Raw genomic sequence first — 57,671 nt, 5'->3', positions numbered from 1 at the left:
ATTTAGGCTAACCTGTGCAGGTGAATTAATGGTCGAGAAACGATCGATAAAAATAGAGGCATCTTTGCTAAACGCAGCGCTGTGGTATGCGCCTAGTTCAGAGATACGCGAAATCTCGCCGCCCTCTAAAGGCACGCTGTAAACATGACTTTCAAGTGGCGTGTCTTTGCGGCCAGAGAAGTACAAACGGTTGTTTGCGGTATCAACGGCTTCAACACTGTCTACAACCCAGTCACCTTTGGTTAATTGCTTAACCAGTTTGCCAGTGTTGTCGAATAGATAAAGGTGTTTAAAACCATCGCGCTCAGACGCCCAGATAAACTGGCCTTTTTCTTTCAAGAAATAAAGATCGTCGTGCAGATTTACCCACGTAGTGCTTTTTTCCGTAAGCAGTACGTTTTCTTTTTTGTTATTAAGATCGAAGGCGCGAAGTTCTAATGTTTGCTGATCCCGTGTTTGCCACTGATAGGTAAATGTGGTGCTGTTTGGCATCCACTTGCCTCGCGCAAAATAAATGTCTTTATCTTCACCTAAATCAACCCATGTACGGTCACCTGAGTCGATGTCTTGAATAGCAAGTTCCACCAACACGTTCGGCGTGCCTGCCTTAGGATATTTTTGTTCGATAAGTTTGATATCGTCAGCATAAATTTCAGAGCGGGTGATCACGTCTACCGGGCTTTCATCCACCTTGGTAAATGCAATTTTTGTTTCATCAGGCGACCACCAATATCCAGTCATGCGGCCCATTTCTTCTTGCGCCACAAACTCCGCCATACCAAACTTGATGTTGCCGCCACCTTCTTTGGTAATGGCGGTTTCTTTACCTGATTCAATGTGTTTCACATAAAGGTTCTGGTCGCGAATAAACGAGATGTAGTTACCTTTTGGTGATAATTTAATGTCAGTTTCAAAAGCGTCAGTATCAAGTAACTGTTTTGCGCCCTTTTCACCGAGTTTGTGATAAAACACGTCGCCGCCTAGCGGGAACAACAGCGCTTTGCCATCGTCAGACCACTGGTAGCTAACAATACCGCTGCCTGATAAGCGCATACGTTCCCGTCGCGCTTTTTCTTCATCAGAAAGCACTTCTTCGCCGCTTTGAAGGTCGTTTGAATCGAACAACATGCGAGTTTGACCGCTTTCAATATGGTATTCCCATAAATCTAGGCGTTCGTAGTCAGTTTGCTTACCTTTTAAGAAGGTGACACGTTGACCGTCGGGGGATACTTTCAATGAACGTGGCGCATTGCCATCAAGTGAAGGAGAAGAGAAAATGCGCTCAATAGTGAGCGTTTCAGCGTTTAAAGCAGTAGAGAGCATAGCGGCTCCAATTAAAAGGGCTTTTTTCATTTTTATCTGCATATTTGACTGTCGAAGGTTTGATTGTAGTTATATCAATTTATGATACAAGGTGCGACGTATGAAATCCGCAATGGTGCTAGGAGCGACAGGTTTAGTAGGACGAACGCTTGTAAATATGCTGTTACAGGACAGGCGTTACAGTGAAGTCACTTGTTTAGTTAGAAAGCCTCTTTCTTCGAGTATGTTTAGAGATCCTCATAATAAATTAAAACCTGTTGTTATCGACTTTGACTACTTTCAAGATTACCAAGGTTATTTCAGCGTAAACCATGTTTATTGTTGTTTAGGTACAACGCTTAAAAAGGCAGGCTCTAAACAGGCATTTCGCCGCGTAGATTTTGAATACGTCCATGTTGCAGCCCAGCTTACCCGTGCTCAACGCGCAGACAGCTTTGTCTGGATTTCTTCGGTAGGTGCCGATGCGAAAAGCAGTAACTTCTATTTGAAGGTAAAAGGTGAGTTAGAAAATGCGATTATGCGTATGCCGCAACTGCCAAATGCCGCGGCGGTAAGGCCATCTTTGTTGCTTGGTGACAGAGAAGAGTCGCGCACTTTAGAAGATTTAGCACAAAAAACCGCACCTATTTGGCAAAGTTTAATGAAGGGCCCACTAAAAAAATACCGGCCAGTGCACGCTATTGATGTAGCAAGAAACATGATGTCGCTGCAGCGCTGGTAGTGAACTATCATAACCTTAACGTGAAGCGTTTTAGAACTTGGTATAGAATGCGCGGCTTTTAAACGTCTCGGTAACTTAACCCTCTATGTTTCGCTGCAAACAATTTACGGTGACTCAAGACCGCTGTGCGATGAAGGTGAATACAGATAGCCTGATTTTAGGGAGTTGGGTGAATGTCGGTGCTGCCGCGCATATTCTAGATGTTGGGACCGGCAGCGGCATACTGGCGCTAATGATGGCGCAAAAAGCCTTATCTTCATCGAAGATCGACGCTATAGAGATAGACGATAACGCTGCAGCGCAAGCGGCTTTTAACTTTGATAATGCTAAATGGTCTCGCCAGTTGTCTGTTTATCATTGTGATATCTGTAAATTTGAGCCTCCTTGCCTTTATGATTTAGTCGTATCAAATCCCCCATACTTTGATGAAGCACTTAAAATTACAAACGCCTATAAAGCCCAAAGTAAAGCTCGACATGTGGCAAGGCAAACATCAGTCCTGCGCCCTGATACACTTTTCAGCGTAAGTAATGCGGTCTTAAATGAGGGAGGTAGCATGTATTGTTTATACCCTTCAACTTTAGACGCCGACATAGTGCAGGTGGCAGAAACTTACGGTCTCCAGTTGCAGAGAATTCTTTACATAAAACATTCAAAAACCAAGTCGCCTTATCTTTGCGCCTTTCATTTTATTAAATCTTGTCTAGCGTCCTCATTGCATGGCTGTAAGAACACGCAGGAACAAAACACTATGGTTAGTGAAAATATACTGACGATAAGGAATGAAAAGGGGGATTACACGGATGAATATAAAGCGCTTTGTGAGCCTTTCTATTTGAGATTTTAATGAGCATTAGCACAGGAATATAGACTCAATGAATATTGTCGCGGAAGCTTTTGGTGCGATTGCTGTAGTTCTGAACTTCATAGGCTATCGTCAAACAAATGTGGACAAATACTTACTTATCTCGGCCTTTGCATTAGCGGCGTTGAGTGCACATTTTTTTATGCTCGACGCAATGGCTGCAGGGGTTGGTACTCTCCTCGCGAGCGTGCGTAACTTTATTGCGATTAAGCATAGAAGTAACGTTATCCTGTTTTTATTTATCGCAATAAATATGGGGTTCTTGGCCTATGAATGGTTCGTGCTCAACCACAACTGGATAATATTTGTTGCTTATACGTCATCGCTTATTTTCACCGTTGGCTCTCTTGTCATTAGAAATACCCACACCATAAGAAAAGTATTCCTTGTTGCCGAAACCCTAGGGCTAATTTATGCCATTTCCGTTGGCAGTATTTTCGGTACAGTGTTTAACGTGAGTAATTTAATAAGCATAGTTAGCAAGTTACGAAAGCCTTAAATATTGAGCGCGAAAATGGCGTTCCCCCTGCCTTTTTAGGCATATACCAAAGTACCGTATACCAAAGTGCAATGGGCTAAAGTTCAATTTAAAATTAGGTATATAAGCGTATCATTATTAATCAGTGAGTATAGTTTCAGTAATTTTTCCTTGAGATGAGCGGAAGTAGACTCTGTATGTAGTAGTGAAGAGAGTATACGCGATGAACTCAATTGATAATTCTAAAAAAGTTGAACGCTCTGATTTGCTTGAACAATCATTTCAAAGCGCCATTAACAATGGTGCGGCGGTCAATGTATATGAGCAAGCCCAATTTTTCCGAAACGCCGCCCCGGCAAATGACAAACCACGTCTAGTTGAAGCTCGAACCAGCCTAGAGACAGAGACGCTATGGAAAAAGCGACTCTTTATGCTGTTGGAGGCTGAAAACAAATTGTTAAAAGTTATACGCTTACGTAAAATTACTGGTATATTTACCGCATTGAGTGTGGCTGTTTTTATATTTTCCCTGTTTGTAGCCCCTTCGATGTCTCCTATAGCATTTTACAGCTTGGTCGCTGTGGCAGCATTTGGTATAGCCACCTACCCAGCATGGTTTTTACTTTCGAAAAGCAATAGGAAGCGAAGAGACCAAATCTCTAGTTTGTTTTACAAAAGCAATCATGAAGTAGAGATGGCAGATGGCAAAATGACGTTAATAAACAGGGCGAACTATGCAAGTGTAACGCAAATACACATACTGGATCGCAAACTTGGATTATTCCCAAACACATAGGCATCATTATACTTCCAAGCTAATTGTAGTACTTTTAGTAGCGTCCTTTATTCTTGGGGCGTTACTGTTAGCGCCCATGGATGCACTCGGGCAACTTCTCTCTTCAATAGTCATTCTTATTTTTATATCGCTTTGCAGTAAAGAAGCGAGGCATGCTCAAAAATATCAGCACTTATTTCGCGTAGTCGCACTGGTGTTAGCAATAGCCCTCAGTGTTAGATACTTATTATGGCGAGGTATTTACACGCTGACTTACTCTGACTTTCTTTCAATGATAGCCGTCTTGTTGCTGTTTGGCGCTGAAATATACGCTGGCGTCACATCTGTACTGGGGGCTATCGTTAATGCGTTTCCACTCAGTCGACCTTTACTATCTCTAGAAGGTGTAGATAGATCCTCACTGCCTAGTGTAGATGTCATGATCCCAAGCTACAACGAAGATGATGATATATTAGAAGTAACCATTCGAGCCGCGAAAATGCTAGATTATCCAAAGGATAAACTTCATATTCACCTGCTTGATGATGGCGGAACAGACCAAAAAATTAATGCTGAAAACCCAGCTTCAGCAGCGTCGGCAAAACAACGAAGAGAGAGACTTCAGGGCCTTTGCAAACGTTTAGACATCACCTACCACACGCGGGCAAAAAATGAGTTCGCTAAAGCAGGTAATGTTAATAGTGCAATTCAAAATACCACTGGTGATTTAATAGTTATCTTAGACGCAGACCATGTGCCTACCGCTGACTTTTTAGATAGAACCGTACCTTGGATGCTCAAAAACGAGAAAGTATTTCTTGTTCAAACCCCTCATTTTATGGCGAACCCTGATCCCGTTGAACGTAACTACTTCTCGGCATTCACTCGCATGCCGTCAGAAAACGACATGTTTTATGGAACCATACAAAAGGGGTTAGATTACTGGGGAAGCTCATTTTTTTGTGGTTCTGCTGCGCTAATGCGTCGGGAACATCTAGATTTAGTTGGCGGCATTTCTGGCGACTCCATTACCGAAGATGCAGAAACTGCCCTAGATTTGCACAAAATGGGGTACGAGTCTGTGTATGTTGATAGGCCCATGGTAAGTGGTTTAGCACCGGAAACTTTCGATGCATTTATTCAACAGCGTATGCGCTGGGCGCAGGGAATGACTCAGATTCTACTGCTTAAAAAACCTTTTAAAGCCGAAGGTTTAAAATGGTATCAGCGAGTTGGCTACATGAGTTCAATCATGTTTTGGCTATTTCCTTTTGCTCGGATTATTTTTCTATTAATGCCGCTAGCGTATCTTGTGTTTGGCCTTCAGGTGTATCACGCTTCTATACTGGAGATTTTTGCGTTCACACTGCCTCACGTTATAGCCACTTATATGATTTCCACGATGCTGTTTGGGCGAACCCGATGGCCTCTGGTTTCCGAGCTTTATGAGATACTCCAATGTGCGTTTACACTAAACGCGCTGATCAAAGTTTTTTTAAAGCCAAGGGCTCCTTCATTTGTGGTTACGCCTAAGGGTGAAAGCCTAGAAAAAACCTTCATATCACCGTTATCCAACACCTTCTATTGGTTGATATTAATCATAACTTTTGCGCTGGGCAGTGGGGTTTATAAATTTATTACAGAACCGCTTACGCGAGAGTTAACGGTAGTGGTAATGCTATGGAATATTTTCAACTTAATTTTATTATTATCGGTTCTTAGTGTTTTACTTGAGCGAAAACAAGTAAGAAGCCAAGCGCGACTGCCAGCAACAAATAGCGTTGTGATTAAAACGAGTACCGACGAAGCCTGGGTGGGAGATCTGGTCGATCTTTCATTAGGAGGTGCGCGATTAAGACTAAAAGGGGCAGGGGCGCTTGTACCTGAAAGCGCTACTTTTACCTCGTGGAGTCACGCACTAAGTAAGAATGTGCATATACCCATCAAGGTACTGCACTACGACAGTTCGTCGAAAATATTGAGGGTGCGTTTTGCCCCTCAAACCGACGAGCAAGAAAACGAAGTTGTCGCTTATTCACTTTGTGATAGTTTGCGTTGGATGTCATTTCAACGAAGAAGAACAAGAGCTATTTCATACTGGTTTGGCGCAAAACACGTGCTAAAAGTCGGGCTAAAGCCGGCTTTATTGCACATGCTTGTACTAATGGGGAAATTCGCCGGTAAATTAGGATTACTTGCTAAGCCGGCAAAGGAAAATCAATGATAAAAAAATACCTTATTCCACTATGGCTTTTGTGCATGCCATTTGCCCTTGCAGCACAAACAAACTCGTACCGACTAACCGATTTTTACGGTGGTGAGGGAACGGTTCGACTTCAAGGTAAATCCGCGTCGGTAGACATTCCCATTCCTCTGAGTTCAGTCGCAGAGGTGGATAGTGCCTTGTTAACACTTGAAGTGGTGAGTTCACAAGCCTTAATTAGAAAACGTTCCCAGCTGTATGTCAGATTCAACAATGCAACCATCGGTCAGATTGCTTTTGACCCTGACAGACCTTCCCTTGTATCTGAGGTTACTATTCCCAACGCTCTCTGGCGTGCAGGATTTAACTCTCTTACTCTTGCGGTGAGTCAGCACTACGCAGAGCAATGTGTAGACGGCAACGCGCCGGAATTGTGGAGTGAAATCAATGTGTATAATTCTACATTAAAGATAGCCACCTCAATCAATGAGAAGCGTTTCACATTAGATGCATTAAGCGGGTTCTTTAACCCTGGAATTGGCGGTCAGCGTAATGTTCACCTCTATACTGCACGGGAAGTAAACCCATTATTAAAGCAAAAAACACTGCCCATTGTTGCGCAGGCATTGGCCCTTCGAAATCAGTACCAGCCACTTATTATCCAGCATGAGAGTTTTGATGATGGCTACGTGCTTCCGCAAACCGAAGATGATTTTTGGAATGAGCAAAACATAGCACAATACGAGCGCACCGCGTGGTACCTCGAGCCGGAGCAAGAGCAACCTGTTCACGTGCTAGTGGGTACTGTTGAAGCTTTATCGCCAGTGTTATCTGATGAAGTGATCAACGATATCGACGGCGCATTTTTAAAAGCGCAGCGCACCCCAGCCTTTGTGAAAGGCAAAAAGATTATTGTGCCAGCTAGCTACAGGCTGATTGTAAGTGGAACGACACAAAATGAAGTGCTAGAAGCGGCCAAGGCCTTGGCGGTTATGGATGATGCAATCAACCCCATTTCGCAGGTAAAGGTGCTTTCTCAGTCTCAAATGCAGCCAGATGCTCTGCAGCGTAACCGCATCTTAAACCCTGATAACCACTATGCGTTTGAAGATTTTGGCGTACCGACAACGCAATTTAGGGATGAGGGCGACTTTAACAAGCGCGTCTCTTTCAGGCTACCCGCTGATTTTTATGTTCCTGAAAACGCATCAGTCAGTTTGCTTTTAGATTTCGGTTACGGTGCAGGATTTGGACCTGGCTCAGTAATGAACGTGAAAGTAAATGATGAGTTGGTCCACGGCTTGGCACTTAACAACATTAACGGTCAATCGTACAGAGATTACCAGTTACGCATTCCTGCTCGATTCTTCAAAGGCGGCGTTAATAATCTAGATTTTGCAGTTACTTTAAGACCTCCGCTTGCCGGCGTGGCATGTGACGACGTGCCGGGTTCACATCTCGTTTTTCAGCTAGATAACTCTTCGGTTATTGAGCTTCCAAGTGCGGGACATGTCGCAGTGCAGCCCAATTTAGCCATGCTTTCTGAAACGGCTTATCCATTTGCGCGCTTCAAATCTGCGCCTGTTTCGAGTATTGCAATACCGTCAGATGACTACTTGAACACAGCGTTAACGTTGTCTGCTAAGTTTGCGCAAGCAGCTCAAGCTCCGTTACTAAACGTTGAAATCGTATCGGGGAGTGATATTTCTGCCGAAGGCTCGGTCCTTGTGCTTGGAACGCCAGATACCCTTTCAAGCATTGAGCAGGAAGAATTTAGTACAGCAATAAAAGCGACTAAGCGCTGGTCTTACAGACTTCAAAATAATCTGTACAACCAAATAAGAAATATGACGGATGACAAGTCGTTCAAGGAAATGCGAATTGATGGAAACACTGTACAGGAGAGTGATTTGGGGGAGCAAGCGATACTCACAGCCCAGGCACATCCCGTTTCATCAGACACGGATACACTTTTCATCATGGCTGCGCAAACGCCAGAGTTACTTCAAGCGAGAGTAGAAGATTTGGTTAGCTTGTCGTTGTGGGGGCAAATGGCAGGGGATTTCTTTGCTTGGAAAGATGCGTTATCGCCATCGCTTATCATGCAAGTAAGTGAAAAATATGAAGTGGGTGAAGCTGACGATAACTGGCTGCACTTAAGACTTTGGCTTTCCAACAATCCTTGGTATTGGCTGATTGGCTTTATCATTTTGGTCTTTATCGTAAGCATGGTGATTTACCTACTGCTTAAACGCAGAAATGAACAAGTACAAGACTCATGGTAGCGCTAAGAAAAACAACAAGGGCGCTGTCTTTTATTGGCTTTTTGTGTGTTCTGGTGTCTTGTACTACAAAAGACGATAGCGAGTTCAAAGCTCAGTTCATGGCTTACAAAGCGCTATTTATTGATGGCGGTCGCGTCATTGATACGGGAAACGGTGACGTTTCCCATAGCGAGGGGCAGGGCTACGGTATGCTTTTCGCTATTGCCGCCGATGATAAAGCGACCTTTGATGCACTATGGCAATGGACTAAAAGTACGCTTATGCGTAAAGATGGGCTTTTTAGTTGGCGATATCGACCGTGTACCGGCAGCCCGTCTTCTTGTATTGATGATCCTAACAATGCCTCTGATGGAGATTTATTGATAGCGTGGGCGCTTTTAAGAGCAAGTGAAAAGTGGGGTGTAAACGAGCTTAAAGAGGATGCGCGAAACATCGTCGGAGCGATTGAAAGCACCCTGTTGGTTGAGTATGACACGGCCGTTTTACTTTTGCCGGGTGAGCACGGATTCAGTGTGAAATCAGATGAAACCACCAGCGTGCAGCTCAATATGTCCTACTGGATTTTTCCGGCACTTTCTGAGCTATCGTCCCTTTCATCAACGCCATCAAAATGGGACAACCTCTTTGAAACAGGCTTGTCTCTGCTTTCGAATATGCAGTTTTCATCTTACCGTTTACCAAGCGACTGGGTTCGCTTTGAACCCAAAAGAGGGGACATCGATAACGATAAGTTTAAAAGCAAGTTAACGCTAGAAAATGTCATATCGGCAGAGTTTGGTTTCAACGCCGTGCGGATCCCGCTCCAATTAGTTTGGTCTGAAAGCGTTCGAGACGATAACGAGTTAGCAGAGCAATTGCTTGAGCCCTATTATAAGTGGTGGGCGCTTGAACCAACCCCTGCGACAATAAACCTGCTTACCGAGCAAACCGCTGAGTACGAAATGACAGACGGCATGCGTTCGGTGAAACTTGCAGTAGATGAAATTATGAATTCGAAAGCCGCAAAATGGCCCACAGTTAATCGAAAAATGGATTACTATTCAGCCAGTTTAACTTTGCTTTCTATGCTAGCGGTAGCGGATAACGCCTCGTGAAAGATATATTTAAACGTACTGCTCTTGTACTTGCTTTGGGTGCTATAACGGCTTCACTTGTGCCAACCCACGCTATTGGGCAAACAAAAACAACCTATAAAGAGAAAGACTTAGGCCTTCTACCAGCACAGCAGGTGCAGCCTGACTTAACCGGTCTTTGGTATCATATCAACGAACGGCAGGTGAAGCAGGCCAATGACGAATTCGGACGTTTAAAGGCGCTTTACCCTGGGTGGCAAGTACCAAATGAAGTTGAAACTGAACTAAACAGGCTAAATGGTAGATTAAAAGGTACGTTAAAGCCTGCTCCTGCAAAGCCTCCAGAGTCAGACGAGCCAAAACGAGCCGAGCCAAAGGCTCCCAAAGAATCATCGACGATTTTGGCGCTAGAGGAATTTGCTCAGCTTACGCCAAAAGCCCGCGCCAATGTCTCAGAGCAACAAGTCAGACGGTTAGTTGAACTTAGTAACCAATTAAAGCGAACAGACTTTTATCTATTGATGGGATGGACCGCCATAGATAAAGGTATGCTCAACATAGCGACGCAGCAGTTCTCTTTGGCATTAGAAACGGCTGTACGTGACATAGATAAGCAGTCGGCGCAGCAAGGACTTGATAGCGTAACGGGTATCAGGTTACAGCAAACGCTAGCGTTACGAGACTTTGAAGCGCTTGAAACCTTCCTTGAGCTAGATAATAGCAACTATGTCAAAGATGTACTCATAGGAGAGGCGTGGCAGCAATATGATGCTAAAAACTACACATTTTCTGAAGCGCTCTTTCATTTAGTAGATGATGATGAAGGTAAATATTTAGCGCTGATTGCGCAGGAAACAGAATCCGCTAAACAAGACGCTTTCGCTTTAGCGTGCAGTATTAATACCGACGTTTTTATTCGTCGCTGCGCTGATGCGCTAGCAACGCGACAAGCGCAGTTTTATGACTCAATGCGTTACAAACAAAGTATTGAGGCGGGTGAGGCACTTTCTCAGTTAAGGCGACTGAGTCTTGATGAGCAAGCCCTGATTGGTTGGGCGGCGAAAGAAATACAAGATACTACAACCGCCACTGCAGCGTTTGAGCGTGTGTTATCGAAAACGCCAAATAATAGCGTTATTGCTAATGAACTGGTTTCACTCAATCAAAGTGACGATACCACATTGAATAGGTTGGCACTCAAATACAGTGAAGTGAAACGTATTTTGCAAGAGCGCACTAGTCGCAATGCTTGGCCAAGAAAACAGTTTTGGCTCGCCTATCAAAACGACGATCCACGAGAGGTTTTATCACAAACTAAAGATGGTCTAAGTGCTGTCTATGGAATGAATACTCGTAATCGAAGCGGCGGTGAAGGGCTTGGCAACTTCGACGTTCTGTCGCAATACGTCGGCATTGGCAGCGCATATTACAACTGGCTGTGGCAAGTATCACTCGACTACAAGCAGTTCTACAGTGGTCGCCCTCAAGTTGGCGACTGGTTTGGTAGCGACCAATTGAGTGGAGAGTTTTCGGGAATAAGCGGTTTTGAAGATACAGCCCTTCGCGCTGAAGCGTTTTATCAGGCACCAGACTTTAATTTTTACGCTAACCTTGAATATGCCATGTTCGATCAACCCGTTGGCACTAAAGTAACGGGGCAAATATCTGCAACCAAATTTCTTACCAGTACAACAGTTGCTGCAACCTTATTTAGAAAGGCAAAAGAAGACAGCTTATTAAGCCAAACCGGAACCTTTAATGCTAATCACGCGAAACCTTGGGGCTACGTGATAGAAAGTGGCGTAAGAGGATTAATAGCGCATGCAGTGGCCGATAAGTGGTCTGTTGCAGGTACTGCTCAGGTGAGTCGCTTAGAAGGCGAGCAGGTTGCCGATAATAGCGCGTTCTCTCTACGAGGTGATGTCAGTTATGATATTGCCACCATGATATCTCCAAAGCTTGATTATTGGCGTGTTGGGCCATTCTTGAGCTATACAAGCTACGATAAAAATTTAAGCGGCTTTACGGTCGGCAATGGTGGTTACTTTAGCCCAAGCCAGTTTATCAGTATTGGCGGCTATTCAGAGCTATTGACGCTTGAAGCACTTAACTGGCAAATTAAGCTACGAAGCTCACTTGCGCTTTCTCGCGTTGAACAAGACGATGATCTGCGCTTTCCGATTGGAGGCGCATTTCCAACGGCAGACGGAAACGTGACCCTTGGTGAAAGCTCAGATACGGGCTTAAGCGGCAACTTTATGGCTGAGGGCCAATATCGTTTCAACGACAACTGGATTGCGGCAGGTTATATTGGAAAAGCGTTCGCTGTTGAGTATCAGGCGTTTGAAGCGGGGATTCAAATTAGATGGAGAGCAGGTAAAGGTAATGGCGTCACCAGCGATGAGTTGTTGCTATCATCCCCAAGAATAAGCGGCTTTGCATTGTAAAGCCGCTTTCAACTGTATTTTTTTGCTGTCTTTTCTTAAGATTTAAAAATTTTTTAGACGCTAGCTAGTCTTTCTACGCCTAGTTAGCATAAGACATCCCGCGCCAAACAAAATAGCGATTGAAGCCGGTTCACTGACGTTAATAGCGCCAAACCGATAGTTATTCACTTGGCCTGTAGGCGCGTTGTAGGTGTCGCCTTGATCGTTGATTAATTCCACTAGCGGCGTGACCAAGCTATTAGCAATCACGTTGCCATCAACATGACCATTGTAAAAACTTAGCTCTGCGTATGGCGCTAATACACTACCTTTTACGCCCACGCTGTGTAACGTAAGGAAGTCAGCATCGACAAAATTAAATAAAATATTGTTAGTATAACGACCATCGTGACGTTGGCCGACATTGTTATCGTTGTCTCTATACTGACCATTTTCTCTGAAATATTCATTTTCCTGTGTAAACGCGGTATTAAAGAAACCAGTATTAAATAACTCAACGGATTCACCATAAACATTGATAATGTTGTAGCTGGTGGTAGAAAAGTCGTAAACGATGCTTTTATTGTCAGCGCTAAACCAGTCAGAGGTAATAGAGTAAATATTTACATCATCGTTGCCTGAAAATACGATGGTGTCGAGAGTATTTATATTACTGTCATTACAACTGACTCTCGCATTTGGATCTGAAGCGTCGGTACAGGAAAGCGTTGTTGTCCCATTGACGTCCATCGAAGCAAACTCTTGAGATTGTTTCGTTACTTCAGCAGCGATCGAGTTAAAATCAAGGTTGTCGACGTTAACTGTGTTACTAGGAGACTGTACAGCGCTTCCAGTATAGCCAGCGTTATCCACGGTGAGCGTTGTACCGTAAGTTATGGAGCCATTTACGCCCGCTTCACGGATGGTAACGCTTTGCTCAGATTGGATGTCACCGTTATTAATGCCTGCTTTTTCTAAAGTTACGTCACCTTCACTGAATATACCGCCGTTTTCTATACTGCCGTAGGTTACTGTGGTAGTGTCGCCACTGTTTAGTGCACCATCGAACATTACGTTATTAGCAGTAACCATACCTGAAACGGTAGTCTGTCCTGCGTGAACATGGCCTCGGGTGTAACTAAGATCGCCACCTACATAAAGTGCGCTAGAGGAAAGATCCGTAGGGAGTAAAAGACCTACATCGAAGTCTTCAACCGTTAGGTTTCCACCTACGGCTAACGTGCCTTCAACGTCAGATCGCTCACCTTCATAACTATTAAAGATAAACGCGTTGTAATTAAATGCTTCGCTTAATTCAATTTTGGCTGCCGACACCTGAGGTGCTGACGCAATTGCCGCAACCACGGCAGTGTAGAGTATTGTTTTGTGCATATTGGCTCCAGTGACATCCGAGTCTGGAACCGAGTTTCAACATGGATTTTCCAGACACACCGAATGGTACGATCTGAACAAAATTCATGCGATAGCGCAAGAGATACTTTGGTATAAGGTCTTATACGAAAAAAGCCACCCGAAGGTGGCTTTCATATATTTCATAAGTTAATAAGAGCTTGTTAGCTACTCTTCTTAACCAAAACAGATACTTTATCGATACCCGCAATTTTAACTTGGTTCATTACTTCTACCACAGTCCCGTGCTCACTGTCTTCGTGTGCCTGGATTGCTGCTGTATCTGTATTGTTTTCCGCTAAGTATGTCTGCGCGTTAGCTACAACACGACGAATATCAACCTCACGACCACCCATCATGATTGTGCCATCAGCATCAATACGGATAGAAAGCGCTTTTGAAGGCTTATCGTTTTTAGCTTGATTATCTTCAGGACGGTTTACGTCTAAACCTTTCTCTTTCACGAACGAGGTCGTTACGATGAAGAAAATCAACATGATGAACACGATGTCCAACATGGGGGTCATATCAATCTGAGCCTCGTCTTCAGCCGAGGTATGCTTCTTTCTTTTCATCTCGTCTTCTTTCTTCTGTTACGTTCGAGCCATTTAGTATACTGCTTGTTACAAAAATATACAGACTTTTGTATAAAAACAGTGTGCTCATTAACACTTGTTGTTGAAAAAATACTCAGTTTCACGGTAATAAAACAACAAACTATGTTTGTTTTCGTGAAATAGCGACACCTAATTGGTAAAAATACAACATCAATGCCTGATTGAGTGATGTACGCAAGTTACCATGAGGATAAATGCCAAGTCTAGCTTCCGTTGATTTTTTTGTCCCTTGCACCAAGAACGCATTTTTGATCTCGTGATCTTGGATGCAGGCTTCAAATGCCCGGGCAGCCATCTCCTGAGGCATAGCATAATAATACATTTTTAGCGCGCGATCAGCTTCTACGGATCGCACAAAGTACTCATTTGGCCTTTTTTGATCATTTAAGAAGAGCTGTGAGAAACAATCGCTCAATTTTTGATTCAATGGGTGAGGGTTCATAGGTGCATTATCCAGCCATGCCTGCGTTGCAAAGCTACCTGCAGCAATGCCGTCGAACATGCGTGGTGCTATGTAGTGATCGAACGCGTGAAACCATTCGTGTGCTAACGCACCTGCGCCCGCGTTTTTAGCCAGTGCAAGCTGTCGCTTTGCGCTATTGTAATGAGCACTACTGTGTTTTTGTCCTCCGCTACCAAAAGCAAGCGATAGGGAACCGTTCAGCGACAAAACCTGCTCGTTAATGTTTAGGATCGTAACCAGATCATAAAGCGCATCAAAAAATAAATTGGCTGCGATCTGCTGTTCTTCAGCCGTTACCCATCGACCCACAGTGATCGTAGCGAAATTGAACAGCTTGCGAATATCTTGAAATGAGACGTCAGCGCCGTCTCTGTGGCTTGGACCATTGCGATAAAACTGCTGATGAATACGGCCTTTATTTTCCAACGCTGATATCCAAATATGATGGGGCTTAGGCCATTGAAACCAGCAACTGCTCACACCATGCTTCGATGCGTGCGTCTGTTTTGTCGTATTGGTTTTCATCGTCAAGAGACAGGCCAACAAACTGAGCCTTGTCTTCGGTTAAGGCTTTTGATGCAGTAAACTCGTAGCCTTCATTTGGCCAGTAACCGACTATTTTGCAGCCTGAGGGCAAAATTGCATCGTGGAGCATACCTAACGCATCTTGGAACCATTCTCCATAACCGAGCTGATCGCCAAGGCCAAACAGGGCAATAGTTTTTCCAGATAAATCTAAGCCGTGAACCTCTTCCCAGTGAGACTCCCAATCCTCTTGGAGCTCGCCAAAATCCCAGGTTGAAATGCCGAATATAATAATGTCGTAGTCGGCCGTGCGCGTTAAATTCACGTCCTTGATGTTATGAAGGTCAACAATGTCTTCGTCAAAGAGGCTATTGAGCTGCGCCTGGATTTTTTCCGCCGCCATTTCGGTATAGCAGGTTGTGGAGCCGTAAAATAATCCGATGGACAGTGCGCTATCACTCATTAGATACCTCTTTTGAACTAATCGTCTTTGGAAGTTGGGAATTCTACCTCTTTACCGTTGCTCAACAAAGCTTTGCACTGAACATCAGTGTTTTTCTGTGAAATTTTTAATACACCAATGGCGCAGCCGTTGAATAATCCACCATACCCCATGCTTGGTTCCCTTGCTTTTACAGACATATTTCTACGTCGGGTAAATACGTTGAGAGGGGACTTCGAGCGGTAAAGCACGCGGTTCAATCTATCTAACCATTTTATCAACCCATCGGGAAAAGCGTTTTTTAAACCGCTACACGTAAACTGAGTAATGTGAGGGCTATTGCGTCTAAAGCGCAGACGCACATCGTACACAAAAGAGTAGTGCACATCGCCAGAGAGAATAATGAACTCAGGCGGCGTTTTGTAATGCCTGAAAATATTTAGAATTACGTTAGCCGTACCTTTGTGGGCCATCCAGTTCTCAGCATCAACGGTGAGGGCTTTACCGAAAAAGGTAAACACTTTTTGAATAGCCTCAATGACTTTTACGCCATATATAGGTGCGGCCGAAACCACAATGACAGACTCTTTACCGATAATGGAATGCTGGAAATCACACAGAGCTTCCCAGTCCATCAGCCCTGACGGCTTGTTCATATTAGATTCTGAACGCCAGCGCTGTGTGCGTGTGTCTAACACTTCAATGGGAGGGGTTGTATCTATACGGTAATGCCACTGATCAAAGTCCAGCAACTCGTCAACAATCCCATTATGGGCGGCTAACCCTTGCTTATCCAACGATGCCTTTACCTTTTGAATTAGTGAAGTTACTTTTTCTGGCGCATTACCCCAGCCCTGACATAGCAAATAGCCGATAAGGGCGTTGCCAATCATACGTTTCGATAGGGGGTTACCATAGACCTCTTGTTCCCAACCTCGGGTTAAGTTCCAGTCGTCGGTCACGTCATGATCGTCAAAAATCATGTAGGTTGGAACGTGTGCTAACGCTCTACGCACTTGTAAAAGAGGTTTCACAAAGCCGGTAAGCGCTTCATTTTCTTTATCGAATATAGCGTTATACTTTTCTGGGATCCCATCTTTATCAATGACGATATCCGGCCATAGTGTGTCGGACCATACCAGTAAATACATAGCGATAATTTCAGCACTGCCTATTAAATGATTTTGGGCATTAACTGAAGTAAACACCGGCTTTTTCTTAGCTCCAAAGAAAATTGAAGATAGGACCGTATTGGTCGCAATTTGTGGCAGGAGCTGCTCTCGTTCATAAAAGCCGTGTTCGTGGGTTGCAAGATCACTGGTGTTGTTTACGACCGCTCCCTCAAGTGCTTCGTGATAAAGGCCTAAACGCGCAATTACACAATGTATGGCTTTAAGCATCGGTCCTGCAACGTCGTCAGCGTAGATCTGATCGCCTGTCATCAACAGTAAGTCAGGGAAACTTGCTTTTTCCTCAAACGCGATTTTGTGAAGATTATCTACCTGAACAAGTGCATCATCGCCATGAAAATGGGGCTTTCGACATGAGCCGTGCAAAATTGTTTCTGGGGTGCCAGTATAATGAAAGCTCAGACTAGCCTGATCTTTATAAAGCAAAGCGCGTTGCTCTTTTTCCCACGCATTTTGCTGTTGGTGATCATTAAAGATAAGTTTGTAGTTTATTCGTTCTCTGTCTTTAAATGACGTTGATGCAGAAAAGGTAACTAGATGAATAAACGCGTGCTTACCGACGCGTACGGTGTCGCTTTGACTGTCGCCAGCCAATACCGAATCACCATGAGATAAAGAGAGCGAAGGTGCGTCAGCGTTGCTGCTAACGAGCCACACATGACACGAGTTTGATGTCACTTTTCTAACTATTGGCCCTGCGATAACTTGGGGCAATTGCTGCGTAGAAATAACGCTCTCCTCTGACATAAATTGCGCGAAGCGCTAACAAAACTAACGTTTAAAAAGTGAGACACATTCTTAACATAATCAACATGGTGTTTCGCTTTCGATATAACTTTACTCTTTTTTGTGCATAAACGGTATGCTCGTTATACTCCCTTACAATTTTTTAGTAATAGGCCGTGTTGCTCTCTGCTTTAAAAATGCACAGTAAAGATCATCGCGCCTCAGTAGTCGCTCTCTTTCGCATGAAAGGAGATAGGAATTCAAAACATGTTTAAACACGTAACAAGTACGGTGATAATGACCATGCTGCTTAGTGCATGCAGTGAGCCGGCAGATGTGGTTATTACGCCTGAACCTAAGGACCTGACAGAAGTAGCGGTTGGTAAATGGATTGTGGATGAGAACGGTAACGTCATGTTCGACCCGCAGACATCAGGGCTGGTTGTAATGAACGACATGCTGGTTACCATTGCAGATGCTAGTGCTGATACAGCTCAACAGTTAAAGCTTCATCATATTTCGCCTGCTACTGCAATGTTGGTCTCGTCGAGTGAGCGTTTTTCATTTTCGCAAAATGTGCGAAGAAGTTGCTTTTATAACTACTTAAATGAAGAACCAGATTTAGAGGCATTAGCAGTAGACCCCAGGGATCCGAATGTAGTCTATACGGTCACCGAAGATGCAACTCGAACAGGAGCATTAAGTCCGCGGTGTGAAACTAAGTATGAGGATACTGGCTCTACTGATTATCCCACGTTACTCGTAAAGCTGACACGTAAAGACAATGGAGCTTTTGAGATGGCGGGCGTGCGGCCGTTGCAATTCCCTGTTGAATTTGAAGTGGGGAACTTTCCTAACGATGGGATAGAGGGCCTGACGATGGCTAATGACGGCACGTTATACTTAGCGTTGGAAAAAGATAAAGCAGCGCAACCTCGTATTTTTTCGTTAAATATTGATGATGATTTTTTTGCGTCGAAGGAGTTTGCAACAGTAGATGAGCCTGATTTACAGCTGCCATCATTTACGTCAGGAAATCATCCTCTCAATGGTTTAGCAATGTATACCCATTCAACGGGGGCGTCTTATTTATTTGGCGCAGCAAGAAACGATAACGAACTTTGGGTAATTGATACCAGCGGCAGTAAAGCCACCAAACGCATTCCCATCACTTTTGACGTGGCTAAAGACGAAAGCTGCGACCAATACACGATGGATAACGCGTCAATGGAAGGTTTAGTGTCAATTGACGACACTTTGTGGATTATCAACGACCCTTGGGAAAAAAATTATTTGAAAAATGCCACTTGCGATGCACACTTACGTCGCTATGAGGATTTAGCCCCTCTTCTATTTTCCCTTAAAATTAACGACGCGTGGTTTGAATAGTTTAAACGACGCTCACAAGAAAGGGTTGCCAAGCAACCCTTTTTTATTCCTGAACCATTCAGTCAGGCTCTGATTAGATAACTTTTCAATTACGCATCATTGCGAAGGCGTGAAGCAAAGGTCTTTTTAAACTTTGCGAGCTTAGGGGCAACAACCATTGAGCAATATTGGTTCTGTGGATTATTCTTAAAATAGTCCTGATGGTAATCTTCGGCGTCATAGTAATTGTTCACTTCTACAACCTCGGTCACAACAGGATCTGGCCAAATTTCATCTTCAGTAATTTCTGCAATAATCTTCTCTGCTTCCGCTTTTTGGGCGTCGTCGTGATAGAAAACTGCGCTTCGATACTGTGTGCCCACATCGTTTCCCTGCCTGTTTAGCTGGGTAGGATTATGCAGCGCGAAGAAAATTTCTAAAATTTCACGGTAGCTGATGCTATCTGCATCAAATGTTACTTGTACTACCTCAGCATGGCCCGTGTTACCCCCGCAAACTTCTTCATATGTAGGATCAGCTTTATGACCTCCCGCATAACCAGAAATTGCTTTTTCCACACCATCAACACTGTTAAAAGCTGATTCTATGCACCAAAAGCATCCGCCTGCTAAGGTTGCGACTTGTAAATTTGCCATAGTAAAACCTCTATTAATCTTTGAACCTAGTGTGGGTGCGAGCAGCCTGCAACACAAGTCATCCAAGCGTGTTTTTTTATCGTATAAACGAATATTAAATAAGAATAACGCAAAGCGGTCCAAAAAGATTTTAAGCTATTGGCACTTAGAGATAAGTGCTGGTCGCTGTGCGCACGCTTTCAGAAGCAAACGCACTTTCAGAAGCAAACGCACTGAAAACGAAGAGACACGCTCGGTTTAGCAGAGGTATTTTAACGTGATTATATTTTACGACGGCTATTGCCCACTTTGCATGGCCGAAATGAAACATTTAAGCAAACGAGACAAGCACAACAAATTGACGTTGGTAGACATTCAGTCTCCCGATTTCTCATCGAATTATCCTACATTAGATTGGGATGCCCTTAACGCCAGAATTCATGGTCTTCGCGACGATGGTACTTTGATAACAGGACTAGACGTGACTCATGAAGCGTGGAAGGCAGTAGGAATGGGTTGGCTTTATGCTCCGCTTCGCTGGCCGATTATTCGCTATTTTGCGGATGCATTCTACAATGTGTTTGCCAAACATAGGTACACTATTTCCTATTTACTGACGGGGAAAAAACGTCAATGTGATCGCTGCATTCCAGGAGACGCAAATGAAAAATAATGTGCTAATTGTAGGCGCCTCTGGTGGCATAGCCAGCGCACTTATTGAGCAATATCGCCTTAATGACGCGGCAGTTATTGCGGTTAGTCGAGCGCCTGCGTCTGAATTTACGCCAAAAGAAAACGTTACCTATCACCAGATAGCGCAACAAGATGATGCGCATATTGGCGCTTTCGTTAAAAAGTTAAACGAACAGGGTGTCGTGCTAAATACCGTTGTAATTACCACGGGTTTTTTGCATAACGAGGAAAAGGAAGTACACCCTGAAAAACGATTGGAAGACATCAGCGAACAGGCATTGTCAGCTTATTTTTTTACCAACAGCATTACGCCTGCACTGTGGCTTAAGCATCTCGTTAATATTGTTAGTAAAGAGGGGTCAACTCTTGTCTGTTTGAGTGCTCGGGTTGGTAGTATTTCCGACAACGGACTTGGCGGTTGGTACGGTTACCGGGCATCAAAAGCGGCGCTTAACATGTTCGTGAAAACCGCATCGGTTGAATATAAGCGCAGAGCAAAAGACGTTATGCTCGTTTGTTATCATCCTGGAACGGTGGATACGGGGCTGTCGAAGCCTTTTCAGAAAAACGTTGCTGCAAAGAAGCTATTCACGCCTGAATTTACCGCGAAACAGCTCATTACTCATGTTTCGAAGCTAGATCGAGACCAAGCTTGCCATTTTATCGACTGGAATGGTGAAGTGGTAACTTGGTGATACGCTCTTTCATCGTTTCAACAAGTTCAACATCAAGACTTTTTATTTCACTGCTGTTACCATGCTCTTTTGGGAATGGTGCAGCGTATTGATGAGCCCATAGAGGTAGCAATACAACGCGTTGACGCCACACGTGAGTCATAACAACAAACGCCATCCTGATAATAATTAATACCAGTTCGCGCGGTAAAATAAGTACAAATAAAACGTACACATAAATTATCAGCCCCGCGAATTGCTATAACAATAACTCAACAAGAGGAAGGGATATGAGCGGGGCCAGAGAACAGTTCGGATCGCGCATAGGTTTTATTTTGGCTGCTGCAGGTTCTGCGGTAGGCATTGGTAATTTAGTAGGTTTTCCTGTCGGTGCAGCTAAAAACGGTGGCGGTGCATTTTTATTGATGTACGCGATTTTTGTTTTTGCCATTTGTTTACCGGTTATGCTGGCTGAAATGTCAGTGGGGCGTCATGCTAGAAAAGACCCATTGGGTGCATACAGCGATATTAGCGACAATGAGAAAAAATGGAAGATTGCGGGCTGGTTAGCCATTGCTACCCCTTTTATGATCGCCGTTTTTTATATGGTAATTACCGTTTGGCTATTCGGTTACTTATTTGAAGCTGTAAGCGGCAACTTAGATAAACTCGCGGATCCTAATACGTTCGGAATGTTTATTAATTCCGAATCTATTTTCGCCTACATGGCCGTGGTTGTGGGCGTGGTATACCTCATATTGCAGGGTGGGGTAAAAGAGGGTATCGAAAAAGCGGCAAAGCTTCTTATGCCTGCGCTTTTCGTAATGCTAATAGGCTTAGTCATATTCGTACTTACGCAAGACAACGCAATGGCTGGCGTGACCTTCTACATTGTCCCAGAGTTTTCTAAAATAACAGCAGAAGTGGTTAATGGCGCGCTGTCTCAGGCATTTTTCTCCTTGTCCCTTGGTATGGGTATTCTTATCACTTACGGAAGTTATATCGATAAGCGAGCAGATGTACCAAGCGCTGCAAAGTTGGTGGCGTTAACTGATACTGCAGTTGCGTTCACGGCAGGTCTAATGATTTTGCCAGCTATTTTCTCTTTTAATCCTGATATCAATCCTGATGACTTAAGTGAATCGTCAGTAGGAATGATATTTACTTACCTACCTAGTATTTTCTTGGCGTTGCAGGATTCTATTGGATATATCGGCGCATCGATTGTCGCAAGCTTGTTCTTCTTACTTGTATTCTTTGCTGCTATTACTTCACTCGTCTCTATTTTTGAGGTGCCGGTGGCTGCATTAATGGACGAGAAAGGCGTTAGCCGTAAATGGGCGCTCGGCTCTCTTGGCAGCATTATGATTATTCTGGCAATATTGAGTGCGCTATCTTTTGGTAAAGTTGAAATGCTCACGTCATTTATGCATTACGCCGGTGCCGATAAATCCTTGTTTGACGTAATTTACGACGTATTCTACGACACAATTTTACCGCTTAATGGCCTGTTAATTTGCTTGTTTGTTATTTACCGTTGGAAAAGCGCGAACTTTAATGCCTCGCTTGAAGAAGGAAGCGAAGGCTATAAAGGAAGTTGGTTTGAGAAGTACGTAGACGTGTCTTTGAAAACCTTCATACCGCTAATATTGCTCGTGATTTTTGTTAACACCGTTGCGGTTAAATACTTTGGGTTAAGTCTCTTCGGTTAAACGTAATTGCAAAATAAAAACGGCGAGTTTGGAAACAAACTTGCCGTTTTTTTTTGCTTTAAAACATGCTGTAGGGGTCACTGTACTGTGGCGAAACACCAAGCTGCTCCCAGCTCTTGTGGGCATCAATAACTTTCCCTGAGGGGGAGTTCTCAGTATCCGCAAAGTAGGGCGGTTCAATGTTCAACGCTTTTGAGGCATCAATATAGTAAACCCCTCGCTTTGGATGGGACAAGCTACATAAATGCAATATGCCGTTAATTGGCGCACTACCAATAATTTTTTTAAGTGCTTCCACAACATCGTGAATGTGGACAAGATTAACTCTCTTATTACCTGCATCTAGCTCCCGGCCGCTAAGTGAACGTGCGGGGTGACGGTCGGGACCAACAAGGCCGGCTAGTCGAAGAATGCTAACGTCAATTTGGTCTCGTTTTGCAAGCAAATAGTTCTCGATAGCAACATGCGCTTTTGCTGATTCTGTTTGAGGAGCCGTAGCGCTGGTTTCATTTATCAATTCATTAGTGCTATCTCCGTACACCGATGTAGTACTAACAAACACGATATGACGAACGCCAGCACTCAACGCTGCATCTATAAGTGCAGTCATATTGGCAGTGAACGTTTCTAAGTGTGTGCTTTTTCGACCCGGCGGTACATTGAGTAATAGCGTCGCATTTGATAAGTGACGGCATACTACTTCAGGATCATCGCCTAGTGTGTATTCAACACCTTCAATGCCTTGGTCTTTTAATGCTAAACATTTTTCGTGACTCCGGGTGGTTCCAATAATATTAACATCGCCCGCCAGTGCCTTACCGACGTATCCTGCTAACCATCCATAGCCGGTAATTACTAAATTCTGTGTCATTGTCTACATACCTTTTCTGTCAACGCGCCCTAGGTTATACCAGTCCGCATAGATAAGTACCCACTCAGCGAGTAATAATCTATGCGGATTGGTGTTACATCAATTTACTTAAACTATGTTTGTATACTATAGGGAATCGGTGGGTACTGTGCAGTACAAGGTGCTATTGGAATGAGATATTTTTATAAGGCGAGCGTTGTGAACAATGCCTAGTGGGAATTTGAAAGGGTAACAGCCATTCCTGCATTCCCACGCTTCGCTAGGAAACTTGCCAGCGCCTTCCGTGTGGGCAATTATCTATGCGGATTGCTATCAAATAAAAAGCTGGCTATGTGTATGACACATAACCAGCAGAGTGCTTTTAGCTATCAAGTGATAAAGCGATTACATTTTCATTTCTGAATGAGGGTCGATGTCCAGCAAATTCAGCCCATCAAGACCAGAAATAGAGGCCTGCATTTTGCCTTCAGCATAGTCGGCTTTTTTGAGTACTTCGCACAGGGCATCACCTTTTTCTTCTAACGACGCCGCTTGACTTTCTAAACGATACTCTAGGTCTTCACCCCAACGTTCCATCTTCTCTTCGAATTCAGACATATCGCCGCCTTCCCAAAGCATTTGAGTCCCAACAGCGATCAAAATTCGGCCCATAGATTCGCTAATCAAAGACTCTATTTGCGTTTCAAACTCTTGCTCCCAGCTTTCGTCAAACCAACCAGGTTCATCAAATTTGGTGGAATCGACGCGGATATTACCCGCGTCATCATAAAATGAGGTTTGCAATTTCGCATCTAGTGAATCAAATAACTCGCGAAAATCATCGCCCATCTGATCACCACCTAACAACTCAGTAAACACTTCCGTTACGGCTACGTTAGCAATTTTCAATCCCTCACTCGCAATGGTAAGCGTCATAGGAATTGCGGTATCTATGTTGTTGTAATAATCGCTAACCCATTTCTGTTGCTCACGGTCTAGAGAGACGGGTTCACCATTGATCTTTAGATTGTGCTTGGCGTCAATTTCCATCACCGAACCATTGTCCATGGTTACGGTTAGGTTGCCTTGGTAGTACTGAATGTGACCATCAAGTTCCATGTCACAATTATTGGTTTGAAAGCTCTTGTCATGAGCAAAGGCGTGTCCACTGATTAAAGCGCTGGTAACGGCAACTGAAAGTAATAATTTCTTAGACATTGGTTATTCCTTAATTCACTCGTGACAAGATTGTATTTGTACAAAACGTAGCCTTGTTCTGTCACTGATTTACTAAAGCTACAAAATGATGTTCTTTGCACTGAATAGAGCAATGCCCTTGCCAAGATTAAATTTCTTTATTTTTCATTGCTTTATGTGTTGTCAAAGCCTTTGCTAGCTTTGTGTTTATTAACTATTTGGTGAATATAATAATAAATTAGCAATTTTGACTAAGATCAATTTTTGGTTCACGGTAGTGTATTAAAACCAATCCAGCATGTTCAAAACTGAATTATTGGTGCATAATACCGCCAATTATTTTAAGGGGTTATCACAATGGCTGATTGGATTAATGCAATTATGTTTGGTGTTGCGCTAATTGCCTTTACGCTAGGGCTAAGCAGCATCGTTATGGGCTTAATGACTGCTAAAGCAGGTGCTGAAGGTATGCAGGAAAAAATCGAGTACGGTTTTTTTGGCGTTACAGGTTTAGTAGTGTGCTCACTGATGGCCTATGCCTTGGCGTAAACATTAAGTGTTATAAAAAACCGGCATTTGTGCCGGTTTTTTTTCGCGTATTATTTGGCTTAGGTATTCAAGCCTTCGTGTTTTGCTCTGCTAGCTTCTGACTATGCGCTTACTTTGAGAATGAATTGCGCTATTGACCTTCATTACGAGGGGAATCGTTGCTTCCCTCATCGTTTTGACTGTCGCGAGCATTACGCTCTTCGTGTTCCGTCGTATCATGCTTGTACACACTCTGTTCACGGCTTGCCAAAAGTGAGAGATGTCCGTCTCTTTGATAAGCACGCAGGTCGAATAGGTCGAGCATCGCCATTACGTGGTCAAAAATATCAGCCTGTACTTTTTCATACTTCACCCATTCCTTTTCTGCGCTAAAGCAATAAATTTCTAGGGGAAGGCCAAGTTCATTCGGGGGTAATTGTCTAACCATCAAGGTTAGCTCTTGATTAATATTAGGGTGCTTGCGTAAATAAGCTTCCAGATAAGCCCTAAAGGTGCCAATGTTCGTCAGGCGACGGCTATTTAGTAAGTCAGACTCATCAATAGAGTAATCTCTGTGGTAAGCACGCAGCTCGTTTTTCTTTTTATCAATGTATTCGTTGATATAGCGAATCTTTGAAAAACGCTCCAGCATATCGTTGTCGCAGAGCTTGATCGAATGCACATCGATAAAAATGGCGCGCTTAATCCTGCGTCCACCCGATTCCTGCATTCCACGCCAGTTCTTCACTGCCTCTGTAGTAAGACTATAGGTAGGCAATGTCGAAATAGTTTTGTCCCAGTTTTGTACCTTAACGTTCGTTAATCCTATCTCAAGAATTTCACCATCTACTTCATACTTGGGCATTGCAATCCAATCGCCGGTATTGAACATACGGTTGGCCGCAATTTGAATGCCAGCAACAAAGCCCAAAATCGTGTCTCTGAAAATTAATAGCAATACCGCAGCAATGGCGGTTAGACCAGACACAATGAGCAGAGGGCTTCTATCTACAATCAACGAAATACTGAGAAGTATGGTGATAATAGCGAAAGCTAGCTTTGTAACCTGAATGAACCCTGTAATGGGCGCTCTTCGTGAAAAGGCAGACGCATTGTAAACGTCTTCTACGGTACTCAGCATTGCGTAGAGGGCCAGCAAACCGCTGTACAACATATAAAGCTGGGCACTTTTAATAACCATGCCATGCATGACGGCTTCGCCATCAATTAAAACCGGTGTGGTGACATAAATAAACAGCGCAGGGAAAAGATGCATTAAACGCCTAAAAAAGCCGTGCTCTTGAAGTGCGTTATCCCACTTGTTATTCGATTTATATACCCAATTAGCAATTTGAGGACGCACCAACAATCGCGCGATAACATAAATAAGCGCTGCGATAATCAGAATAGACCCAAGCGCTATCACGCTATATAAAGGGTCCTCTGTTGTTAAATTTGGAAAAACGTCGTTTACCAAATTGATAAAGTGATCGCGTACTGATGCACTGACTTCCATTAACTAGGACTCCAACAGTTTCTTTATACGATTATCTTTATTTTCCCATAGACCGTTTAACCAGTTTTGAAAATAAAGACGAAATTCAGACTCTGTGCGTTCTGACTGCTGTTGTAACTCAGGAACCGGCGTAACGTTCACATCTATGACAATCTTCGTCATTCTGCCGCTTAACATTGCCATCATAGGATGGCGCTTGTTCTCGGGATAAAGTAATGAGATATCTAAAACGTTAGTGAAAAGCTCACCCATAGCCGACAAGGCAAAGGAAACGCCGCCAGCTTTCGGGGGCAGTAAATTCTTGTACGGGCTTTGTTTGGAAAGGTGTTTTTGAGGCGTGAACCGCGTTCCTTCAACAAAATTGATTACCGTAGTAGGCACAGTTCTAAATTTCTCACAGTAGGCTTTGGTCGTTTCCAGATCTTTGCCTCTTTTTTCAGGATATTTTTCTAGGTAAGCCCGAGTGTATCTGTGCATAAATGGCATATCCAAAGCCCAGGCACCCAGCCCTACAAAGGGTAACCAAATAAGCTCTTTCTTTAGAAAGAATTTAGGAGCGGGGATGCGGTGGGTGGCAAACTCAATCAGTAAAATGATATCTAAATAACTCAAATGATTTGCAATAATCAAATACCAACTACTTTTAGATAGCTCACCGTGAACAGAACACTGAATATCTACGTTGTTAAACAGCCTGATTAACAGAACACTTATACGGCCAAAGCTAAACATCAGCGCATGCATGACCTTGTTCCAAGCTGTTCTGATTTTTCCGTTAGGCAGCAGAAGCTTTACCAAGCCTAGCAATATTATAAGTCCACCCCAAAAGGCGAGGTTTAGAATTTGCAGTGTGGTGTGTAAAACAAAAATAAATGGAGCAAGTACTACACGAATCATAATGGCTTCTGAGTTGCGTTAAGTGAATCTAACAGTTGGTCTTTGGCGTGCCAACGTTCGTTTAGCCACGTTTGAAAACGGGCGCGAACTTCGGGGTCGTCAAAATAATTCTCATTGAAAATGCCGTTTTCCATAATTTCTTTGATTGGCATTACGTTTATATTCACGCGAATATTGCGGACCTTGCCGCTTACAAAGTCCCAGAACGAGGGTACGCCGTTCGGGTAGTCAATAGTAACATCAATCAGCTTATGCAGATTATCACCCATTGCAGATAGTACAAAAGCAACGCCACCTGCCTTGGGCTTGAGTAAGTGAGCAAAAGGCGAGTTTTGCTTATCATGTTTTGCCTGAGTGTAGCGAGTACCTTCTACAAAATTCATGATACTTACCGGCTTGTTACGAAACTTTTCACACGCTTTACGCGTGGTTTCCATATCTTTGCCTTTTAAATGCGGGTTTTTGGCTAAGAATGATTTTGAGTAACGTCGCATAAAGGGGAAGTCAAGTGCCCACCAAGCCAGACCTAAAATAGGGACGTAAATAAGCTCTTTTTTGAGGAAAAACTTTAGAAACGGTATCTTTCTGTTGAAAACACGTTGAAGAACTAAGATATCGACCCAAGATTGATGGTTAGCAATAACGAGATACCAACCATCTCGGGTTAATTTTTCTAGTCCGTTTACCGTCCAATTTGTGCGGCCACTTATACGCTGGTTGATATTATTTACACCAATCCACGCAGTTGCGCATGCATCTGCCAAATAGGAAGTGAATCGTCGCCAAGGCGCGATGGGTATAAGTTTAAAAACCGCCAGTATAAAGATAGGCGTTGACCATATAACTGTGTTTAAGAAATAGCAGATGACCGAAATAGTGCCAACAATATGATGCAGCAGTGCTTTTACCATTGTACTTACCTCAAAAATTAGGCGCTTAGTGTAAACGAACTTGATCTAAAATCCGATAGAGCCTTTACTGATTCCACGATAAAGGTGCAAATTTACGAATTTAAGGAGCTGTAATGGAGCTTATTGGCGAAAATAGAGCATTCGGCGGGCGTCATTTACGCTACACGCATAAAGCTGAAACAACACAGTGCGATATGACCTTCGCAATCTTTCTTCCCCCGTTTGCCTCAAAGGATAAGCCGGTTCCGGTACTTTATTGGCTATCAGGGCTGACTTGTACCGACCAGAATTTTATGCAGAAAGCGGGCGCGATGAAATTGGCGGCCGAGCTTGGAATGGCGATTGTTGCGCCAGATACTTCGCCGCGTGGAGAGGGTGTACCTGACGACGAAGAGGGCGCCTACGATTTTGGCCTTGGCGCTGGATTTTACGTTAATGCAACGCAGTCGCCATGGAACACGCATTACAATATGTACAGTTATATCGTTGACGAACTTCCTGCGTTAATAGAAAACGAATTCCCCGTCACCAAAGAACGGGCCATCAGTGGGCATTCCATGGGGGGGCATGGCGCACTAGTCATCGGAATGCGCAATCCGAATAAATTTGTTTCAGTTTCTGCTTTTAGTCCTATTGCTAACCCTTGTGACTGCCCTTGGGGTCGAAAAGCATTGGGCCGATACTTAGGCGATGACAAAGAAGCGTGGAAAGAGTATGACGCTTCTTTGCTTTTAGCGAGCAAAACGCACAATATTCCTCTTTTGGTTGAACAGGGCACCAAAGATGAGTTTTTGCACGAGCAGTTGAAACCCCAGGCGCTAGTACACGCAGCCCAACAGTCAGAGACGCAGTTAACGCTTAACATGCATGAAGGTTATGATCATAGTTACTTCTTTATTGCTTCATTTATTGAAGAGCACTTGGAGTTTCACGCGGGGCATATGGGCTTGATTTAAAGCTTCAGGCACCATAAAAACAAAAAACCGACATTAGCTCGTAAAAGCTGATGTCGGCCTTGTTAGCAAATATCGAAAATATAAATTCGTTCTCAGGAAATTATCTTAACTTTTTTGCGGACGACACGAACTCTGAAATAGCCACAGGGCGTTGATACAAATAACCTTGCCCATACGTGCAGTCATGACTTTTTAAAAACTCTTGCTGCTGTTTTGTCTCTATTCCTTCGGCGATAATCTTAATATTTAAATTGTGCGCCAAACTTAAAATAGCTTGCACGATAGCTTGGTCTTCCGTGTTTTCTTCAAGTTCACTAACAAATGAGCGATCAATTTTAAGCTCATCAATAGGTAGCTTTTTCAGATAGACTAATGAACTAAAGCCCGTACCGAAGTCATCAATTGATACCGTTATTCCCATATCGCGAAGTTCGTTTAACAGTATCGACACCGAGTCTAAACTTTCTACAAAAACGCTCTCGGTAAGTTCGATAGATAGACTGGACCCAGATAATTTATGATCGTCAAGAGCGTTCTTTATCTGCGTTAACAGCGCCAGATCTGTAACTTGTCGTCCTGAAATATTAATTGCTAAACGAATGTCTAAATTTGCCGCTTTAATGGCTTCAATAGCTTCACACGCTTCATTAATAAGCCACTCACCAAAGGCAAATATAAGATCGCTTTTTTCGGCAAGAGGAATAAATACGTCAGGAGGAATGAACTCGCCGCTTGATGTTTTCCACCTTGCTAGCGCTTCACACTTAATAATTTTTCCGGTGGCCAAATTGACGATTGGTTGTAGGAAAAGGGTTAACTCGTTACCTTCAATCGCCTTTCGAAGTTGGCGCTCGAGTTCATTAGAAGCATTGTGTTGCTTGTGTAATGCTTCGCTATAGATAAGTACGTTGTTGCGGCCTTGATATTTTGCAGCCTGTAATGCGATATCGGCGCACTGAAGCAGAGACTCAGCAGAATTGCAATCGCTGGGAAAATTAGCAATACCCACGTTTACGCCTAAATGGGGTTCACTCCCATTAAGTACATTATAAGTTTGTGTTAATTTCTTTATGAGTTCTTCTGCGTAGTCTTCGCTGGTGTGCCCTCTAAACGTATCACTGCGTTTAACAAGCGCAAATTCGTTACTGCCAATTCTGGCGATAAACCCGTTATTACCCACGTAGCTTTGAAGGCGAAGTGCAAAGGTCTTGAGGATCTCATCACCAGACTGATAGCTAAGCGATTCGTTGATTTTCTTAAAGCCACAAATATCAATGAGAAACAGTTTAAATGCACTTTGCTCATTAACTGAGCGTTTAACCGTATCAATAAATAAATTGCGGTTGGCCACTTTTGTTAATGAATCCATCCCACTGGCAATAAGAGCGCCCTCTCCATTGCCGTGAATATGCGTAATATCAGTGAGTAAATAGACCCAGTGAGTAAGTTGGTCACCCTGCAACACCGGATGGATAGTAACTTGTAGCCAAACCTTGTACTCATCCACAGGTTGCCAAAAAAGTTCTCCTTGCCAGGGTGTTTTCTTCTCTACTAATGCAGGTAGAAATGTGGGTGGTGCGCCGATGTCTTTTATTAGCTCGCTTATGCGAATGGAACTTGGCGTTGAACTGTTGCAATAAAGAAGCCTGTGAGACGCTTTGTTGTCGAGCACCAAAGCTCCATCATTATCGAGAATAACTACGCCTGTGTCTAAATCGTGAATAGCTTGTTGAATCGGGGGAACGAGTTTCTGTAATCGCGTATTTTTACGCAGCACGTTATTTAATTTATGCCTTATATATTCATGCTGCCCAACGATTTCATGGTGGCTCAGCAGCAACTCCCTCGCGGCTTGTAGCGTTCTTCGCTTTTCGTCGAACTGTTCTTCGACGTTCTTTACGACTAGGTAACGCGCTCCAGACTCGCTATTAATCGCTAATGCTTCTAGGCGGAGTAGATGGCTTCCATTTTGCTCAGTCCAGAAACCAGAGGAAAGGCTAAACGAATTGCAGCCCTTCCACACCTCATTAGCGTCTAGAAAAAAATCGTCTAAGAAAATAGAAGGTATATGCTGTTTTTCGAGATTATTGTTAGCATCGAGCGTAACTACTTGGGAAAGCCATGGTAGTTCCGGTGTTAGACATTCAAGCTCATGGGAGTCTGTGTATTTAAACAAAGCACAGTTTGTAATCCCTAGTGCATTTAATAAATGGATGTCCATGGAGTTCTCCTACCAAAATGCAATTGTGTTAAATAAGCTCTCTACATTTTCACCGGTTTTCGCGCTAGTTTTGGTCAGTAACGCAAATTTTTGAGAATAGCTGTCTAACTCGTCCTCACTCCAATGCCAGCTAGTGGGTAAGTCAGTCTTGTTAATCACGAAAAAAGCAGGGATATCAGGATAATGCTCTTTTGCCAGTTCAAGAATTTCCATGCCTTCAGTTAGCGATTGTGAACGTGTTTGATCAACTACGACGATATAGGCGCTAGCACCTCTTAGGTAGCGGGGATTAAACCCACAATATCTGTCTATACCCTCTAAATCCCAGATCAGAAGCTGTATCCCACGGCCTTCTTTGTTGACTTGTTTTTTGTCTATTTTTACACCAATCGTTGTCTTGTACTTCTCGGAGAAAATACCTTCGACAAACTGCTTTATGAGGCTTGTTTTACCAACCCCTGTAGGTCCTAAAATACACACTTTTTTCTGTATCACTGAGATGTTTCCTTACTACAGTGCACTGGATATTAATACGTTTAACATAACCGAACGTCCCATTGATGGATTTTGTAACGGCAGCTCTCCTAGACTTACTGGAATGAGAACGCTGCTTTCAACACCGAGCGAGATTAGTGAATTAACAACATTTTCAGCTCTCTTTTGGCTCAATTCACGATTTCGTGCACTTGAGCCAGAATTATCGCTGGCGCCCATCACAACAATGCTAACTATTGTATTTGTCTTCTTAGCTACAGACAGGAGTTGTTTTACATCATTTGCTAATATTTCTAACTTTGCTAACTGTACTTCAGAAAGCGCCTCTTGGTTAGTAGCAAAAAGTACACTTTGTGAAGAAACTTTATTAACCAAACGGGTCAGAGCGACTTTTTGAAGCGCGGCATTATCGATTTCATACTCTGCTTTAATACTAAGTGGTGACGTATCTACCTCTAAACTTGAAATACCAGGGAGGTTATTTATTTTTTGCGTAAGGTTTATGGCTGTGGAGGCAAAAACATCACCCAAGACAATCCACTTATTGTCATTCTGTTTATCGAGGGAAATAGTTTCGTGCTCGCTCAACGGGTAATCTCGAATGAGTTTTTCTAGTTTGCGTTCTACTATACTCGGTTTGAGTGAAACAAACGGCTCCTCGCTTACTATAATGCGAGAGAGGTCGATGTCGCTGTCGCTAAACCATTTTTCAATGTTATCTGCGGCAGGATCTCGAAGAATTTTAGCGTGTACTTTGCCATTTGATATGTAAGCATCAGTGACGACTACCCCTGGTGGCGGGGAGAGTTCATGCAAGTCGCTTTTCAAAATGCTGAGGGATAATCGCAAGAACGAAAGCGTACACAACGCAATGAGAACGACAAGTAGGAGAGCTGCGCCAACAAGCCGCTTTGATTTCTTTCCTTCTCCCTCTTTCTTTTCACTAACCAGGCAGTCGGCAAGTATAGTCTCGCAACCATCAAATGCAGCGTTGTCGCCTTCATAGTTAATGAGCGGTTGCTGATAAAATCTGTGAAAGTCTTCTAGCGCTTGCTGGAGCTTACCGCGAACTTCTGGAGGGATGCTTCCAGTGACGGCAGCGACGAGCAATGCCTGAGGGCCAATTTTGATAAGCAGGGTAAAATCTTCGGTTTTAATTTCACCCAGTTCGTTTTCTGGTTCATTGCTGCTTACGCCAAAAGCATCAGCAACGAAGTCATTGATGGCAACCAGCATAGATGAGATTAAGTCTGCATCTTTTTCTTTTTCGGGATCTGCGGAAATACTGTGAAGCAGCGTGCCGGTCTCGCGGTGAATAACAAGAAGCTGCTGCACTTGATATTGGTATATTTGCGCGGCGACATACTCGGAATACTTTATTCCTGACTGCCAGGCTTTAAAGCGCCAAGAAATGCTCTTTGGACTCAAGCTGTTTTCAATTAACGCGTTGGTTCGCTCTACAAATTCGACCAGAAAAGCGGACACTGCTTTTCTTACAAGCGCACCGACAAGTGGATAAAGCGTACCAACGATTTTTTCGCTGTTTGCTTCGATAGAGCGATTTAACGACTTTTCAACAAGAGGAACGAGTACTTTATTGACAGAACCGTCTTTGGACTCCCGCTCCAACAATGCTTCGGACACAACATTGCTCACGAAACCTTTTGCATCGTGGTCTAATTTTTCTCGAACAAATTTGTCGTCCCGCCCAATAAGTAATTCTCTAACTTTTTCTAGAGAATTGTCCGTAAACTCAGACGGCGGCACCTTATCAGTCATTAATTAATGATCGGTTGCGAGATTGGTAGCCATGGTAGAAAGTAAATTCGCCAGCGTTTTTCTATCGGTTTTACTTTCTGAAAGGTCGCTCGTTACCTGCTGTAATTTTTCTAGCAGCTCTTGATGACGTTTACTAAACAAATTATCTAACGACTCAAGCTCTTTCACCACGTGCGCTTCTAATGCATCGTTGTCATTTTTTGCTGCTGCTTCGGCGATTTCCAGCTCACTTTGTAATTTATCAGTAGTGTTTTGAAGCTGCTCTTGAACGTTGCTATGATTGTCGTTCGCACTAGCTAGCTGATTAGATAATTCACTGATCTGGTCATCGATAAGTTTACGAATATCGTTAAATTGATTATCAAGGTGCGCGTTCAGCTTCGTAAAACTATCGTTTACCCGTGACTCTAGGGCAGAAAGATCTGCGCGGAAAGCACGGTTTGTTTGACCAAATAAAATTTCTCTTAGTTGACCAAGTTCGTCTGTTGGTTGAGGCGCGCTTTCAGTTGGGTTACCGTCCTGTACGTGCTGTTCCATCTGCTTCTTGTCCGCCATAACATGTCTCCGAGGGGGGCAGTGCTATCGCATACTTACGCTATCGCGCTGCATTCACATTTTCGTATGTGCTAATAATTATGATTATAGCTTTATACAATAGCCTCTAATTGCAAACATTGAAATACGCTAAAAGCATAATAATGATAATAAATAAGACGAAAAGTATCTTTTTTTCAGCGAGTTGTGAGAATGGGGGGAGAACGAAAACTTAAGAGAAACTAGCGCCTCTTAGTGACAATCTTTTTCATTCGTTTAAATGTACGGAGCTCGACATTGTTTTTTTATTGAACATAGGTACTATACGCCGCTCGCGCTAATTTGCGACTCGTTAAGTAACAATTGTTCCTGAGGTCTTTGCTGTGTCTATCACATCGTTAAATCGTAAATTCTCTGTCGCTCCAATGCTGGATTGGACAGACCGCCACTGCCGCTATTTCCTGCGTTTGATGTCTAAGCATACGCTGCTTTACACAGAAATGGTGACAACAGGTGCGATCATTTACGGTAAAGGTGATTATTTAGGGTACAACAAAGAAGAGCATCCAATCGCCGTGCAGCTTGGCGGAAGTGATCCGTCTGATATGGCCAAGTGTGCTGAGTTATCTCAAGAGCGCGGTTACGATGAAGTCAATATCAACGTAGGTTGTCCAAGTGATAGGGTAAAAAACGGCAGCTTTGGTGCTTGTTTAATGGCCCAGCCAGAGGTAGTTGCAAGCAGCGTTAAAGCTATGCAGGCAGCGGTAGATATTCCCGTTACGGTAAAATGCCGCATCGGTATTGATGATATGGATGAAGATGAAGACTTCGCCCGCTTCATTGATATTGTTGCTGATGCTGGATGCGATACATTTATTGTTCATGCGAGAAAGGCGTGGCTGCAAGGTCTAAGCCCAAAAGAAAATCGCGAAATCCCGCCGTTGAACTACCCGCGGGTTCACAGATTGAAACAAGCGCGTCCTGAATTATCTATCAGTATCAATGGTGGTATTAAAACGCTTGCAGAAACCCAGCAACAGCTAGAATTTGTCGATGGTGTCATGGTGGGGCGTGAGGTTTACGGCAACCCCTATATTATGTCCTCCGTTGATAGAGACATATTCGATGATAGCAGTGCACAGAGTTTGTCTCGTCGTGAGATAGTACTTCAAATGCAGCAGTATATTGAACGCCAAGAAGACCCGTATTTTAAACCTTGGCATGCTGCGCGTCACATTCTAGGGCTTTATCAGGGCCAAGCAGGTGGACGTATCTGGCGTAGATACTTAAGCCAGAATGGTACGGGTAAAAATCCTGACCCTAACTTACTTCTCAACGCATTAGACGCAGTAGAAAATGCGCAAAGGGAAGTGAATGAATACAATAGTCAAAAAGACTAATAAAGTAGTCTGTTTGACTAAAGTTTAATATTTGTTCAGTCCCATTCAAATCCGCTTTAGCTCGTGATATTTAACTAAAGCTTTATTTATCATTGGCTTATTGTTGAATTGGGGAGTTGGCACAGCTCTCGCAATCCTCTAGATATCGCAACAACAGCGTGTTGTTGCACTGACTAGATTTAGAGGGATAACATGAAAACTTCACTTATTGCAGCAACCATTTTGACAGCAAGCATGACAAGTAGCGTAGCAAATGCAGAGGAGTCAGTGCTTCAATCGTTTGTCACTAATATGGTTTCAAATGTGGTAGCTACCACGACTTATGAAATTAAAGCTGATGTATATCAAGCGGTGGCAAATGCAGCCTATCATTTTGAACTAAGCCCTACAGAGGCGCGTTCGAATGCAAAGGTCAGCGTGACTGATCTGGTGGCTAGTACACCGTCTGATGAAGACGTTTCTGAGAAAGATGCAGACTAAAAGTATATAAGTTTTGAAAAGCGCCAAGAGGCGCTTTTTTTGTGCCTGTATCAACGAAAAACTCGATTTAGAAGGTGTGTTTTTAAAGTGGTCTAATTTACAAATACGTTGGTTAAATTCGCTAATAAATTGTATTCAGCTAAATAGAATAAACACGAATTCGTTAGGTGATTTTAAAAAAACATTACAAAACAGTTGGTTAAATAAATGGCACAACGATTGTAATAGTTAAGGTGTTGATAAGAACTCAGTCGGCGGTAACCAGCAGCGAGTTTGTCGGAAAGAGCGCTGGAAACCAACACACTATTTTTAACGGAGAAATAATCATGGGTATGTTTTCACGCATTAACGATATTGTTCAAGCAAACATCAACGCGATGTTAGATAAAGCTGAAGATCCTGAAAAAATCATTCGTTTGATTATTCAAGAAATGGAAGAAACCCTAGTTGAAGTTCGCACTGACGCGGCGCGCTTTATAGCTCAGCAGAAAACGCTAGCACGTCAAATCGCGTCAGCAAACAAAGAAGTGGAAGGTTGGCAGCACAAAGCACAAATTGCAATGAACAATGATAAAGAGTCATTAGCAAAAGCGGCTCTGATAGAGAAGCAAAAATATGTGTCTAAACTTGCCTCTCTTGAAGAGCAGGAAGCGCACCTTGCAGAAAGTATCGAAAAGATTCAAGGCGACACTGCTCGTTTGAACAGTAAGTTGGCGGAAGCAAAAGCGAAACAAAAAACGTTAGTTCAGCGTAAATACTCAGCGCAAACCCGTCTTAAAGTTAAGCAAGCTGATCACGAAGGCAAAATTGATGATGCGATGATGCGTTTTGAAAGCTATGAGCAACGTATTGAGCATCTAGAAGCACAAGTGGATTCATATGATTTAACTAAGTCAACGGAAGCTGCATCACTGCAAGCTGAGTTCGAAGCGATGGAAGCAGATGAAGCCATCGAGAAAGAACTCGCTGAGCTTAAAAAGAAGAAGGTCGCTTAAGCGACCTCGAATTCTGCTTGCCCATATTGTTGATATCGAAAGCTAAAATTTTTGGAGAAGATGATGAAATTACCATCGCAAAAACGAATTTATAGAGACCTTGATTCTGGAATTATCTCTGGTGTGTGTGCAGGTGTTGCACGTTATTTTGATATAGATGCAGTATGGGTAAGAGCAGCGGCGGTAGCGGGTTTATTCATCGCTACACCTATTACGCTGGTGGCCTATGTTGCCGCGGTTATCTTGTTGCCGAGATTAGTGTAATGAAAAACTTTCTGATTGCGCTGGTGATAGCCATCGTTCTGGTGAACTGCCTTGGTAGTTTAGTGGATAGCTGGTTGGGTATGCACTTAATTATGTCGGATGAACTACTAAGTCCCTGGGAAAATGTAGCGGTATTATCATTAATCGGTGTGGCACTCGCCATTGTAGGTTTTGTGGTTGCTGTAAGTGTAATAGGTACAATTCTACTTGCACTGGGTGCTGGGTTCTTAGCGCTTCTGGTTATGGGTGTGAGTGCTTTTTGGCCAATTATACTCATCGTTATCGCACTATATGCATTGAAAAACAGAAACTCTGCAGCGTATAAGCAGCAAAATGAGCGAAACATGCACCATACTTTATAACTAATATAATTAAGTTTAAATTGTGTTAACGTAGTAAAAGATGGTGATATAACAGTACCGTCATAAAGGTTTCGCATTTTTCACATAGTATTAATAATTACAAATAGCTGACTGCAGTCGGCTATTTGTTATTTAAAAGGAAGGTTGGTGTTTATATGAGACAATCAATTAACTCAAAACGGATAGCGATTGTCGCTGTGGTGATTGTACTATTGTTCTGGCTTATTGGATGGTACTGGAGTCTTTCTCCTGATACGTTCGATGTTAGAAAGCGTCTTGAGCAAAACTCTTCAGTAGAAAATCCCACGAACATTGCCGGTTACACGTTAACGTCTACAATGATTGACGTGTCGCAAACATTACTCGATAAGCCTGGCGGGTATCTTTCTAACGACATTACTCCTCCAGGGATTTTTCTAGACAACATGCCAGCCTGGGAGTTTGGTGCATTGGAAATGGTGCGCGACCTTGCGCTTTCAATGCGCAAAGACTTTAGCCGTTCGCAGTCCCAATCTATCGAGAACCCTTACCTTACTAAAGCCCATCCTAAATTCAACATGGATCATAAAAGTTGGGCTTTACCGTCTTCTGAATCGAGCTACTCTGAAGGTATAGAGCTGCTGATAAAATACAGAGACGAGCTTGCGGTTACACGCAATTCTGACAGTCAGTTTTACACCCGCGCAGATAATTTGCGAGAGTGGTTAAAGCAAGTAGAAAAACGACTAGGTAGCTATTCACAAAGACTAAGCGCCAGCGTAGGATCGGCCCGACTGAATACGGATTTAGCCGGCGACTCAAATGCTAAGCAGTCGTCACCCGTTGCCAGTCAGCGCGTAGTGAAAACCAGCTGGTGGAAATTGGATGATAATTTTTATGAAGCGCGCGGTGCTACGTGGGCTTTGCTACACTTTCTCAAAGCGGTAGAAATTGAATTTTATGATGTGCTTGAAGACAAGAATGCATTGGTAAGTCTTCAGCAGATAATCAGAGAGCTGGAGGCTACCCAACAGTCTGTTTTCAGCCCCATGATTTTAAATGGTAGCGGTTTCGGTATGTTAGCAAATCATTCACTTGTTATGGCTAACTATATTTCACGCGCAAACGCTGCTTTAATTGAACTTTCAGAACTTCTTAATCAAGGATAATTAATGAAAAAGGGTCTTATAGCTGCCGCATTGGGATGCGCATTATTTTCTATTTCATCTCAAGCAGACACTATTGCAGGCGTTTATGTTGGTGCACAAGTATGGCAGACCGATACGCAAGGTGGTTTTGCTGACACCAACAATACTGCTGATTTTAATTTTGATGATGAAACCAATACAGCGCTATACATTGCCTTCGAGCATCCCGTTCCTTTTTTGCCGAACGTAAAGGTTAATCACACTACGCTGGACAATTCTGGTACAACAACGCTTGATGCGAACTTCACTTTTGATGATCAGTTATTTACACAAAGTGCTGTGGTTAATACTGATATTGAGCTTGATGCCACCGATTTTATTTTATATTACGAGTTATTTGATAACGATTTAGTTAGCTTTGACCTTGGTGTGAACGCCAAGTACATCGATGGGGCATTGTTTGTTGTTGATACCGCTAGCAATACCAGTGGCTCTGCAGAGTTTTCGGGTATTGTTCCTATGGCCTATTCCAAAGTACAGCTTGGTTTACCTTTCACGGGGTTATCAGCGTATTTTGAAGGAAGCTATTTATCATTCGATGACCATGAACTAAGTGATTACCAAGCAGCTATTCAATATTCTTTCATTGAAAGCTTAGCCGTTGATATGACGCTACAGGTCGGTTACAGAAATGTAACGGTTGATATTGAAGACCTTGACGATGTGTACGCAGATATGGAGTTTGATGGCGTGTTTGCTGGTCTAGAGCTGCATTTCTAAGCGCCAGTAAGCGAATTTAAAAGGCGTGATTGCGTTGGCATATCGCGCCTTTTTTGTATCTACAGCTTGCAGCTAACCCCACTTATTACTAAATCATGTAGCCATTAGCACTTTCAGTAATAAAAAAGTCTCTTTTATTCTTTTCTCTTCTTGTTGAAAGCCGTTAGCCTTAGCAGCATTGAAAAAAGGCTAAAAGACTATGTCACAAGATTCTAATTCGAACTCAGCGCCAGGCGCGGTATTAAACGAACAGCAGTGGAATGCAATTACGCAAGCCATTGCGGGCTTAAATCGTGATCAACTAACTTGGGTAAGTGGCTATGCTGCTGGTATGGCGGCTGCACAAGGCAGTTCGATTGCTCCAGCGTTACAAAGCGCACCGGCAGCTGCAGGTGACGCTCCGACGCTAACCATTCTATACGGTTCTCAAACCGGCAACGCTAAAGGTCTGGCGGCGCAATGTCAGGCAAAAGCAGAAGAAGCGGGTTTTAATAGCAAACTCGTGAGTATGGCAGATTACAAGCCACGCAATTTAAAGGCTGAAACTCACGTTGCGGTATTTGTAAGCACGCATGGTGAAGGCGATGCTCCAGATGATGCTATTGAGCTTCACGAGTTTTTAGCAGGCAAAAAAGCGCCTAAGTTAGCAAACACAAAGTATGCTGTTGTGGGTCTAGGAGACAGTAGTTATGAGTTTTTCTGCCAGACTGGAAAAGACTTTGATGAGCGTTTAGCTAAACTAGGCGGTAAACCTATTGTAGACCGTCTTGATTGCGACGTTGATTATGAGGCTGAAGCAGAAGCGTGGCTAAATAAACTTATTGAGTCGCTAAAAGGGGATTTTAGTGCAGCACCGCAAACAGCGGTGGCGGCACAAACTGGCGCAGCGGTGCAAGGTGTAGCTGCACAAACCTACACCAAAAAAGCACCGTTTAAAGCAACGCTTATCGACGCACAGAAAATTACCGGTCGTGACTCCGTTAAAGATATTCGACATATTGAAATAAGTTTAGAAGACAGCGGAATTACTTATCAGCCTGGAGATGCGCTAGGCGTATGGTTTAAGAATTCAGCTTCGTTGGTATCTGAAATTATTGGTATTTTGTCACTAGATGGCAACGCAGAAGTTTCTGTGGGTGATGCGAAAATGTCGCTTACTGAGGCGTTAACGTCTAAGCTTGAATTAACATTAAGTTATCCAAATTTCATCAAGTCTTATCAGGCTGCTACAGGCTCTGAGACCTTAGCTACGTTAATGGAAGATAAAGCTCAGCTACGTACTTACATGGCTGAACGTCAAATCATTGATATTGTGCGCGATCATCCAGGCAAATTATCTGAACAGCAGCTTGTAGATGCGCTACGTCCACTAACACCACGTTTGTACTCTATAGCGTCAAGCCAAGCAGAGGTGGAAGAAGAAGTGCATTTAACGGTAGCTCACGTTGATTATGAAGCGTTTGGGCACCGTCATCAAGGAGGCGCATCAGGCTTCCTATGTGAATATCTAGAAGAGAATGGTGATGTAGAAGTCTTCGTTGAGAGCAACGACAACTTCCGTTTGCCGGCCGACCCTAATACTCCAGTCATTATGGTTGGTCCGGGTACCGGCATTGCGCCATTTAGGGCTTTCATGCAAGAGCGTGACGTGCAAGGTGCTGAAGGCAAAAATTGGTTGTTCTTCGGGAATCCACACTTCACCCAAGATTTTCTTTATCAAGTAGAGTGGCAAGGCTACGTTAAGGAAGGTCTGCTAGATAAAATTACGCTGGCATTCTCTCGCGACCAAGAAGAAAAAGTATATGTTCAGCACCGCTTATTAGAAAACGGTAAAGAAGTTTTTGAGTGGCTAGAGCAGGGCGCACATTTTTATGTGTGTGGTGATGCAATGCACATGGCGAAAGATGTAGAAAACGCCTTAATAAGTATTGTGCAGGAGCACGGCGGTAAATCTGAAGCCGATGCCAAAGCGTATGTTGTAGAGTTGAGAAAAGCGAAACGTTATCAGAAGGATGTCTATTAATGAGTAACGAAAAATCACCATTTATCGTTGAGGGCAAACTGGCTGACAACGAGCGCTTAAAACGCGAAAGTAATAATTTACGTGGAACTATCACCACAGATTTAAAAGATGATCTGACGGGCGGTTTTACTGCTGATAATTTTCAGCTGATCCGTTTCCACGGTATGTATCAGCAAGACGACCGTGATATTCGTGCTGAACGTGCTAAACAAAAACTGGAGCCGTTGCATAATGTAATGTTGCGCGCGCGTTTGCCTGGTGGTGTTATCACGCCAGACCAATGGTTAGCGATTGATAAGTTTGCAGCCGACCACACAATGTACGGCAGCATTCGCCTGACTACTCGCCAAACCTTTCAGTTCCACGGTGTGTTGAAGCCTAAAATAAAGTCTATGCACCAAATGCTGAACAAAGCGGGCATTGACTCTATAGCTACGGCAGGTGATGTAAACCGTAACGTGCTGTGCACCTCTAACCCAGTTGAATCAGAGCTACATCTACACGCTTTTGAATGGGCTAAAAAGATAAGTGAACACTTACTACCAAAAACGCGAGCTTATGCCGAAATTTGGTTGGATGGTGAAAAAGTTGAAACAACTGAAAAGCCAGTTGAGCCTATTTTAGGTGATAACTACTTACCCCGTAAGTTTAAAACAACGGTGGTTATTCCTCCGCAAAACGACGTTGACGTTCACGCGAATGATCTTAACTTCGTTGCAATTGCGGAGAATGGTCAGCTAGTTGGTTTTAACGTGCTTGTTGGTGGCGGTCTTGCCATGACTCACGGTGATAAGAGCACATATCCCCGCAAGGCGTCTGATTTTGGCTTCATTCCTCTTGAGCATACGCTTGACGTTGCCGCTGCAGTAGTCACAACACAGCGCGATTGGGGTAATCGGGTTAACCGTAAAAATGCGAAAACAAAGTACACGCTTGAGCGCGTAGGCGTAGAAAACTTCAAAGCAGAAGTTGAAAAGCGTGCAGGTGTTACGTTCCAGGAGAGTCGTCCTTACGAATTTACCGGCCGCGGAGATCGTTTTGGATGGGTTGAAGGTATTGATGGAAAGTACCATCTTACCGTGTTTATCGAAAACGGTCGTATCTTGGATTATCCGGGAAAAACCCTTAAAACCGGTTGCGCGGAAATCGCAAAAATACACAAAGGTGACTTCCGCTTAACGGCAAACCAGAACCTAATCATTGCTGGTGTAGCTCCGCAAGATAAAGACAGGATTGAAGCGCTAGCTCGCGAACATGGGTTAATCGCCCCGTCTATTTCTAATCAGCGTCTAGATTCAATGGCTTGTGTGGCATTGCCAACTTGCCCGTTAGCGATGGCAGAGGCTGAGCGCTATTTGCCAGATGCTGTTACTGAGTTAGAAGGTTTGTTAGCTAAACACGGATTGGAAGAAGACAGCGTTATCTTCCGCGTTACTGGCTGCCCAAATGGTTGTGGGCGCGCTATGTTGTCTGAAGTGGGTTTGGTTGGTAAGGGCCCAGGCAAGTATAACCTTCACTTAGGTGGTAACCGAGAAGGTACGCGTATTCCGCGTATGTATCGTGAAAACATCAGCGAACAAGAAATTATGGCTGAGCTTGATTCGCTGTTTGGTCAATGGGCTAAAGAGCGTAACGCAGGTGAAGCCTTTGGCGATTATGTCGTTCGCGCTGGTGTTGTAAAACCAGTAGTAGACTCCGCACGGGATTTCTATGACGAATAATACAGCAGAAACGCAGCAGCCACTTACGCTTGATATCAGCAAAGAAGATTTGGCTGAGATCAATGAAATGTTAGAGCAGATGACAGCGCAAGAGCGGGTTGCTTGGGCGCTGGATAATTTGCCAGACACCCATATTGTTTCTTCGAGTTTCGGAGCACAATCGGCGGTTATGTTGCATATGCTTACTAAGGTGCAACCGGATATTCCGGTTGTACTTACCGATACTGGCTATCTTTTCCCTGAAACGTACAAGTTTATTGATGAACTTGTTGAAAAGCTCAACTTAAACTTGCACGTCTACAGTGCTAATATGTCTTCCGCTTGGCAGGAGGCGCGTTTTGGCAGACTTTGGGAACAAGGCATCGAAGGTATTGAGAAATACAACAAGATGAACAAAGTTGAGCCTATGCAACGCGCTTTGAACGATCTTGACGCGGGCACGTGGTTTGCTGGCTTACGCAGAAGTCAATCAGACACTCGGGGTAAACTTCCTGTACTCCAAAAGGCAGGGCAACAGTTTAAAATGTACCCTATTATCGACTGGAGCAATAAAGACCTGCATTACTACCTTAAAGACAATGAACTGTCTTATCACCCGCTGTGGGAACAAGGTTACGTATCAATCGGCGATTGGCATACTACGCAGTCTTTGCAAGAGGGAATGAGTGAGCAAGATACTCGTTTCTTTGGGCTTAAAAGAGAGTGCGGTCTTCACGAATTTGGTGATGGTATTTAACGAATGTTAAATACCTCATTTAATACTAGTTTGAGTTGATTGAGATACGCTTCATTTTGCGATTTGGGCACAAGTTTATAAAGTTCGCTGCCCACCGAGGTGAACTTATAATAAACCAGCGCGACGCCCGAAGATTTGCACGTTAACGTCATCAAGTCATTGTTGCATCGCCATGATACTTCCTGACCTTCAGCATATTCACCGCTTTCTATTTCACTGGCGTAAATCAGTTTCATTTCTTGTAAAGATAATAAATCAGGGTAGCTCAATCCAACTGTAGATAAATTTATCTGCTCAGGAACGGGTTTTCGAAATAAAGAAAACAGGCCCTTACGTCTGTGATATCCGACTAAAATGCGTGGAACTGCGTCGTTATTCCTGCGACTCGCAATATTTACCGCTTTATTGAACACTTTCGCATCGCGATGTGTAAGTGTTTTTAAAAGCTGAAGGGTTCTTAGAGAAAAACTGCCAGGTCGTGCTACCTCAACAGCAAAGATTTTTCCCCACAATTCTTGCATCGGTGGGCTATAAATTTCCTCTGCCATCGAGCTAAATGCGAAAAACCAGTCCGGGTCAAGATTATCGCTAGTTTGTTCGTTTATCGTAACATTTAGTGCTATATTTAAAACAGCTTGAAGATTGCTCGCTTTTTGGGTTTCTAAAATATGTTTTCTTCGTTCCAGTGCATGTTTTTGCTTTTTAGGATCGGAAGACTGCATTGCAGGGCTGATACCCACTCTAGCAAACCATGAAAGCATACGTTGGCGACCAGCCTCTGCTTTCATCGCTCCGGATACATTTTCCGTGGGGGCTTGAGCACTCTGGTTTTTTACCTTGGGGCTATCTGCGGCCTGTGGTTTCTTCACCTCAGGTGGAAAGTGTTGGGGGCTAATCTTCATAATGCGTGTATGATTGAATGTAACATTGCGTGTACCATAAGAGCACTATTGCACTGCATAGATTTTTTATCAATGTGAACGTCCTCTAAAAGCGGTGCTCAGCACATTCTTGTTTTGTATGTATCGGGGAAACGAGCAGTAATGTCGGAAATGGATTACGAAAACGACGAGTTGATTTTTTTAGATGATGATAGTGCAGCGGAAGAGCAGCCTTTACTAGGAAAAGACTGGAATATTCTCATCGTAGACGATGATGAAGAAATCCATACTGTCACGCGTCTTGCGTTATCTGACCTTATAGTCAACGAACGTAAACTAAACTTCATTAATGCATACTCGGCTAAGCAAGCAAAAGAACTGCTTCACGAATACGGCAACACCATCGCCATTATCTTGCTCGATGTCGTTATGGAAACAGATGACGCGGGGTTCGACGTAGTTAAATATATTCGCGAGGACATGAAATTAGTCGAACCGCGAATTATTCTGCGTACAGGCCAGCCAGGCTACGCCCCCGAAGAGCAGGTCATCAAACTCTACGATATAAATGATTACAAAACGAAAACAGAGCTGACGCGCGCAAAATTACTCACCACTATCATTTCTTCCCTTCGCTCTTATCAGCAAATTATAACGATCAGTCAAAGTAGGGCAGGGTTGGAGAAGATAATCACTTCTTCAGCAAATTTGTTTGAAGAGCACTCAGTTAAAGAGTTTTGTGAGGGTGTTGTTACTCAGATAAGCTCACTTATCGGGCTAGATACCGAAGGCTTACTGTGTGCTAGAGCCGGTGCATTGTTAGATAGAGACGATGAGGGCGTGTATGTGCTCGGTGCAGCAGGTGAATACGCGAGATTTATCAATCATCCCGTTTCCGATGTTAAAAATATCGAGATAGAGGAAAATATAGGCCGCTGTTTACGCATTAAAACCCACATATTCGAACGAACTTGCACCGTGCTTTATATTAGTCGCGCGGGCTTTGAAGCCGCTGTTTATATTAGGCAAACCAAAGAAATTAGCGAGTTGGATAAAAACCTGCTGGAGGTGTTTTTATCCAGTATTTCTGTTGGATACGAAAACGTAAATCTTTTCCACGAATTAAGAAATGCGGCATTCCGAGACTGGTTGACCCGTCTTCCTAACCGCAACGAATTTATCAATATGCTGGATAAGCCGCATTTATTTGCCGGCGAAAACTGCAGTGTTGCACTTGTTGACGTGAATCACTTCTCCGATATTAATGATGGATTGGGACAAGAAGTAGGTAACGAGTTACTTCGTGCAATAAGCGATCGCTTCCAAACAGCATTTGACGGAATCGTCAAGAAAGGCCGAATAGGCGCCGACGTTTTTGGCCTTATTGGGCCTAACGAATATGTGTGCCCTGACGCTATTAACGCAATTTTCCAATCTTCGTTTAAAGTTGGTGATCACACTTTGCCTGTTAACGTGACGGTTGGCTTTTGCAAGTTGGATAATAAGCGAAACATTGGTCTTGAAATTTTAAAGCGCACAAATATTGCGCTTAATCGTGCGAAAAAGAATCTGACTGACAACTTTGAATACTACGCCAAAGATATTGAAGACCAAACAACCTGGCGCCTTGATATGATACGAAGATTGCGTAGTGACTTCGCGGCGAAAAAACTGGAGTTATGGTTCCAGCCTCAGGTTGATTTACTTAATGAAAAAGTAGTGGGCATGGAAGGTCTGCTTCGATGGCCAGACGGTGAGGGGGGATATATCTCACCCGCAGTTTTTGTCCCTCTTGCTGAATATTCTGGGCTTATTGTTGATATTGGCGAATGGGTATTAGAAGAGTCGTGTAATCGTCTGTTAGAACTAAGAGAAAAAGGTTATGGACACCTTCGTGTTGCAGTTAACATTTCAATACCGCAATTTCGCGATAGGTTTTTCGTAGAAAAAGTTAAACAAGCGCTATCTAAGCCCAACATTGATCCAAGACTTTTAGAACTAGAGATCACCGAAAGCGTTGTAATGGATGAGCCTCAAATAGTGATTGATGCGCTACGCTCCCTTAAGGAGTTCGGTGTTAAAATTGCTATCGACGATTTTGGAACAGGTTTTTCTTCCATGAGTTATCTTCAGCAGCTTCCTCTCGATAGGCTGAAAGTAGACCGTTCATTTGTTAAGGATATTGAGCCTGGTGCCAGTGCGGTACTTGCAGAAACAATTGTTACGTTAGGTAATAAATTGGGTTTATTAACGATAGCAGAAGGTGTGGAAAAAAGAGAGCAGGCTAGCTATATGATCAAGCTTGGGTGTGACGAGGCTCAAGGTTATTTATACGCTAAGCCGATGCCGTTTGATGCGCTATTGGCGTTTTTAGCATCGCACGATTAGTTATGCAATGCTGTAAAAACTTCATTTTGCAGAATAGGTAGACCCTCAGTTTCAAACCACGTGTTCTTGGCTAACCATCGATTATTTCTGCCTGACGGGTGAGGTAGAACGAAGTAATGCTCGGGCGAAGTAAAAGTAGTTTTCACTGCGTCTGTGAGGGTTTTATGGTTTGGTAAATAAAACTGTTGCGCGTAACGGCCCACATAAATCGTAATAGAAGGTTTCAAGTAGGTGATAAACCTATGATGCCACGCAGGGGCGCATTCTTTTCTTGGAGGCGCATCAGCGCCATGCTTATAGCCTGGAAAGCAGAAACCCATAGGCAAAATTGAAATACATTTTGGATTATAAAAAACCGCCTTACTTACTGATAGCCAGCTACGTAATCTGTCACCGCTAGCATCATCAAAAGCGATTCCGCTTTCGTGTGCTTTTAAACCAGGCGCCTGCCCTATGATGAGAATTTTCGTTAGAGGAGCGGTACTAAAAATGGGATTGGGTTCATGAGGCAGCGCGTGAGCACAAAGTGAGCATTTTAGTGCCTCTGTTACCAACTCATCATGCCCTTTCAAAATTTTCTCCAAATATTTATCACTGTCATACTTCTGTAATATTAGTGTGATCTAAATTTGACTATCGAATGTATATACAGTATCTTTATTGATAACAGTATTAGACTGTAACACAGGAAAAGAAACATGCGTAAAGTAGTACTAACATTAGCTCTATCTGCAGCCTTTGGTATTGCGCATGCGGAATCTGGTGATAACCAGCTTTTCGATTGCATGGATGCAAAAACATTCGAAATGAATAACCAATGTATGTCAGATCAAATTGGCAATAACATTCGTTTCCGTGATGCACAAGCAAAGCTGATCGACATTGCAAGCGAGAGTCAGGGTGACTACGCCATTGCAACAATGACGTTCGATCAAGAAAATATGCACATCGATATCGTAGCTCATAAAGACTCGCTTAATGCGCTTGCTGCGAACCGTAACTAATTTTTAGTTAACGCATATAAGCCGGCGACAATTTCGCCGGCTTTTTTGTGCCCGTTAGAAAATCCTATTTAATCCGTTTATGGCGGCAACACGATAAGCCTCAGCCATTGTTGGGTAGTTAAAGGTGGTATTAACGAAGTAATCAATTGTATTGCCTTCGCCTTTTTGCTGCATAATAGCTTGCCCGATGTGAACAATTTCAGACGCACGTTCGCCAAAACAGTGAATTCCTAAAATCTCTTTCGTCTCACGATGAAATAATATCTTCAGGCTACCTGTTTGGGTGGACGCAATTTGGGCTCTGGCCAAATGTTTAAATTGGGCCCTACCTACCTCATAAGGGACTTTAGCCGCAGTAAGCTCTTGCTCTGTTTTACCTACCGAGCTAATTTCTGGAATGGTGTAAATACCAGACGGTATATCTTCTACCAGCGCAGAGTGAGTTTTTATACCTAGCATCGCCTCGGCTGCAAAGCGCCCTTGATTATATGCTGCGGATGCTAAGCTGGGATAACCAATCACATCACCTACGGCAAAGATATTTTCTACGTCAGTTTGATAATTCTCATTTACTCGAAGCTGGCCTCTGCCATCGGCTTTTAGGCCAATATTTTCGAGTTTAAGCGTATCAGTATTACCTGTGCGACCATTAGCAAATAATAAGCAATCTGCCCGCATACGCTTGCCTGACTCTAGGTTTAAAATCACCGAGTCATCGGTGGCTTCAACTGATGAATAGGTTTCATTATGACGAATAAGCACGCCGTTGTTCCATAAATGATAGCTCAGCGCGTCAGATATTTCGTCGTCGAGAAATGAAAGCAATCGATCGCGCATGTTAACGAGATCAACTTTTACCCCTAAACCTCTAAATATACTGGCATATTCTGACCCAATTACCCCAGCACCATAGATGATGATGGACTTGGGATCGTGATCTAAAGATAAGATAGTGTCTGAGTTATAAATTCGTGGATGGTTGAAGTCGATATCTTTCGGGCAGTAAGGGCGTGAACCGGTTGCTATAGCAATTTGACCGGCAGTGACGGTATCTTTTGAGCCATCTTTACGGGTGACCTCTAACGTGTGAGCATCCACGAAACTGGCTTCACCGTGAAAAAGGGTAACGCGGTTTCTATCATAAAAAGAAGAACGAAGTCGCGTTTGGCTTTTAACAACACCGCTAGCGTGACGCATAATGTCTGAAAAAGTAAGGCTTTTACTCAAGTGGTTGTCGGCAAATAGGGGCGATGAATTGTATTCAATAAGACGACTGACGGAGTGACGAAGGGCTTTTGATGGAATAGTGCCCCAATGGGTACAACCACCCCCTACTGCTTCGTAGCGTTCTACCACAGCAACTTTCTTTCCGGCTTTAGCAAGCTGCATTGCAACACCTTCTCCACCAGGACCTGTGCCAATAACTATTGCGTCATAGTGATACGATGGAGCTTTTGTTTTTTGCTTCGTTGCCATGTTACTTTCCCGTATTGTTACTTCTATGATGTGGCGTTTGAAATCGCAATCACCGCCATGATAATTCAATGATGTAGCTTAAATAGTTAAGCTTAGAATGAAGCCAAGTCTTATATTTCAGCTCAACAAACTCTAGTATAGCGACCTTACTTGATGTGTCATTCCAACTATAGATCAAAAAAAACCACATAAGCATAGACTTATGTGGTTTTTTACAAATATTAAAAATAAAGAAGGTGTTTACGCCATTTGAAGCGACAAGCTCTGCAATTGCGTCCATTTTTCTTTTTGAACCGCAAACGCATGCTTTAACTCTTTGTATTTATACGCAAGTTCTAGCCCTTCTATACTGCGTTTTAAGGTGCGCTGTTTAACACGCATCACGCGTTTTTTAGTGGCGTAGTAATCACTCATTCGCTGCATCAATAAGTCGTATTCTTCTTGAATAGTATTCATCATCTCTTCAGCGTTGGGCAGTAGCGATACTTTTTCACTCGCTCTTTGCAACTGCATAGCGGCAAGTGCTTTTTCAATGCGCTCTTCTGGCACCTTGCGAAGGTTTGACGTTAGACCTACAAAAGACAGGCCTCTTATCAGCCATTTAGTCGGGTCAAACTGATACCAACGAATGCCGTTACGGTAATCGTACTCAAATATATGGTGATAGTTGTGATAGCCCTCGCCGAAAGTAAAGAATGCTAGAACGCCATTATCACGTGCCGTATTTTTATCGGTGTAAGGCTGACTACCCCAAAAATGCGCAAGAGAATTGATGAAAAACGTTACATGATGCACAAGCACGAGACGAAGTACCCCTGCCACTAAAATCATGCCAAGAACATCACCATTTAGATAACCTAACAACCCCGTAACACCAAAGTTGGCCGCTAGCACAATAGGCAAGTAGTACTTGTGTTGCCACATAACCACCTTGTCTTTCTGTAGGTCTTTACAGTTGCTGTAATCATCGTAACGCTTAGCTTGATACTCACGTAACATCCAGCCGATATGGGCGAACCAGAGCCCTTTTTTCGCTGAATAAGGATCTTTATCATTATCATCAACATGGCGATGGTGCACACGGTGATCTGATGACCAATGCAAAATACTATTTTGCAACGCCATAGCACCACCTATTGCTAGAATGACTCGCACAACAATATTGGCATCATAGGTTTTGTGCGACCACAAGCGGTGATAACCAGCAGTGATAGACATACCCGTGAAGTAAAATAAGAAGATAGCAGTACCGATTTCTGCCCAATCGATACCCTGGTAAGCCACCCATAGCGGCACACCAATAAATGCAATAGCGCCTGATATAATAAATACCAGCACATTAGTTAGGATAAGAGGAGGTTTTTTCATTTTATACTACTTGGCTTACAACTGTTCGCTAATTTATCGTTTTACGGAGCTTCAGGCAAGCAAAACCCAGATAAGTTCTGCTTACATGTGTAAAGTTTAATTATAGTAAAGCTAACGTAGAACGTGCGTATTTATTGAGTTTTTTTGCTTAATACTTGTTTATAAAAGAGATGATTTTGTTTCTCTTCCCCCACAAGCCTGTGTTGCGATAAACTAGATGAGCTAGTCTTTAATGTTTGAAATTTGGTTGCGTTGATGGCTATTGAGATGACAAGAGCGCTAATTCCAAGTCGCTGAAAATCATTATGCCGTTACAACCTAATCAACAAGTGGTGCGAATGTGAGTCGACAAGAACAGAAATTAAAAACCCGCCAAAACATTATCCATGCTGCGTTTTCACTGCTAGACGAAAACCGCAGTTTATCGGCAATCAGCTTACGTGAAGTTGCCAGGGAAGCGGGTATCGCACCAACTTCATTTTACCGACACTTTAAAGATATGGACGAACTAGGGTTGACGCTGGTGGATGAAGCGGGTTTAGCGTTGCGTCAGCTTATGCGTCAGGCAAGACGCCGTATTGCTTCAGGGGGCGGCGTTATTCACACCTCTGTTGAAACCTTCATGGAGTTTATCGCTGCTAATACTAACGTGTTTCGACTTCTTCTTAGGGAACACACGGGGACATCATCTGCTTACCGATTAGCGGTATTCAGAGAAATACAGCATTTCATTGATGAACTAACCGACTATATCATTGAACAGCAGGGCGTGGAGTACGCATGCGCGCAGCTTCAAGCTGACGCTATGGTAAGACTGGTATTTAGTGCTGGAGCAGAGGCATTAGAAGCTGACGATAAACTTCGCCGAGAAATCGGTGAAAGAGTGAAAGCGCAGCTTCGTTTTGTTCAATTAGGCGCTACGCAGAAAGGCTAGCCTAGGAATATTATTAAAATTTGTATGAAGTTGGCCCCAGCGCCAGCCTTTGTATCTCACTCAAGTCAGCTTTTGCGTGTAAGTAAAACCCCTGCCTCTATGTGATGAGTGAACGGGAACTGATCAAAAAGCGCTGATTCTGCAATTTCATGTGTTTCGCTCAGCAATTCAAGGTTTTGCGCCAAGGTTTCAGGATTACACGAAATATAAATAATATTGTCGTAGTCCTGTATCATTCTCAATGAATCTTTATCTAAGCCAGCCCTAGGCGGATCCACTAAAACCGTAGTGAAGTTATATGTGCTTAAGTCTATACCTTCTAAACGACTAAACGAGCGCTCGCCCTTCATAGCCTGAGTAAATTCTTCGGCGGCTAATCTCACTATCTTCACGTTGTTAAGCTGATTTTGTTCAATATTAAACTGAGCAGCTTGTACAGAAGGTTTGGCAATTTCGGTTCCCACCACATTATCGAAATGAAGCGCAAGCGGCAGTGAGAAGTTACCCGCACCACAATACATTTCAAGCAGGTCTCCAGAAAGCGGCTTTACACAATCCAATGCCCATTCAATCATTTTGCAGTTTACTTCGGCATTGGGCTGAGTGAAGCTATTTTCGATGTGCTTGAAAATAAACTCTTTACCGTTTACGGGTAAACGCTCAATTACAAAATCGTTGTCGATAATAAGCTTTTGCTTTCTAGCTCGACCAATGATGTTTACTTTCGGAAAATGAGCTTCGAGCGTCGCTTTTAGCTTTCTTGCTGCCTCTTCCCACTTTTCATCTAACTGACGATGATATAGAAGGCTGATAACAAGCTCACCAGATAGCGCAGAAAGATAATCTATTTGAAAAAGCTTCTTTCTTAGTGATTCGTTTGGTCTAACTTCCTCAAGCAACAGTGCCATGGCATCGTTAATTGCTTTACACGCAGGAGGGAAGCTATCTACGCGGTACTTTTCTTTCGTTTCTTGATTGAACATGATGTGAAATAAATCATTTCCTTCATGCCATACTCTAAACTCGGCGCGCATACGGTAGTGCGTTGGTTGTGACGGAAACACAGAAAGTTCAGGCGCATTAAATGGAGAAAGCAACGCGCTGAGACGATCTACTTTTTCGTCTAATTGAGCTTCATAGCGTTGTTGTTCGGTCGCGGTCATAAAATTCTCCATTCACTGTTAAGGGCGCGAATTGTAGACCCTTATAAAATAACTGCAATACACCCAGCATGAATCTGAGCCCTTAGCTGAAAAAAATCTGTATTAAAATTAAACAATATCGATTCTTTGCCGATAATATGAAAGAGGATAGTGAGGATCAAATTATGAACGTGGGTCAAATCAAGGCTTTCATGAACGAGCAAAAGGTCGATCAGAAAGCTGATCAGAAGGCTTCTGTAAACCCAAATGAAGCTTTAAAAAAGCAATTGCAACAAGATGGTTTGCAACAGGCGGCCGAATTTTCTAAACAGCAAGCGGCGTCGGTATCCATGTCTAGTAGTCAAACTAGCATTGGCATGAGAATCGTCAGTACGAGTTTAAGCCAATCTTTGGAAATCGACGGGCAGAAGCCACAGGACGTCAAAGAAAAGAATTTAGATGAGAAGTCGAATAGTTTGTTCGACTTTGAAAAAGTTGCAAGAAATGTACTTAAGTTTGTGGGCGGTGTTATTCGTGGAGCTGCCGATGGTGGTGCAAGTGACGAGAAGTTAAATGGTTTATTTAGCCAGGCAAGAGAAGGCGTAAGCCGAGGCTTTGCTATGGCTGAAAAAGATTTAGCCGGTTTTATGAATGAAGAGATCGAGCAAGGAATGACAAAAAGTCGCGATCTCATCGACACGGGTATAGATGATCTAGAGACCGATATTTTTGGTCGCGAACAAGCAAATGCTGTCACACTTTCGTCGTTAAATGCCGTTGCTGCATCTGATGAAAAAAGTGGTAGTTTGACGATCAGAACGAAAGATGGCGATGAAGTAAGCTTTAGCTTCGAGAGTTTGCGGTCGTTTCAGGCATCTCAGCAGCTAAACTTTGAGGCTCAGACGTCTGAAGGGCAGTCAAGCGCAGAAAATGGTGAGCAAAGTGGAACTAACTTCTCGGCGTCTTATACTCAGCAAACTTCTTATCAATACTATGAACGAAGCGGTATTAGCTTCTCATTGAAAGGAGAGCTTGATGAAGATGAATTGGACTCGATAGCTGATTTGGTTGGGCAAGTTCAGGACTTAGCTGACACCTTCTACAGTGGCGATATCGATAAGGCATTTGAAGAAGCGTTAAGTTTAGGCTTTGACGATAAGGAATTAGTGGGTTACGCACTGCAACTAAACAGAACAACACAAACTGAAGTATTGAAAACATACGAGAACATCCAGCATTATAACGAAGATAGTAACGATAACGCTAAATACGGGAACGTAGTAAGTCCAGTAGCTCAGTATTTAGAAAAGATGATGGATACGTTTGCCAATGCAGAGAACAAGCTAGCAAGTAGCGAAGACTACAATGCGTTAATTGCTGGACTGATAAACGAAATGAAAGATGTGCAGGTACCAGACTTAATTTCTGCTATTAATAGATTTCGATCTTTTAATCAGACCTTATTAGATGGGCTGCCTCAATCTGCTGAAACTAACGAGTCTTAGATCCCCCCTGAAATGAAAAAGCCCGGTGCTGATGCTTACCGGGCTTTTTTATATGGTGATGTAGATTATTCGTGATCGACTTTGTCTTTCGCTGGGCGCACTTTTAAAGTGCGTTCTTGAAAGATCGAATCGTTTGTCTTATCGATAACACTGTTAAGATCGTCAGTCACCACCTCGATAAAGCCGTAGCCTTTTCGTTTTCCGGTTTTACGATCCTTCATGAGTCGAACTGACTGTACTTCAATAAAACTACTGAAGTACTCCTTCACGGCGTTTTCATTTGCACGATAAGGCAAATTGCCTACATATAAGGTTTCTATCGATCCTTCATTAGAATGTGCTCTGGCATCTGAGGAAGATGGACTTTGAATAAGAGACGCTAGCCATGGAGTAACGATACCGCTAATCAACAGAGCTGCTGAAACGGTTAGTGGAACATGAACGTTCAAACTAGCAGAAGAAAATAACAAGTAACCTGCAATTGCAAAAATAGCGCTAATAACAGCGCATTGAATAAAGCCTACTTTCATATACCTACCTTTCTATTGTTTATTATGGTGTTGGAGGCTGTATACAGTTTACTCATTTGTAACAATTAGAACAATAAAATGTGAAAAAACTAGTCGAAAGATGCATTGAGTTGATAGGAATGATGCAGAAATGAGCGTTTAACACTAAAAATGGCTTAAAAAGCAAAAAAATCCAATTCAAGTGTTGATCTTTCTCAACAGGTATCTATAATGCGCTCCACGTTCTGAGGGGGCTTCGAGAAAAAGAAAGCCAACTTGGTAACAAGTGCGAAACCAAGTTTTCAAGCAAATAAAAAGTTTAAAAACATGGTTGACATCGAAAACAAACGATGTAAAATGCGCACCTCACTCGAACAGGGTGGGTCACTAAGAAGCAACGGCTTCTAGTGGATAGCAGCAACGCTGCTACGTTCTTTAACAATTTAGACAAGACAATCTGTGTGGGCACTCGTTAAGAGTGTCACAACGACGATTCATATTTCGATATATTTTAATTGAAGAGTTTGATCATGGCTCAGATTGAACGCTGGCGGCAGGCCTAACACATGCAAGTCGAACGGTAACATTTCTAGCTTGCTAGAAGATGACGAGTGGCGGACGGGTGAGTAATGCTTGGGAACTTGCCTTTGCGAGGGGGATAACAGTTGGAAACGACTGCTAATACCGCATAATGTCTTCGGACCAAACGGGGCTTCGGCTCCGGCGCAAAGAGAGGCCCAAGTGAGATTAGCTAGTTGGTAAGGTAACGGCTTACCAAGGCGACGATCTCTAGCTGTTCTGAGAGGAAGATCAGCCACACTGGGACTGAGACACGGCCCAGACTCCTACGGGAGGCAGCAGTGGGGAATATTGCACAATGGGGGAAACCCTGATGCAGCCATGCCGCGTGTGTGAAGAAGGCCTTCGGGTTGTAAAGCACTTTCAGTTGTGAGGAAAAGTTAGTAGTTAATACCTGCTAGCCGTGACGTTAACAACAGAAGAAGCACCGGCTAACTCCGTGCCAGCAGCCGCGGTAATACGGAGGGTGCGAGCGTTAATCGGAATTACTGGGCGTAAAGCGCACGCAGGCGGTTTGTTAAGCTAGATGTGAAAGCCCCGGGCTCAACCTGGGATGGTCATTTAGAACTGGCAGACTAGAGTCTTGGAGAGGGGAGTGGAATTCCAGGTGTAGCGGTGAAATGCGTAGATATCTGGAGGAACATCAGTGGCGAAGGCGACTCCCTGGCCAAAGACTGACGCTCATGTGCGAAAGTGTGGGTAGCGAACAGGATTAGATACCCTGGTAGTCCACACCGTAAACGCTGTCTACTAGCTGTGTGTGCCTTTAAGGCGTGCGTAGCGAAGCTAACGCGATAAGTAGACCGCCTGGGGAGTACGGCCGCAAGGTTAAAACTCAAATGAATTGACGGGGGCCCGCACAAGCGGTGGAGCATGTGGTTTAATTCGATGCAACGCGAAGAACCTTACCTACACTTGACATGCTGAGAACTTTCTAGAGATAGATTGGTGCCTTCGGGAACTCAGACACAGGTGCTGCATGGCTGTCGTCAGCTCGTGTCGTGAGATGTTGGGTTAAGTCCCGCAACGAGCGCAACCCTTGTCCTTAGTTGCCAGCATTCAGTTGGGCACTCTAAGGAGACTGCCGGTGACAAACCGGAGGAAGGTGGGGACGACGTCAAGTCATCATGGCCCTTACGTGTAGGGCTACACACGTGCTACAATGGCATTTACAGAGGGAAGCGAGACAGTGATGTGGAGCGGACCCCTTAAAGAATGTCGTAGTCCGGATTGGAGTCTGCAACTCGACTCCATGAAGTCGGAATCGCTAGTAATCGCAGGTCAGAATACTGCGGTGAATACGTTCCCGGGCCTTGTACACACCGCCCGTCACACCATGGGAGTGGGATGCAAAAGAAGTAGTTAGTCTAACCTTCGGGAGGACGATTACCACTTTGTGTTTCATGACTGGGGTGAAGTCGTAACAAGGTAACCCTAGGGGAACCTGGGGTTGGATCACCTCCTTACCATTACGTCGATAGACGCACTTGATGCAGTGCCTACACAGAT

51 protein-coding genes and 1 rRNA gene (1 of these 52 running past the window's edge) are annotated in these 57,671 nt (G+C 43.4%); 29 read left to right on the top strand and 23 right to left on the bottom strand.

Annotated elements, in window-relative coordinates:
• Positions 1–1,353, bottom strand: the 5' portion of a protein-coding gene (locus C6Y39_RS05805) for a S9 family peptidase (protein WP_105930360.1). Its footprint begins 861 nt before the window's first position; only the first 1,353 of its 2,214 coding nucleotides appear in the window; the start codon lies at positions 1,351–1,353; the stop codon falls past the left edge of the window.
• A 70-nt stretch (positions 1,354–1,423) separates the two neighbouring features.
• Here C6Y39_RS05805 and C6Y39_RS05800 point away from each other — a divergent pair, with 70 nt between their 5' ends.
• The 8 genes from C6Y39_RS05800 (at position 1,424) to C6Y39_RS05765 (ending at position 12,170) form a co-directional block, all read left to right on the top strand.
• Positions 1,424–2,044, top strand: a complete 621-nt coding sequence (locus C6Y39_RS05800) for an NAD(P)H-binding protein (RefSeq protein ID WP_105930359.1) — start codon at positions 1,424–1,426, stop codon at positions 2,042–2,044.
• Positions 2,045–2,129: 85 nt separating this feature from the next.
• Positions 2,130–2,891: a tRNA1(Val) (adenine(37)-N6)-methyltransferase gene (locus C6Y39_RS05795; RefSeq protein ID WP_146128596.1), complete on the top strand. Its 762-nt coding sequence runs from the start codon at positions 2,130–2,132 to the stop codon at positions 2,889–2,891.
• 28 nt (positions 2,892–2,919) lie between these two features.
• A complete protein-coding gene (locus C6Y39_RS05790; RefSeq protein ID WP_105930357.1) occupies positions 2,920–3,408 on the top strand; it encodes a YgjV family protein in 489 nt (162 codons plus the stop codon).
• Positions 3,409–3,610: 202 nt separating this feature from the next.
• Positions 3,611–4,183, top strand: coding sequence for a hypothetical protein (locus tag C6Y39_RS05785; RefSeq protein ID WP_105930356.1), 573 nt, complete (start codon positions 3,611–3,613; stop codon positions 4,181–4,183).
• Positions 4,161–6,386, top strand: coding sequence for a UDP-forming cellulose synthase catalytic subunit (gene bcsA / locus C6Y39_RS05780; protein ID WP_105930355.1), 2,226 nt, complete (start codon positions 4,161–4,163; stop codon positions 6,384–6,386). Before C6Y39_RS05785 ends, bcsA begins: the two co-directional genes overlap by 23 nt.
• Entirely contained in the window at positions 6,383–8,650 is a 2,268-nt protein-coding gene (locus tag C6Y39_RS05775; RefSeq protein WP_105930354.1) for a cellulose biosynthesis cyclic di-GMP-binding regulatory protein BcsB, read from the top strand. Before bcsA ends, C6Y39_RS05775 begins: the two co-directional genes overlap by 4 nt.
• The gene (locus C6Y39_RS05770) at positions 8,644–9,744 is read left to right on the top strand and encodes a family 8 glycosyl hydrolase (RefSeq protein ID WP_105930353.1); all 1,101 of its coding nucleotides are present in this window, start codon (positions 8,644–8,646) and stop codon (positions 9,742–9,744) included. Before C6Y39_RS05775 ends, C6Y39_RS05770 begins: the two co-directional genes overlap by 7 nt.
• Positions 9,741–12,170 carry a cellulose synthase subunit BcsC-related outer membrane protein gene (locus C6Y39_RS05765; RefSeq protein ID WP_105930352.1) on the top strand — a complete coding sequence of 810 codons (2,430 nt, stop codon included), beginning with the start codon at positions 9,741–9,743 and terminating at the stop codon, positions 12,168–12,170. The genes C6Y39_RS05770 and C6Y39_RS05765 overlap by 4 nt, the downstream gene beginning before the upstream one ends.
• Positions 12,171–12,230: 60 nt before the next feature.
• Here the strand turns inward: C6Y39_RS05765 and C6Y39_RS05760 are convergent, their stop codons facing one another.
• The 5 genes from C6Y39_RS05760 to C6Y39_RS05740 form a co-directional block, all read right to left on the bottom strand.
• Entirely contained in the window at positions 12,231–13,541 is a 1,311-nt protein-coding gene (locus C6Y39_RS05760; RefSeq protein WP_105930351.1) for a choice-of-anchor A family protein, read from the bottom strand.
• Between the two features lie 182 nt (positions 13,542–13,723).
• Positions 13,724–14,134 carry an ExbD/TolR family protein gene (locus C6Y39_RS05755; protein WP_105930350.1) on the bottom strand — a complete coding sequence of 137 codons (411 nt, stop codon included), beginning with the start codon at positions 14,132–14,134 and terminating at the stop codon, positions 13,724–13,726.
• A 142-nt stretch (positions 14,135–14,276) separates the two neighbouring features.
• Positions 14,277–15,065: a CLCA_X family protein gene (locus tag C6Y39_RS05750; protein WP_105930349.1), complete on the bottom strand. Its 789-nt coding sequence runs from the start codon at positions 15,063–15,065 to the stop codon at positions 14,277–14,279.
• Positions 15,066–15,090: 25 nt separating this feature from the next.
• A complete protein-coding gene (fldB, locus tag C6Y39_RS05745; RefSeq protein WP_105930348.1) occupies positions 15,091–15,627 on the bottom strand; it encodes a flavodoxin FldB in 537 nt (178 codons plus the stop codon).
• A 17-nt stretch (positions 15,628–15,644) separates the two neighbouring features.
• Entirely contained in the window at positions 15,645–17,510 is a 1,866-nt protein-coding gene (locus tag C6Y39_RS05740) for a metallophosphoesterase family protein (RefSeq protein ID WP_105930441.1), read from the bottom strand.
• A gap of 279 nt (positions 17,511–17,789) precedes the next feature.
• On the opposite strand from C6Y39_RS05740, the gene C6Y39_RS05735 reads away from it, so the two are divergent.
• On the top strand, positions 17,790–18,911 hold the full coding sequence (locus C6Y39_RS05735) for a hypothetical protein (protein WP_105930347.1): 1,122 nt from the start codon (positions 17,790–17,792) through the stop codon (positions 18,909–18,911).
• 89 nt (positions 18,912–19,000) lie between these two features.
• Here C6Y39_RS05735 and msrA read toward each other — a convergent pair whose 3' ends face one another.
• Positions 19,001–19,546, bottom strand: a complete 546-nt coding sequence (gene msrA, locus C6Y39_RS05730; RefSeq protein ID WP_105930346.1) for a peptide-methionine (S)-S-oxide reductase MsrA — start codon at positions 19,544–19,546, stop codon at positions 19,001–19,003.
• Between the two features lie 256 nt (positions 19,547–19,802).
• Here msrA and C6Y39_RS05725 point away from each other — a divergent pair, with 256 nt between their 5' ends.
• Both C6Y39_RS05725 and C6Y39_RS05720 read left to right on the top strand, forming a co-directional pair.
• On the top strand, positions 19,803–20,198 hold the full coding sequence (locus C6Y39_RS05725; RefSeq protein WP_105930345.1) for a thiol-disulfide oxidoreductase DCC family protein: 396 nt from the start codon (positions 19,803–19,805) through the stop codon (positions 20,196–20,198).
• Complete coding sequence (locus C6Y39_RS05720) at positions 20,188–20,913, top strand: SDR family NAD(P)-dependent oxidoreductase (RefSeq protein WP_105930344.1); 726 nt, start codon at positions 20,188–20,190, stop codon at positions 20,911–20,913. Before C6Y39_RS05725 ends, C6Y39_RS05720 begins: the two co-directional genes overlap by 11 nt.
• On the opposite strand, the gene C6Y39_RS18730 is transcribed toward C6Y39_RS05720, so the two are convergent.
• Positions 20,879–21,055, bottom strand: coding sequence for a hypothetical protein (locus C6Y39_RS18730; RefSeq protein WP_159120398.1), 177 nt, complete (start codon positions 21,053–21,055; stop codon positions 20,879–20,881). The genes C6Y39_RS05720 and C6Y39_RS18730 overlap by 35 nt on opposite strands.
• Positions 21,056–21,182: 127 nt before the next feature.
• Between C6Y39_RS18730 and C6Y39_RS05710 the strand changes: the two genes are divergently transcribed.
• A complete protein-coding gene (locus tag C6Y39_RS05710) occupies positions 21,183–22,604 on the top strand; it encodes a sodium-dependent transporter (RefSeq protein ID WP_105930342.1) in 1,422 nt (473 codons plus the stop codon).
• Between the two features lie 58 nt (positions 22,605–22,662).
• Here the strand turns inward: C6Y39_RS05710 and C6Y39_RS05705 are convergent, their stop codons facing one another.
• Positions 22,663–23,475, bottom strand: coding sequence for an NAD-dependent epimerase/dehydratase family protein (locus C6Y39_RS05705; protein ID WP_105930341.1), 813 nt, complete (start codon positions 23,473–23,475; stop codon positions 22,663–22,665).
• A 384-nt stretch (positions 23,476–23,859) separates the two neighbouring features.
• Positions 23,860–24,672, bottom strand: coding sequence for a DUF2884 family protein (locus C6Y39_RS05700; RefSeq protein ID WP_105930340.1), 813 nt, complete (start codon positions 24,670–24,672; stop codon positions 23,860–23,862).
• A 336-nt stretch (positions 24,673–25,008) separates the two neighbouring features.
• On the opposite strand from C6Y39_RS05700, the gene C6Y39_RS05695 reads away from it, so the two are divergent.
• Positions 25,009–25,200, top strand: coding sequence for a hypothetical protein (locus C6Y39_RS05695; protein WP_105930339.1), 192 nt, complete (start codon positions 25,009–25,011; stop codon positions 25,198–25,200).
• A 130-nt stretch (positions 25,201–25,330) separates the two neighbouring features.
• Here C6Y39_RS05695 and C6Y39_RS05690 read toward each other — a convergent pair whose 3' ends face one another.
• The 3 genes from C6Y39_RS05690 to C6Y39_RS05680 are packed head-to-tail and all read right to left on the bottom strand — an operon-like array spanning position 25,331 to position 28,503.
• Positions 25,331–26,695: a mechanosensitive ion channel family protein gene (locus C6Y39_RS05690; RefSeq protein WP_240618819.1), complete on the bottom strand. Its 1,365-nt coding sequence runs from the start codon at positions 26,693–26,695 to the stop codon at positions 25,331–25,333.
• Between the two features lie 3 nt (positions 26,696–26,698).
• A complete protein-coding gene (locus C6Y39_RS05685; protein ID WP_105930338.1) occupies positions 26,699–27,592 on the bottom strand; it encodes an acyltransferase in 894 nt (297 codons plus the stop codon).
• On the bottom strand, positions 27,589–28,503 hold the full coding sequence (locus C6Y39_RS05680) for an acyltransferase (protein ID WP_105930337.1): 915 nt from the start codon (positions 28,501–28,503) through the stop codon (positions 27,589–27,591). Before C6Y39_RS05680 ends, C6Y39_RS05685 begins: the two co-directional genes overlap by 4 nt.
• Before the next feature lie 113 nt (positions 28,504–28,616).
• Between C6Y39_RS05680 and fghA the strand changes: the two genes are divergently transcribed.
• Positions 28,617–29,459, top strand: coding sequence for an S-formylglutathione hydrolase (gene fghA / locus C6Y39_RS05675; RefSeq protein ID WP_105930336.1), 843 nt, complete (start codon positions 28,617–28,619; stop codon positions 29,457–29,459).
• A gap of 100 nt (positions 29,460–29,559) precedes the next feature.
• Here the strand turns inward: fghA and C6Y39_RS05670 are convergent, their stop codons facing one another.
• From C6Y39_RS05670 to C6Y39_RS05655, 4 genes are read right to left on the bottom strand one after another with little or no spacing between them, the layout of a single operon-like run.
• Positions 29,560–31,680 (bottom strand): putative bifunctional diguanylate cyclase/phosphodiesterase, encoded by a 2,121-nt coding sequence (locus C6Y39_RS05670; protein WP_105930335.1) that lies wholly within the window; start codon positions 31,678–31,680, stop codon positions 29,560–29,562.
• 9 nt (positions 31,681–31,689) lie between these two features.
• Complete coding sequence (locus tag C6Y39_RS05665) at positions 31,690–32,175, bottom strand: Rab family GTPase (RefSeq protein WP_105930334.1); 486 nt, start codon at positions 32,173–32,175, stop codon at positions 31,690–31,692.
• A gap of 15 nt (positions 32,176–32,190) precedes the next feature.
• On the bottom strand, positions 32,191–33,954 hold the full coding sequence (locus tag C6Y39_RS05660; protein WP_105930333.1) for an OmpA family protein: 1,764 nt from the start codon (positions 33,952–33,954) through the stop codon (positions 32,191–32,193).
• A gap of 3 nt (positions 33,955–33,957) precedes the next feature.
• Positions 33,958–34,509: a hypothetical protein gene (locus C6Y39_RS05655; RefSeq protein WP_105930332.1), complete on the bottom strand. Its 552-nt coding sequence runs from the start codon at positions 34,507–34,509 to the stop codon at positions 33,958–33,960.
• Between the two features lie 362 nt (positions 34,510–34,871).
• Here C6Y39_RS05655 and dusA point away from each other — a divergent pair, with 362 nt between their 5' ends.
• From dusA to C6Y39_RS05605, 10 genes are all read left to right on the top strand, one after another.
• Complete coding sequence (gene dusA / locus C6Y39_RS05650; RefSeq protein ID WP_105930331.1) at positions 34,872–35,888, top strand: tRNA dihydrouridine(20/20a) synthase DusA; 1,017 nt, start codon at positions 34,872–34,874, stop codon at positions 35,886–35,888.
• 192 nt (positions 35,889–36,080) lie between these two features.
• A complete protein-coding gene (locus tag C6Y39_RS05645; protein WP_105930330.1) occupies positions 36,081–36,368 on the top strand; it encodes a hypothetical protein in 288 nt (95 codons plus the stop codon).
• Positions 36,369–36,694: 326 nt separating this feature from the next.
• The gene (gene pspA / locus C6Y39_RS05640) at positions 36,695–37,363 is read left to right on the top strand and encodes a phage shock protein PspA (RefSeq protein ID WP_105930329.1); all 669 of its coding nucleotides are present in this window, start codon (positions 36,695–36,697) and stop codon (positions 37,361–37,363) included.
• 63 nt (positions 37,364–37,426) lie between these two features.
• Positions 37,427–37,627: a PspC domain-containing protein gene (locus C6Y39_RS05635; RefSeq protein WP_105930440.1), complete on the top strand. Its 201-nt coding sequence runs from the start codon at positions 37,427–37,429 to the stop codon at positions 37,625–37,627.
• Positions 37,627–37,989, top strand: a complete 363-nt coding sequence (locus C6Y39_RS05630; RefSeq protein WP_105930328.1) for a hypothetical protein — start codon at positions 37,627–37,629, stop codon at positions 37,987–37,989. Before C6Y39_RS05635 ends, C6Y39_RS05630 begins: the two co-directional genes overlap by 1 nt.
• Positions 37,990–38,144: 155 nt before the next feature.
• Positions 38,145–39,137, top strand: a complete 993-nt coding sequence (locus tag C6Y39_RS05625; protein ID WP_105930327.1) for a DUF2333 family protein — start codon at positions 38,145–38,147, stop codon at positions 39,135–39,137.
• 3 nt (positions 39,138–39,140) lie between these two features.
• Positions 39,141–39,896, top strand: coding sequence for a TIGR04219 family outer membrane beta-barrel protein (locus C6Y39_RS05620; protein ID WP_105930326.1), 756 nt, complete (start codon positions 39,141–39,143; stop codon positions 39,894–39,896).
• 199 nt (positions 39,897–40,095) lie between these two features.
• On the top strand, positions 40,096–41,919 hold the full coding sequence (locus C6Y39_RS05615) for an assimilatory sulfite reductase (NADPH) flavoprotein subunit (RefSeq protein ID WP_105930325.1): 1,824 nt from the start codon (positions 40,096–40,098) through the stop codon (positions 41,917–41,919).
• Positions 41,919–43,640 carry an assimilatory sulfite reductase (NADPH) hemoprotein subunit gene (cysI, locus tag C6Y39_RS05610; protein WP_105930324.1) on the top strand — a complete coding sequence of 574 codons (1,722 nt, stop codon included), beginning with the start codon at positions 41,919–41,921 and terminating at the stop codon, positions 43,638–43,640. The genes C6Y39_RS05615 and cysI overlap by 1 nt, the downstream gene beginning before the upstream one ends.
• Positions 43,630–44,376 (top strand): phosphoadenylyl-sulfate reductase, encoded by a 747-nt coding sequence (locus tag C6Y39_RS05605; RefSeq protein ID WP_105930323.1) that lies wholly within the window; start codon positions 43,630–43,632, stop codon positions 44,374–44,376. The genes cysI and C6Y39_RS05605 overlap by 11 nt, the downstream gene beginning before the upstream one ends.
• Here C6Y39_RS05605 and C6Y39_RS05600 read toward each other — a convergent pair.
• Positions 44,373–45,278, bottom strand: a complete 906-nt coding sequence (locus C6Y39_RS05600) for a TIGR03899 family protein (RefSeq protein ID WP_105930322.1) — start codon at positions 45,276–45,278, stop codon at positions 44,373–44,375. The two genes, C6Y39_RS05605 and C6Y39_RS05600, sit on opposite strands and share 4 nt — an antisense overlap.
• Positions 45,279–45,419: 141 nt before the next feature.
• Between C6Y39_RS05600 and C6Y39_RS05595 the strand changes: the two genes are divergently transcribed.
• The gene (locus C6Y39_RS05595) at positions 45,420–47,645 is read left to right on the top strand and encodes a bifunctional diguanylate cyclase/phosphodiesterase (protein WP_105930321.1); all 2,226 of its coding nucleotides are present in this window, start codon (positions 45,420–45,422) and stop codon (positions 47,643–47,645) included.
• Here the strand turns inward: C6Y39_RS05595 and C6Y39_RS05590 are convergent.
• Positions 47,642–48,229, bottom strand: a complete 588-nt coding sequence (locus C6Y39_RS05590) for a uracil-DNA glycosylase family protein (protein ID WP_105930320.1) — start codon at positions 48,227–48,229, stop codon at positions 47,642–47,644. The genes C6Y39_RS05595 and C6Y39_RS05590 overlap by 4 nt on opposite strands.
• Positions 48,230–48,343: 114 nt before the next feature.
• On the opposite strand from C6Y39_RS05590, the gene C6Y39_RS05585 reads away from it, so the two are divergent.
• Positions 48,344–48,649 carry a pyridine nucleotide transhydrogenase gene (locus C6Y39_RS05585; protein WP_105930319.1) on the top strand — a complete coding sequence of 102 codons (306 nt, stop codon included), beginning with the start codon at positions 48,344–48,346 and terminating at the stop codon, positions 48,647–48,649.
• 54 nt (positions 48,650–48,703) lie between these two features.
• On the opposite strand, the gene sthA is transcribed toward C6Y39_RS05585, so the two are convergent.
• Positions 48,704–50,125, bottom strand: coding sequence for a Si-specific NAD(P)(+) transhydrogenase (sthA, locus tag C6Y39_RS05580; protein ID WP_105930318.1), 1,422 nt, complete (start codon positions 50,123–50,125; stop codon positions 48,704–48,706).
• Positions 50,126–50,365: 240 nt separating this feature from the next.
• On the bottom strand, positions 50,366–51,493 hold the full coding sequence (locus tag C6Y39_RS05570; protein WP_105930316.1) for an acyl-CoA desaturase: 1,128 nt from the start codon (positions 51,491–51,493) through the stop codon (positions 50,366–50,368).
• 340 nt (positions 51,494–51,833) lie between these two features.
• On the opposite strand from C6Y39_RS05570, the gene fabR reads away from it, so the two are divergent.
• Positions 51,834–52,427: an HTH-type transcriptional repressor FabR gene (gene fabR / locus C6Y39_RS05565; RefSeq protein WP_105930315.1), complete on the top strand. Its 594-nt coding sequence runs from the start codon at positions 51,834–51,836 to the stop codon at positions 52,425–52,427.
• A gap of 65 nt (positions 52,428–52,492) precedes the next feature.
• Here the strand turns inward: fabR and trmA are convergent, their stop codons facing one another.
• Entirely contained in the window at positions 52,493–53,590 is a 1,098-nt protein-coding gene (gene trmA, locus C6Y39_RS05560) for a tRNA (uridine(54)-C5)-methyltransferase TrmA (protein ID WP_105930439.1), read from the bottom strand.
• Positions 53,591–53,754: 164 nt separating this feature from the next.
• Here trmA and C6Y39_RS05555 point away from each other — a divergent pair, with 164 nt between their 5' ends.
• Positions 53,755–55,074: a DUF5610 domain-containing protein gene (locus tag C6Y39_RS05555; protein ID WP_105930438.1), complete on the top strand. Its 1,320-nt coding sequence runs from the start codon at positions 53,755–53,757 to the stop codon at positions 55,072–55,074.
• 65 nt (positions 55,075–55,139) lie between these two features.
• On the opposite strand, the gene C6Y39_RS05550 is transcribed toward C6Y39_RS05555, so the two are convergent.
• Complete coding sequence (locus tag C6Y39_RS05550; RefSeq protein ID WP_105930314.1) at positions 55,140–55,604, bottom strand: RNA recognition motif domain-containing protein; 465 nt, start codon at positions 55,602–55,604, stop codon at positions 55,140–55,142.
• A gap of 491 nt (positions 55,605–56,095) precedes the next feature.
• Between C6Y39_RS05550 and C6Y39_RS05545 the strand changes: the two genes are divergently transcribed.
• Positions 56,096–57,628, top strand: a 16S ribosomal RNA gene (locus tag C6Y39_RS05545).
• Positions 57,629–57,671 lie beyond the last annotated feature (43 nt).

The organism is Alteromonas gracilis, from assembly GCF_002993325.1.
Taxonomy (GTDB): Bacteria; Pseudomonadota; Gammaproteobacteria; order Enterobacterales; family Alteromonadaceae; genus Alteromonas; species Alteromonas gracilis.
This window is presented reverse-complemented; position numbering and strand designations above follow the sequence as displayed.

Bases quoted from the DNA above. Each gene is read 5' to 3' on its own strand.
- C6Y39_RS05660 (WP_105930333.1), bottom strand. From the start codon at position 33,954: ATGACTGATAAGGTGCCGCCGTCTGAGTTTACGGACAATTCTCTAGAA.
- C6Y39_RS18730 (WP_159120398.1), bottom strand. From the start codon at position 21,055: ATGACTCACGTGTGGCGTCAACGCGTTGTATTGCTACCTCTATGGGCT.
- C6Y39_RS05570 (WP_105930316.1), bottom strand. From the start codon at position 51,493: ATGAAAAAACCTCCTCTTATCCTAACTAATGTGCTGGTATTTATTATA.
- C6Y39_RS05695 (WP_105930339.1), top strand. From the start codon at position 25,009: ATGGCTGATTGGATTAATGCAATTATGTTTGGTGTTGCGCTAATTGCC.
- C6Y39_RS05705 (WP_105930341.1), bottom strand. From the start codon at position 23,475: ATGACACAGAATTTAGTAATTACCGGCTATGGATGGTTAGCAGGATAC.
- C6Y39_RS05795 (WP_146128596.1), top strand. From the start codon at position 2,130: ATGTTTCGCTGCAAACAATTTACGGTGACTCAAGACCGCTGTGCGATG.
- msrA (WP_105930346.1), bottom strand. From the start codon at position 19,546: ATGGCAAATTTACAAGTCGCAACCTTAGCAGGCGGATGCTTTTGGTGC.
- C6Y39_RS05710 (WP_105930342.1), top strand. From the start codon at position 21,183: ATGAGCGGGGCCAGAGAACAGTTCGGATCGCGCATAGGTTTTATTTTG.
- C6Y39_RS05630 (WP_105930328.1), top strand. From the start codon at position 37,627: ATGAAAAACTTTCTGATTGCGCTGGTGATAGCCATCGTTCTGGTGAAC.
- sthA (WP_105930318.1), bottom strand. From the start codon at position 50,125: ATGGCAACGAAGCAAAAAACAAAAGCTCCATCGTATCACTATGACGCA.
- C6Y39_RS05605 (WP_105930323.1), top strand. From the start codon at position 43,630: ATGACGAATAATACAGCAGAAACGCAGCAGCCACTTACGCTTGATATC.
- pspA (WP_105930329.1), top strand. From the start codon at position 36,695: ATGGGTATGTTTTCACGCATTAACGATATTGTTCAAGCAAACATCAAC.
- C6Y39_RS05615 (WP_105930325.1), top strand. From the start codon at position 40,096: ATGTCACAAGATTCTAATTCGAACTCAGCGCCAGGCGCGGTATTAAAC.
- trmA (WP_105930439.1), bottom strand. From the start codon at position 53,590: ATGACCGCGACCGAACAACAACGCTATGAAGCTCAATTAGACGAAAAA.
- C6Y39_RS05555 (WP_105930438.1), top strand. From the start codon at position 53,755: ATGAACGTGGGTCAAATCAAGGCTTTCATGAACGAGCAAAAGGTCGAT.
- C6Y39_RS05760 (WP_105930351.1), bottom strand. From the start codon at position 13,541: ATGCACAAAACAATACTCTACACTGCCGTGGTTGCGGCAATTGCGTCA.
- C6Y39_RS05625 (WP_105930327.1), top strand. From the start codon at position 38,145: ATGAGACAATCAATTAACTCAAAACGGATAGCGATTGTCGCTGTGGTG.
- C6Y39_RS05735 (WP_105930347.1), top strand. From the start codon at position 17,790: ATGTTTAAACACGTAACAAGTACGGTGATAATGACCATGCTGCTTAGT.
- cysI (WP_105930324.1), top strand. From the start codon at position 41,919: ATGAGTAACGAAAAATCACCATTTATCGTTGAGGGCAAACTGGCTGAC.
- C6Y39_RS05680 (WP_105930337.1), bottom strand. From the start codon at position 28,503: ATGGTAAAAGCACTGCTGCATCATATTGTTGGCACTATTTCGGTCATC.
- fghA (WP_105930336.1), top strand. From the start codon at position 28,617: ATGGAGCTTATTGGCGAAAATAGAGCATTCGGCGGGCGTCATTTACGC.
- C6Y39_RS05585 (WP_105930319.1), top strand. From the start codon at position 48,344: ATGCGTAAAGTAGTACTAACATTAGCTCTATCTGCAGCCTTTGGTATT.
- C6Y39_RS05655 (WP_105930332.1), bottom strand. From the start codon at position 34,509: ATGGCGGACAAGAAGCAGATGGAACAGCACGTACAGGACGGTAACCCA.
- C6Y39_RS05775 (WP_105930354.1), top strand. From the start codon at position 6,383: ATGATAAAAAAATACCTTATTCCACTATGGCTTTTGTGCATGCCATTT.
- C6Y39_RS05770 (WP_105930353.1), top strand. From the start codon at position 8,644: ATGGTAGCGCTAAGAAAAACAACAAGGGCGCTGTCTTTTATTGGCTTT.
- C6Y39_RS05700 (WP_105930340.1), bottom strand. From the start codon at position 24,672: ATGTCTAAGAAATTATTACTTTCAGTTGCCGTTACCAGCGCTTTAATC.
- C6Y39_RS05635 (WP_105930440.1), top strand. From the start codon at position 37,427: ATGAAATTACCATCGCAAAAACGAATTTATAGAGACCTTGATTCTGGA.
- C6Y39_RS05790 (WP_105930357.1), top strand. From the start codon at position 2,920: ATGAATATTGTCGCGGAAGCTTTTGGTGCGATTGCTGTAGTTCTGAAC.
- C6Y39_RS05755 (WP_105930350.1), bottom strand. From the start codon at position 14,134: ATGAAAAGAAAGAAGCATACCTCGGCTGAAGACGAGGCTCAGATTGAT.
- C6Y39_RS05670 (WP_105930335.1), bottom strand. From the start codon at position 31,680: ATGGACATCCATTTATTAAATGCACTAGGGATTACAAACTGTGCTTTG.
- C6Y39_RS05550 (WP_105930314.1), bottom strand. From the start codon at position 55,604: ATGAAAGTAGGCTTTATTCAATGCGCTGTTATTAGCGCTATTTTTGCA.
- C6Y39_RS05720 (WP_105930344.1), top strand. From the start codon at position 20,188: ATGAAAAATAATGTGCTAATTGTAGGCGCCTCTGGTGGCATAGCCAGC.
- C6Y39_RS05785 (WP_105930356.1), top strand. From the start codon at position 3,611: ATGAACTCAATTGATAATTCTAAAAAAGTTGAACGCTCTGATTTGCTT.
- C6Y39_RS05620 (WP_105930326.1), top strand. From the start codon at position 39,141: ATGAAAAAGGGTCTTATAGCTGCCGCATTGGGATGCGCATTATTTTCT.
- C6Y39_RS05645 (WP_105930330.1), top strand. From the start codon at position 36,081: ATGAAAACTTCACTTATTGCAGCAACCATTTTGACAGCAAGCATGACA.
- C6Y39_RS05685 (WP_105930338.1), bottom strand. From the start codon at position 27,592: ATGATTCGTGTAGTACTTGCTCCATTTATTTTTGTTTTACACACCACA.
- fldB (WP_105930348.1), bottom strand. From the start codon at position 15,627: ATGAGTGATAGCGCACTGTCCATCGGATTATTTTACGGCTCCACAACC.
- C6Y39_RS05690 (WP_240618819.1), bottom strand. From the start codon at position 26,695: ATGGAAGTCAGTGCATCAGTACGCGATCACTTTATCAATTTGGTAAAC.
- C6Y39_RS05800 (WP_105930359.1), top strand. From the start codon at position 1,424: ATGAAATCCGCAATGGTGCTAGGAGCGACAGGTTTAGTAGGACGAACG.
- C6Y39_RS05595 (WP_105930321.1), top strand. From the start codon at position 45,420: ATGTCGGAAATGGATTACGAAAACGACGAGTTGATTTTTTTAGATGAT.
- C6Y39_RS05600 (WP_105930322.1), bottom strand. From the start codon at position 45,278: ATGAAGATTAGCCCCCAACACTTTCCACCTGAGGTGAAGAAACCACAG.